Here is a 57,671-nt window from a genome sequence, read left to right as displayed (position 1 = left end):
TATGTTCAGCCATTGCTCAAGCTGCACATTGGCCCAATTCAGGTCCACATTCCAAATAGCGATATCTTCTCGCCCATCCAATTGCACCGAGCCAGCAAGTTCGCCCTTTGCTGTTTTTGCCTGAATGTCTGAAATGGTCAAAACACCCTCAGTGACAGCCAAATGTGCCCGCAAGGGTCGAAGTGGCTTCAATATCTCGCTGCCCAAATCCAGATTGTCGATGTCAATTTTTACATCAGCATCCATCGCTCTCAGGGAGGGCAGGTCAAAGGGTTTGTCCGGCAACACTCTGCCTTGGTTTGTGGCTGCTGCAACTTGTTTTTCAGCCGGTGCGCCTACGGTAGGGCCCAGGTCAGCCAGTACCAGCGACGCTCCTTTGAGTTCTCCGGTCAGAAGGGGTTGTGTTTTTCCACCTTCATAAACAAAGCGCCCGTTCAAACGACTGCTGCCGATTGTTGCGTTGTCAATATTGACTTGCCAGTTGCTTGCATCACGCACCAAATTGCCTTCCGTACGAAAGGCTGGCGTGTTTGGCAGCGTGACTCCTAGCGCCTGGCCTGCCGCGGCCAGGGATGAGCCACTTACTGCAAATTGTCCAGACAGTTGTTGCATGCCCAGCGCATCGGCGGCGTTCCCCTTAAAGTCCAATCGGGCTCGCCCCAAAGACACGTTCAACTCCACCGGAATTGGCTTGCCTTGCTTGGCCACCCAAGGCAGTACACCGGTTGATTTCAGTTGTATATCAAGCTTTTTACCTTGATACGAACCCAGTGCCATCACAGTTAGCGCATCGGCTCCAATCTCTCCTTCCTGTAGGCTCAGTGTTGCATCCAGATCAAGATCAAGGGGCTCATCCCGATAGGTGATTTGGCCTTTCTGAATGGCCAACAAACCAAACTCCGGGGCAGGGGCAGGCCCTGTGTCTGGTTCGTTTTTGGCAAATTGCCACGATGCTCGCCCGTCTTTCAGGCGTTCGAAATTGCCGTTCAGCAATGTGGCTGTTAACGACTTGATTCTCAAGGCAGATCCTGGCGTGTTGGCCCACTTGATCAGATCAACATAACGCAATCCAACAGATACGTTTTCCGCTCTAACCATAAAAGGCGACTGGCTCCAGGCAGGTGCGTCCACCTCAAAATGATTCAAGCTCAATCGAATGCCACCAATCAAGCGCAGTTTAAACCGGGGGTCACTTTCATCCGGTTTCGTCAGTTGAATATCTCTTTCAAGTGTTTTACTCAGCCATTGCTCGGCTGGTTTGGCCAAAAAGGGCCATCCCATTAGTTCAAATATACCCACAGCCAAAACAAGCAAGGCCAGTGTCGCCCAAGCCATTATTCGAAAAGGCTTTTGCTGGTAAAGCTTTAAGGTAATCGGTATTCTTTTCAAGTGTTGTCCTGATTCTCTGGTGCAAGAATTCGGTTGTTGTCTCGCACTTCTTGCTGTGCTTAACGCATACTGGCAAGAAGCAGTCAACCTAAGTGTGTTGTACCCGTTATACGGAATATCTCAATTCGATTGATTTCTTTTATTCAGGAAGTATGAAACATGAAAACATTGTTTTCCATGATTGCATTGATGTTCGCTTTGAGCAGTTGTGCAGTGTACACCCCTGCGGGTTCTGTCGTGGTTGATCCGGGTGGCCATGGCGGCGGTCATTGCCCACCCGGGCAAGCCAAAAAAGGCAACTGCTAAAACGGTTTGCCTGTTATGAGTGCTTACGTGGTTGGTCAAATCAACATCATCGATCCACTCAAGTGGCAAGAGTATCGGGACCAAGTGCCCGGCACTCTTGCTGCCTGGAATGCAGAATTGGTTTTCAGGGGTGTTAAGACCGCAGATTTGGCACTCCAAAATGCCTTCAGCGACATCGTGGTGATACGTTTCCCAACGCTGGATGCAGCCCATGGCTGGTTTCAATCGAATGCTTACCAGGCACTTATACCGCTTCGCGAGACTGCGGCCCAGGTGTTGTTAACCACATACGAGGCTTGAATCACTTGCTTGATCCTGCAGCTCGAGAAATTCTCCAGTTTTGGTTTGAGGACACAGATCCGAAATCCTGGTGGTCGGCCGACCCAAAGTTTGACGAACAAATTCGTCTGCGTTACGGAGAAACCCTTTTGAAGGCTGCCAAGAGTGAGTTTTTCTCATGGCGTGCCTCAGCCAGAGGACGTCTCGCAGAAATCATTGTTCTAGATCAGTTTTCTCGCAACGTGTACCGCAATACACCCTCAGCATTCGCTCAGGATTCGATGGCCTTGGCCCTCGCCCAAGAAGCCGTTGCGACGGGTGTGTTAAACGACTTGACTCCCGATGAAAGGGCATTTTTGCTTTTACCTTACATGCACAGCGAGTCACGGCTTATTCATGTTCACGCCGAGCGCTTGTACCGAGAATGGGCTCCCGAGAATAACCACAACTTTGAGCTTCGACACAAGGAAATCATTGACAGGTTTGGGCGATATCCACATCGAAACAGAATCCTGAATCGAGAGTCCACCCCTGAAGAGCTCGAGTTTTTAAAACAACCGGGGTCAAGTTTTTAGCCACCGCGGTTTGATCGCGCATTGAGCACTTCAAAAAAGTATCTGTAGCTGGCACGGTCATGCAGTTCACCCTTGATCTGAATCGGCCCCCATTCAGCTTTCTGTGCCTCGGTCAATACCAGCACCGCTTCATCCACCTCGGAATCGGTGGGCAGCATGGCCGATACAATGTGAACAATCTGATCCGGATGAATGCTCCACATTCGTGTGAAGCCGAAATCGCGTTTAGCACGAGTCGCGTCCTCGGCCGCCATTTCTGGCTGACGAATATTGCGGGTCACGTTGTGCGAGGGCACTTTGCCAAATCGATGGCAGGCTGCTGAAATTTCAAGTTTTGCCCTGCGCACCAGCGGGTTTTCGAATTGACCCGGCGAATTCAAAGCGGTTTTGGGAATTGCACTCCGGTGGCTCGAAATGAAATCCATTATTCCGAACGAAAGCGATTCAACTTCTTCAAGACCTGCAATTTGATGCACAGCCGCCAGGGCTCCGTGGGTTTCAATCAACACGTGCATGGGTGGCGCTTCAACGCCCGCCTTGGCGCATTGTTCACGAATACGGCCAATCGCCAGTTTGACGTCGTCAAAGTTTTCAGGCTTCGGTAGCATCAAGTAAGCGGGCAAGGGCACACCTTCGCGCAACACAATTGGCAACTCCTGTTCAAACGCAGGGTCTTGCACCGGGTGCAGTCGAACGCCCGGTCTGCGCGTTTCGCCACCGTATCGTGCTGAAAAATCGACCAGGCTTTGTGCAGCCCATGTTGCAATTTCGGTCACATGGCCCACCACAGCTCCATCTTCCAAGTCCAGCGTAATGTCGAAGCAGGCTCCAATTTCGGCGCGAATCTGCAAAGCCTTCTCAAAATACTTGGGGCGGCCTGTGTAGTGGTCACACACCGGCAGGTTCACCTGTGCGTGGTCTTCGCTGTACAAAATTGTGGAAATGTTTGCCAAATCCAGGTTGTGCTTCTTCACGCGCTAGTCCTTCCCAGTGTTCTTTCAAATGCAAATAAAAAAAGCCAGCATCTCTGCTGGCCCTTTTTATCACGAAATGCTCGTAAATTACTTGCCCAGCAAGTGCTTCACGCCTTCGCGTTCTTCCATCAGTTCGTTCAGGGTAATGTTGATGCGCTCTTGGCTGAATGCATCGATTTCCAGGCCCTTCACGATTTCAAACTTACCGTTGGCACAGGTCACAGGGAAGCCGAACTGGGTTTTTTCAGGAATGCCGTAAGAACCGTCAGAAGGAATACCCATGGTCACCCACTTGCCGTTGGTGCCCAGAACCCAGTCACGAACGTGGTCGATCGCAGCATTGGCAGCAGAGGCCGCAGAGGACAGGCCGCGTGCTTCGATAATGGCCGCACCACGCTTGCCTACGGTTGGCAAGAAAGTGTTGGCGTTCCATTCCTGATCGTTGATCATGTCCTTCACAGATGCGCCATCGATGGTCGCAAAGCGGTAGTCAGCGTACATGGTGGGTGAGTGGTTGCCCCAAACTGCCAGCTTCTCGATTGAAGCAACCGGCTTGCCGGTTTTGGCGGCTACTTGGCTCAACGCACGGTTGTGGTCCAGGCGCAGCATGGAGGTGAAGCAGTTCGGGTCCAGATCGGGGGCAGACTGTTGTGCAATGTAGGCGTTGGTGTTCGCTGGGTTGCCCACAACCAGTACTTTCACGCTACGCTTGGCGTTGTCGTTCAGTGCTTTGCCCTGAACTGTGAAAATTGCGCCGTTGGCTTCGAGCAGGTCTTTGCGTTCCATGCCTTTGCTGCGTGGGCGTGCGCCAACCAGCAGTGCTACGTCTACGTCTTTGAAAGCGGTTGCGGGGTCATCTGTAATCACCACGCCTTGCAGCAACGGGAATGCACAGTCTTCCAGTTCCATGACCACACCCTTCACTGCGGGCAGGGCGGGGGTAATGTCCAGCAACTGCAAAATTACGGGCTGGTCTTTGCCCAGCATGTCGCCATTGGCGATACGGAACAACAAGCTGTAGCCAATTTGGCCAGCAGCGCCTGTAACGGCAACTCGCATTGCGGGTTTGGTCATGTCAAACACTCCAAAGGATTAAAAATCGAAGGCCATAGTTTAGCGCCAAACGCTGACACCTTGTTGACTAACTTGGTGGTTTAGAGGGGATTAACTTCTAAAAGTCATCTATAAGATATAAGATACACAATAATCCGAAAAAACAAGACCGAGACACAATTTGCAACCCGTTAACCCAACGTTCAGCCCGCTTTATCAGCAAATCAAAGGTTTGCTGCTCAAAAGCCTTCAAGACGGCGAATGGAAGCCGGGTGAGCTTATTCCGTCTGAAACCGAGCTTGCTGCCCGTTATGGTGTCAGTCAGGGCACGGTGCGCAAAGCAATTGACGAGCTTGCCGCTGAAAACCTGGTCGATCGCAAGCAGGGGCGGGGTACTTTTGTTGCCACGCACAACGAGGCCAAGTCAGAATATCGGTTCCTGCGTCTTGCCGCCGACGAAGAGCCTGGCGTAAAGCCCAAATCCACCTATTTGTCTGTAGAGCGGGTTCGTGCAAGTTCGCAAATTGCCAAATTGCTCGACATCAAACCCAGTGATTCCGTATTCGTAGTCAAGCGAGTAATGCGCTTCGATGGTGTACCCCGTATTTTTGATGAAATCTGGCTGCCGGCTTCCCAATACAAAGGCCTTACTCTTGAGCGTCTTCAGCAGTGGAATTCCACCCTGTATGGTTTCCTTGAAAGCAGCTTTAATGTGCGCATGTTGAGGGCCAACGAGCACATTAAGGCAGTCAGTGCACAGCAAGAGCATGCTGACATTTTGCAGGTTGGGGTAGGTACTCCCTTGCTGCTGGTCGAGCGCCTTTCAATGACGTATGCTGATAAGCCGGTAGAGCTTCGTCGTGGCTGGTACTTGACCGACAAATTTTCATACAGGAATGAATTGTATTGAATTGATACAAGTCTTTAGCGGGCAAAAGAATGCATTTGCGTCATTTGGTGCTCAAAATCAAAAACTTCCCGCTTTAAGGCTTTGCTGATTTGGTTCAAAATATATCGTTGTCCGATATTGGTTTTTTTAAAGGATTCAGGCCGGAAGGCCTAGGGTAAAAGCCCGTTTTCCAATCACTTTTATAAGAACACGAGCATGTCAAACACTGTTGCGAAGAAACGTCCGGAATACCGGAACATACATGTCACACAAATCCTGAAGTACAGGCTACCCTTGGCGGGCAAGCTGTCCATTTTGCACCGCGTCAGTGGCGCTGTGCTGTTCCTGGCGCTTCCAGTCATTCTCCTGCCGCTTTTCGACAAAAGCATCACTTCCGAACTCACCTTCCTTGAAATGCAATCCCTGGTCAGCAGCCCGCTGGTCAAAATTGTATTGCTCGGCCTGATCTGGTCGTATCTGCATCACTTTGCAGCGGGCATTCGTTACCTGGTGCTCGACATGCATGTGGGCACTGAAAAGTACGCAGCCAGCAAAAGTGCGGGTATTGTGTTTGCTGTCAGTTTGAGCCTGACCGCCTTGTTCGGCCTGAAACTGTTCGGAGTGTTTTAATCATGGGCAATAACATTGGTTCCAAGCGCCTGGTGGTTGGCGCACATTACGGCCTGAAAGAATGGGTGGCACAACGCATTACAGCGGTCATCATGGCGGTGTACACAATCGGTCTGTTCCTGGCCGTGCTGTTTACCCCCGATCTTGACTACGCGAAGTGGGTCGGTTTCTTCAACTTCACGGTTTTGTCTTTCCCCTTGGGCAAAATTCTTGCACTGCTGGCCATTCTGTCGCTGTGCTATCACGCTTACATCGGTATTCGCGACATCTGGATGGATTACGTCAAGCCCACCGGCATTCGCCTTACGTTGCAAGTTTTTACGGCGTTGTGGTTGCTCGGTGCAGCCGGTTACGCTGCTGACATTCTCTGGAGGGTCTAAAAGTGACTGCAGTTAAAACTTCCCTTCCTCGTCGCAAATTCGACGCGGTGATCGTAGGTGCGGGTGGCGCGGGCATGCGCTGTTCGCTCCAGTTGGCAGAGGCTGGTCTGAATGTAGCCGTGCTGTCCAAAGTATTCCCCACGCGTTCACACACCGTGGCTGCGCAGGGTGGTATCGGCGCGTCGCTGGGCAATATGTCCGACGACAGCTGGTACTGGCACATGTTCGACACCGTGAAAGGTTCTGACTACCTGGGCGACCAGGATGCAATCGAATTCATGTGTCGTGAAGCGCCCAAAGTGGTTTACGAGCTTGAACACTTTGGCATGCCCTTTGACCGCAACCCAGATGGCACCATTTATCAGCGCCCATTTGGTGGCCACACAGCCAACTTCGGTGAAAAGCCGGTTCAGCGCGCTTGCGCGGCTGCCGACCGCACAGGTCACGCCCTGTTGCACACTTTGTACCAGCGCAACGTACGCGCGCGCACCCAGTTCTTTGTAGAGTGGATGGCGCTTGACATTATTCGTGATGCCGACGGTGACGTGGTGGGTGTAACCGCCCTGGAAATGGAAACCGGCGAGATGATGGTGCTGGAAGCCAAAACCACCGTGTTTGCCACCGGTGGTGCAGGCCGCATCTGGGATGCATCCACCAACGCGTTTATCAACACTGGTGACGGCATGGGCATGGCAGCCCGCGCTGGCATTCCTCTGGAAGACATGGAGTTCTGGCAGTTCCACCCAACTGGTGTGGCTGGTGCAGGTGTTCTGGTGACTGAGGGTGTTCGCGGCGAAGGCGGTATTTTGCTCAACAGCGAAGGCGAGCGTTTCATGGAACGTTACGCTCCAACCTTGAAAGACTTGGCTCCACGCGACTTTGTGTCACGTTCCATGGACCAGGAAATCAAGGAAGGCCGCGGTTGTGGTCCCAACAAAGATTACGTGTTGTTGAAGCTCGATCACCTGGGTGCCGACACCATCATGAAGCGTTTGCCCTCGATTCGTGAAATCGCGATCAAGTTCGCCAACGTAGACCCGATCAAAGAACCAATTCCTGTGGTGCCAACCATTCACTACCAAATGGGCGGCATTCCAACCAATGTGTACGGCCAGGTTGTGGCTCCCAAAGTACCGGGCGGCCCCAGCGAAATCATCAATGGCATGTATGCCATCGGCGAATGTGCCTGCGTATCCGTTCACGGTGCAAACCGTTTGGGTACCAACTCCTTGCTCGATTTGATCGTATTTGGTCGTGCAGCAGGTAACCACATTGTGAACAGCAACCTGAAAGCCCGCAGCCACAAAGAATTGCCGGCCGATGGCACTGACCTGACCATGGCACGCGTTGACAAGCTGATGACATCGACCAGCGGTGAAAATGTTCGTGTGGTAGCCGATGCGATTCGCAAAGGCATGCAGTACCACTGTGGCGTGTTCCGCACCACCGAGTTGATGGAAGCTGGCGTGACCAAGATCAACGATCTGGCCGCACAAGCCGAGCACATTCACTTGAAAGATAAGTCCAAAGTGTTTAACACTGCTTTGGTAGAAGCATTGGAACTGGCCAACTTGCAGGAAACTGCGAAGGCCACCATGGTGTCCGCCGCAGCCCGTGAAGAAAGCCGTGGTGCGCACGCCCACCGCGATTTCCCTGAACGCGATGATGACAAGTGGATGCGTCACAGCCTGTGGTACTCCGAAGGCAATCGCCTGGACTACAAGCCAGTGAACCTGAAGCCAATGACAGTTGAAACCTTCCAGCCCAAAAAGCGGACGTTCTAATCAAGGTTAAGAGGTACAGAAAATGAGCGAAAAGAGAATCGTACGTTTTGAAATTTATCGCTACGACCCGGATACCGGCGAAGCGCCAAAAATGCAAAAGCTGGAAGTTGAGCTGGAGCCAACCGATAAAATGTTGCTCGACGCGCTGATGCGAATCAAGAGCGACGTGGATGAATCACTGGCCTATCGCCGTTCATGCCGTGAAGGCGTGTGCGGTTCTGATGCCATGAACATCAACGGCAAAAACGGTTTGGCTTGTATTACCAACCTGCGCGACCTCAAGCAGCCCATCGTGCTCAAACCGCTTCCAGGTTTGCCGGTAGTGCGCGACCTGATCGTCGATATGACCCAGTTTTTCAAGCAGTACCACTCCATCAAGCCTTACCTGGTGAACGACACCCCCCCTCCTGAAAAGGAGCGTTTGCAGTCACCCGAAGAGCGCGAAGAACTGGATGGTCTGTACGAATGTATTTTGTGCGCATGCTGTTCAACCAGCTGCCCATCGTTCTGGTGGAACCCTGACAAGTTCGTAGGCCCGGCCGGTTTGCTGCAAGCTTACCGTTTCATTGCCGACAGCCGTGATCAAACCACGGGTGAGCGTCTGGACAACCTGGAAGACCCATACCGTTTGTTCCGCTGCCACACCATCATGAACTGTGTAGACGTGTGTCCGAAGGGCTTGAACCCGACCAAGGCAATTGGCAAGATCAAGGAATTGATGGTGCGTCGCGCCGTCTAGAACCCTTGTTCGGATTTTTTTATTCAAATCGGGGTTGTGCACTGCAAAACCCCGTTTTTTTTGTTGTAGTTTATGTCTAATCAGAGTCATCAGGCGGATCCAACTCAACGTGCCCGTTTACGCTGGCGCGCAAGGCGAGGCCTATTGGAAAACGACCTGATTATCGAACGATTTTTCGACAAGCATGAAATGGAACTGACCAACGATGACGTGCAGGCCTTGACTGTACTGTTTGAGGAGGTTGACAACGTCCTGCTTGACCTATTCCTGGGCCGAAAAGAGCCGGAAGGGAATCTGGATACACCGGATGTGCGCAAGGTGATCCAGATGATGCGAGAACTTTAATTTCAATCCCATTAGAAGGAAATCCGATGAGCACAGAACACAAGGCCACGCTGTCGTTTACTGACGGCACCCCCTCGGTAGAATTTCCCATTCACAAAGGTACCATTGGTCCCGATGTGATCGACATCCGAAAGCTGTACGGATCCACTGGCAAATTCACTTACGACCCAGGCTTCCTGTCCACAGCCTCTTGCAATTCATCCATTACCTACATTGACGGTGACAAGGGCGAGCTGCTGTATCGCGGCTACCCCATTGAGCAACTGGCTCAGCACTGCGACTTCATGGATGTGTGCTATTTGCTGCTGAACGGTGAATTGCCCAATGTTGCTGAAAAGCATACGTTTGACGACCTGGTGACCAAGCACACCATGGTCAACGAGCAGATGAACTTCTTCCTGCGTGGTTTCCGCCGCGATGCACACCCCATGGCGGTGATGACTGGTCTGGTGGGCGGTATGTCTGCTTTCTACCCAGATTCCATGAACCTGCTGGACAAAAACCAGCGTGACATTTCTGCAATCCGCTTGATTGCCAAAATGCCAACCCTGGTGGCCATGGCCTACAAATATGGCATTGGCGCACCCAATATTTACCCCAAGAATGAACTTAGCTACACCGCCAACTTCATGCGCATGATGTTTGGCAATCCGTGCGAAGAGTACCAGGTCAACGACGTGCTGGTGCGCGCCATGGATCGTATTTTCATTTTGCATGCCGATCACGAGCAAAATGCTTCCACTTCTACAGTTCGCCTGTGTGCATCATCTGGTACGAATCCTTTTGCTGCGATTGCGGCCGGCGTAGCATGTCTGTGGGGCCCGTCACATGGTGGCGCTAACGAAGCCTGCTTGAACATGCTGACTGAAATTCAGGCCAATGGCGGCGTTGAGAAAATTGGCGATTTCATTGCCAAGGTGAAAGACAAGGATTCAGGCGTTCGCTTGATGGGCTTTGGCCACCGCGTTTACAAGAATTACGACCCACGCGCCAAGCTGATGCGTGAAACCTGTCACGAAGTGTTGAACGAGCTGGGCTTGCATGACGACCCATTGTTCAAGATTGCCATGGCCCTGGAAAAAATTGCGCTGGAAGACGAATACTTTGTAAAGCGCAAGCTGTACCCGAACGTGGATTTCTATTCCGGTATCGTTCAAAAGGCGATCGGTATTCCTGTGCCACTGTTTACAGCGATTTTCGCGCTGGCCCGCACCGTGGGCTGGATCGCCCAGTTGAACGAAATGATTGCAGACCCCGAATACAAAATCGGTCGTCCACGTCAGTTGTTCAACGGTGCAGCGCACCGCAACGTGAAGCCAATCGATCAGCGTTAATTCACCGCGCAAGTGCTTCCGGAAAAAGCCCCTTGGTTCGCTGAGGGGCTTTTTTTATGCCTTGCTCCAACTGTTTCAGTAATTGCTCCGTATTCAAAACCACCAGCAGGTTGTTGCTTGTTTTGACCAAGGCCTGAATGATGTTTCCCTGAGTTGTCAGGTTTTCTGACTCATTTAGGGCGATCACCGGCAGGCTTGGTATTTCTCCCAACTCATCAACGACCAGTGCAATTTTCGCTTGCGAGCCGCCTGTTTTCAGAAGAATCATTTGCTGGCGTTGGCTTGCAGCATGGTGTTCCGCTGAATCGACAGCCAAAACTTTTGAGATGTCCACGATTGTGATCGCCTCTTTTTTGTAAAGTGTGGTTCCTGCAATCCACGCGGGAGAGTTGGGCATGGTGACCACCTCCCGGCATAAAAACGCCTCTACAGCGTCCTCGCTGTCAATACCGTACCAATGCCCTCCCACGCGGAACGAGGCAATGTCTACCCGAAGTTCTTTTTGATCCGCTTGTCTAAACTCGTCAAAACTGATTTCTCCAGCCTTCTCATTGGTCTCTGGCTTCAGGGCCCCAATGTCCAGGCCGTAAACACATTGCAAGTCGTTTTGGTAGCAATCGGCGGCATTTTTGTACTCCCGGTAGGCACCGGAGTTACACACACCGTAAGCAATCAGCCGCCCGTTCAGTTCAAAGTAGCCCAGGTCGGCTTTCTGCTTTTGGAATTTGCTGTCGATGGGCAGTGGGAGTGTGAGTTTGCCTTGATCAATGTACAGATGGGTGGTGGAGGAAATCACGTTTCGTTTGTCATCCACAATGTATGCGAAAGCCTTGTGCCGACTGTCACCCATGGATTCATTCAAAATCGCTTCAAACTGAGGCTCACTGTCAAACACAAGGGCAATCGCACCAATCGCTTGGCTTGGGCCGTCCGGGTTCTCAAAAATGGCAGCACTGTAAATGTAAGTCGGGCGATTTTGATACAGGGCGGTAGGCTCAAATGCCGACACGCAGTAATGGGCCTGGTTTTTCAGTTGCAGGGTTTGTTTCAGCCAGTGTGTGTCCAACGGCATTGAGTCTGCTTGCACTTGTTCTGCGCTGTCGCACACAATTTGTCCGTCCCGATTCAGAAGCACAATATTGGTGTAAACCGTATACAGGCTTTGAATGTGCTTGAGGCATTCCAACGCCTCGCCAATCGCTTGCGGATCTGTAAGGGCCTGCGCAAGAACAGGCGTTAATGCCCACCAGCGACAATCATTGGCGCGTTCATACAGGTTTCTGTCCATCAGGTCCATGGCCAGCATGGCGCGGGCCTGTTGCTCTGTTTGAAATCCATTGATTTCGGAGCGCACCAGTTTCTCAAGAGACTGCGTAAAAAGTGTTTTGGTACTTTCACCGGCGCGGCCAATTTCCCAAAGCAGGGTTTTGCTAAACGAGTTGCCCAGCGCCGAAGTTGAATTGCGTTGGGTCATGTTGCCGTTCCAAATGCTTCGGTTCAATTGTTTCTGGATTTCTGCAGCCTGGTTTTCAAAGCCCTGAATGCGTGTATCAATCAGACCGCTGCTTTGAAGCAATTCGGGAACCTGACAATCTTCCGTCAAGTTGCTGTGGTCAAATGCGTGATTCAAGGGCACCATACAAAATCCTCTCCAGCCGGGGCCGGTGTAGCCCTGATAGCCACGCGTTGATCGTATGCAGACCAGATAGGCCATAGGGCCAACTTGAGTTACCCCCCAAGTTGACTGTTGCGGCAAGCGAATTGTCTGGTTTGTACCGATGTATTGCGGATTACTGGAAATCAGCACATCCCCATTCTGATTGGTCACGCCGCATACACGCCACTCTGCTGCGTCTTCCCGGGCACTTTTGCCCATCACTTTTGAAAATAGCGCATCGCTTTCCTCATTCAGACTGAAATCCAGCGCAATGTAGCCTTTGATTTGTCCGCCAAGTTCAATTTTCCAGGCATAAATCAGACTTTTATTCCCGTCGGGGGAATCGTCCCGAAGAGGGCGAAATGCCTCTGTGTACTGCGGGCTGGCTGCGACTTCCCGGCGAATCCATTGGATGGCAGTGCCTGGCGGCAATGTCTCCCGCATATCTGTAATCACGAGGGCGTTGGCATCTAGCAGAATAACGTTGCCATACACGGAGTATTTGGCCACGTAATTGCGCATTCGTTGGCGGGTTTGTTCAAGGGCGTCTTCTGTCAACGGGTTGTACGCTGCTTCTACGCACCGTTGGGTAAACACCGGGTCGGTGGCCAGAAAGCCGATGTCGGCCGTTCTTTCGTAAAGGTTTCGGACCAGGATATCGATTGAGTTTTGTGCTCTCGTGGCCAGTTGCTCTACCGCTTGGCGTGTTGATTGCTCAATCAAAAAATTGGTCAGGTCGCTCGCCAGTCGCTGAAAATGCTGTCGGGTGCTGGAAATTTCCGCACCCACATTGGTCAGTTCGCCCAGAAGGCTCAAATTATTCCAATTGGCCTGAAGGTCTCGCAGTTCGTCGATCAATTCATCAACACTGTCCAGATTTTTTGCCATGTCGATGTGTGCGGAGTCAATTTCAATACCCCGATACTTGCGGCTAGTCATTCGCCCTATCCCTCCGTTGGAATTCAACTTATGGTCAGATCAATTCGTGGCGGGGTGATCCCCACATGGGGTGGTAATCACCTGCGTGGGTGGATCTTGTTCGAGTTCTTTAAAACCGTTTCCAGAAAACCACATATTTTTAGACAGTCATGCGGCTTCGTTTTAGGGTCGCGTCTCTAATCTGATATCCTTTGGGCTTAACTCTTAAAGCAGTCTTTTTTTGGCTGCTTTTTGCTATCTGGTTAGGGGCAGGGGCTCCACAAACCAGACGGGGAGTGCGGTTTAACCCACGTGTGTAGGGATTCGGTCCGATGGCAATAGCCAAGGTCGAGTCCGAACCCCACATCTTTGAAACGAGAAACTCGGAAAAAGGTGAAGCGCAAATGATGCGATCATTTCAACAAAACTCGTATTTGTTCGGGGGCAATGCGCCCTATGTCGAAGAAATGTACGAGGCCTACCTGGACAACCCAGGCTCCGTGCCAGACAAATGGCGCGCCTACTTTGACCAAATGCAAATGGTGCCTTCTGCTCACGGCGACGTGAACGAGAAAGACGTAGCCCATGCGCCAGTGGTTCAATCCTTTGCTCAACGCGCGAAAAAAGGCTTCTTGCAGCCGCAGATTCAGTCTGCCGACCTGGAAGTGGCCAAAAAGCAGGTGCATGTTCAGTCAATTGTGGCTGCGTATCGCTTCCTGGGCTCTCGTTTTGCAGACCTTGACCCGCTCAAGCGTCAGGAACGCCCGAATATTCCGGAGCTTGATCCAGCCTTTTATGGCCTGACCGAAGCGGACATGGACATCACGTTCTCGGCCACCAACACCTATTTTGGTCAAGATCAAATGACCCTTCGCGACATCGTGAAGGCGCTGCGCGACACTTACTGCCGTTCAATTGGTATTGAGTACATGCACATCAGCGACCCCGCTCAAAAGCGCTGGTTGCAAGAACGCATGGAAACCAGCCTGGGCACTGCCCAGCTGTCGACTGAAGAAAAATTGCACATTCTGGAGCGCCTAACCGCAGCCGAAGGCCTTGAGCGCTATTTGCATACCCGGTATGTGGGTCAGAAGCGTTTCTCGCTGGAAGGTGGTGAATCCTTTATCGCCTCGCTTGATCATGTGATTCAGCGTGGTGGTGCCAATGGCGTGCAAGAAACCATCATTGGCATGGCTCACCGCGGTCGTCTGAACGTGTTGGTCAACATTCTGGGCAAAAGCCCAAGCCAATTGTTCGAAGAATTCGAAGGCAAGCATGCCGATGATCTGCCTGCCGGTGACGTGAAGTATCACCAGGGCTTTTCATCGGATGTAACCACCCCTGGTGGTCCCATGCACTTGTCCCTGGCGTTTAACCCCTCGCACCTTGAAATTGTGAACCCTGTGGTTGAAGGGTCAGTGAAGGCCCGCCAGGAACGTCGTGGTGACAAGGAAGGCAAGCAGGTTTTGCCCGTGTTGGTGCACGGTGATGCCGCTTTTGCAGGCCAGGGCGTTGTCATGGAAACATTGAACCTGGTGCACACCCGCGGCTACGGCACGGGTGGTACGGTTCACATCGTGATCAATAACCAAATTGGTTTTACCACCTCCGATCCCCGTGACAGCCGTTCTACTCTGTACTGTTCAGACGTGGTCAAAATGATCGAAGCGCCCGTGTTTCACGTGAATGGCGACGATCCAGAGGCGGTCATTTTCGTGACCCAGTTGGCCTTGGACTTCCGCATGGAATTCCAGCAAGACGTGGTGATCGACATTGTGTGTTTCCGCAAACTGGGTCACAACGAGCAAGACACGCCTGCCGTAACCCAACCTTTGATGTACAAGAAAATTGGTCAGCACCCAGGCACGCGCGCTTTGTATGCCGAGCGTTTGGTTATGCAGGGCATTTTGAAAGAAGACGGTGCCGAGAAACTGGTTGCTGATTTCCGTGCAGCCATGGACGAAGGCAAGCACAACCGTGCTGACCCCGTGTTGACCAATTACAAGAGCAAGTTTGCCGTCGATTGGTCACCGTATCTGAACAAGAAATGGACTGATGCAGCCGATACATCGGTGCCGATCTCCGAAATCAAGCGTTTGTCAGAGCGTATTACTACCGTACCCGAGAACTTCAAGGTTCACCCATTGGTACAAAAAGTGATTGCCGACCGTGCGGCCATGGGCCAGGGCGAAACCTTGCTCGACTGGGGCATGGGCGAACACTTGGCATTTGCATCGCTAGTTTCCTCTGGTTACGCGGTTCGCATCACCGGTCAGGATTGCGGGCGTGGCACGTTTACGCACCGTCATGCAGTGTTGCACCACCAGGGTCGCGAAAAGTGGAACGAAGGCACCTACATTCCGCTGGAAAATATCTCTGAAACTCAGGCGCCATTTACCGTCATCGATTCTGTGTTGTCTGAAGAGGCAGTGCTCGGTTTTGAATATGGTTATTCCACCGCGGAGCCCAACACCTTGGTGATTTGGGAAGCACAATTTGGCGACTTCGCCAACGGTGCCCAAGTGGTAATTGACCAATTCATTTCTTCCGGTGAAGTAAAGTGGGGTCGTGCATCCGGCCTGGTCATGATGTTGCCGCATGGTTACGAAGGGCAGGGGCCAGAGCACTCATCCGCGCGTATTGAGCGTTACTTGCAACTGTGCGCCGAGAACAATATGCAGGTGTGCCAGCCCACCACGCCAGCTCAAATTTTCCACCTTTTGCGTCGCCAAATGATCCGATTGTTCCGCAAGCCGCTGATCATCATGACGCCGAAATCTTTGTTGCGTCACAAAGAAGCCACGTCTTCTTTGCAAGACCTGTCCAAAGGCCATTTCCAGACTGTGATTGGAGATCAGGGCGACCTGGACGCCAGCAAAGTCAAGCGAGTGGTTCTTTGTTCCGGTCGCGTGTACTACGACCTGGTCGCAGCTCGTCGCGAACGCAATATCAAAGATGTTGCCATCGCGCGAGTCGAGCAGCTGTATCCATTCCCGCACAAGTCATTGAGCGCCGAACTGCGCAAATACCCCAATTTGGCAGATGTGGTGTGGTGTCAGGATGAGCCGCAAAACCAGGGTCCCTGGTTCCAGATCCAGCACAACGTGCTGGAAAACCTGTCTGAAGGGCAGCGTCTGGGTTATGCGGGGCGTCCGGCTTCAGCTTCTCCGGCCGTGGGCTATTACGCCAAGCACAACGAACAGCAAAAAGCGCTGATCGATGCAGCATTTGGCAAGCTCAAGGGTTTCGTAGTTACGAAATAAATACAGGACGCGGGCTGGCCATGGTGGCCGCCCGCACTTGAACTAAGAATTCAAAAGGAAAATATTCCATGGCAATCGTAGAAGTGGTCGTACCACAACTGTCCGAATCTGTCGCCGAAGCAACGCTGTTGAATTGGTACAAAAAACCTGGTGACGCGGTAAAGCGTGACGAAAACCTGATCGACGTAGAGACCGACAAGGTGGTGCTGGAAGTGCCCGCTCCCTCGGCTGGTGTGATCGTTGAAGTTCTCTGTGAAGACGGTGCAACTGTTGTAGCGGGACAGGTCTTGGCAAAAATTGACACGGAAGCAAGTGCCTCCGCAAGTGCACCCGCAGCAGCACCTGCCCCGGCAGCAGCGCCTGCTCAGGCCGCTGCACCAGCAGCAGCCCCAGCTCCCTCAGCCAGCGTAGATGGCTCTGTGGCCATGCCGGCTGCGGCCAAAATGATGGCGGAGAACAAGCTCAGTGCTGATCAAATTGCAGGTTCAGGCAAAGACGGCCGCATCACCAAAGGCGATGTGATCGGTACCTTGAATGCACCCGCCGCAGCCCCTGCTCCCGCAGCGAAGCCCGCCGCTGCTCCAGCCGCAGCTAAGCCAGTTAGCTTGCTGCCTGAAGTGAAGGCCCCGCTGGATCCCTCAACCTTGATTGAAGGTCGCCCTGAGCAGCGCGTGCCCATGAGCCGCTTGCGTGCCCGTGTTGCGGAACGCTTGGTACAGTCGCAGCAAACCAACGCCATTTTGACCACCTTCAACGAAGTGAACATGAAGCCGGTGATGGACTTGCGCAACAAGTACAAGGACAAGTTCGAAAAAGAACACGGTGCCAAACTTGGCTTCATGGGCTTCTTCGTGAAAGCCGCTGTGGCAGCCCTGAAAAAGTACCCCGTGCTGAATGCCTCCGTGGATGGTAACGACATTGTGTATCACGGCTATTTCGACATCGGTATTGCTGTGGGTTCTCCACGCGGTTTGGTGGTGCCTATTATTCGCAACGCGGATCAAATGAGCATCGCCGACATTGAAATGAAGATTTCTGAGTTTGGCCAGAAAGCCAAAGACGGCAAGTTGACGCTTGACGACCTAACCGGCGGTACATTCTCGATTTCCAACGGTGGCGTATTCGGTTCCATGTTGTCCACCCCAATTATCAACCCGCCCCAGTCTGCAATTTTGGGTATTCACGCCACGAAAGAGCGTGCAGTGGTTGAAAACGGTGAAATCGTGATTCGCCCCATGAATTACCTCGCGATGAGTTACGACCACCGAATTATTGATGGGCGCGAAGCGGTGCTTGGCCTGGTCGCAATGAAGGAAGCCCTGGAAGACCCAGCACGCTTGCTGCTGGAACTATAAAGGGGATATTCATGAGCACACAATATGATGTAGTGGTGATCGGTGCGGGCCCTGGTGGCTACATTGCCGCCATTCGCGCAGGTCAGTTGGGTATGAAAGTGGCCTGTATCGAGGGCAATGCTTACGACGATCCCAAGGGTGAGCCTCGCTTGGGTGGCACTTGTTTGAACGTGGGTTGCATTCCATCAAAGGCTTTGTTGGCCTCTTCGGAAGAGTTCGAAAAGATTGCCCACCATGCAGAAGACCACGGCATCGCCGTGACAGGTGCAAAAATGGATGTGGCCAAGATGATCAAACGCAAGGATGACATCGTTGCCAAAATGACTGGCGGTATCCAATATCTGTTCAAGAAAAACAAGGTCACACCCATCAAGGGTTGGGCCAGTTTTTCTGGCAAAGTCGACGGTGGGTTCGAGCTGACCGTGAAAAGCGCAGCTGGTGAAGAGAAAGTGACAGCCAGGCAAGTAATTGTTGCGACAGGTTCCAAGGCACGCCATTTACCCGGAATCGCTGTTGACAATGAAATGATTTGCGACAACGAAGGTGCCTTGAAATTTGGTGCCGTGCCCAAGAAATTGGGCGTGATTGGCGCAGGCGTGATTGGTCTTGAGTTGGGCTCGGTTTGGCGCCGTTTGGGTGCCGATGTCACTGTGCTCGAAGCCATGCCCAATTTTCTGGCTGCAGCCGATGAAGGCGTGGCCAAAGAAATGCAGAAGATCTTCACCAAGCAAGGGTTGAAGATGAACATGGGTGTAAAAATCGGTGAAGTGAAGGCCAGCAAAAAAGGCGTTTCAGTGGCTTACACCGATGCCGATGGTGCTGCCCAGATGCTAGATTGCGACAAGCTGATTGTGTCGGTGGGCCGTGTACCCAATACCGATGGTTTGAACCTGGAAGCGGTCGGCCTTAAAACCAATGATCGCGGCCAGATCGATGTGGATGCACACTGCCAAACGTTGGTCGCAGGCATTTATGCGATTGGTGATGTAATTCGCGGTGCCATGCTGGCGCACAAAGCCGAGGAAGAAGGTGTGATGGTTGCAGAAATCATGGCTGGGCAAGCCGGCCATTGCAATTACGACACCATTCCATGGGTTATTTACACCTCGCCTGAAGTGGCTTGGGTTGGCAAAACCGAGCAGCAGTTAAAGCAGGAAGGCCGCAAGTACAAGGCAGGTCAGTTCCCGTTTATGGCCAATGGCCGTGCGCTGGGGCAGGGCGATTCACAAGGTTTTGTGAAAGTGTTGGCCGATGCCACCACCGATGAAGTCCTGGGTGTACACATCATCAACAGCCATGCATCTGATTTGATTGCTGAAGCTGTGATGGCCATGGAGTTCAAGGCTTCTTCCGAGGACATCGGTCGCATTTGCCATGCGCACCCCAGTTTGTCTGAAGTGATGAAAGAAGCGGCTTTGGCCTGCGACAAGCGTCAACTGAACGGTTAAAATTCCGTTCGGTATCGACCCCCAACGGCTGGTGAATCGCTTCATCGGCCGTTTTTAATTCTATTGATTCAAATTCATCATCGTGAACGTTCAGGAATACTACAAACAAACTTTGGCCGAACGTGGATACCAGTCGGATGCTGCTCAGCAAAAGGCGGTAGACCGCATGCAGCTTTTCTACGATGAGTTTGTTGAATACAAAAAAGCACGCAGCAGTGTAATCAAAAAATTCCTGAATCGACCTGCTGTACCCAAGGGCTTGTACCTGTGGGGTGGGGTAGGTCGCGGTAAAAGTTTTTTGATGGATTGCTTTTACAACTCTGTCACCGTGCAGCGAAAGGTGCGTTTGCATTTTCATGAGTTCATGCGGGGTGTGCATGCCGAACTCGATGACCTCAAGGGAGTTCAGGATCCGCTTGACGAAGTGGCGGCGCGAATCGCCAAACGTTATCGTTTGATTTGTTTTGACGAGTTTCATGTGTCTGACATTGCAGACGCCATGATTCTCTATCGCCTGCTCGATGGCTTGTTCGCCAACGGCGTTACTTTCCTGATGACGTCCAACTACAAGCCTGATGATCTGTACCCAGATGGTCTGCACCGTGACCGCCTGTTGCCTGCCATTGCCCTGCTCAACAAGCAACTGGATGTGATTAACGTGGATGTGGGAGTAGATTACCGCCGCCGCACATTGGAGCAACTGAACACCTACCTCATGCCGCTGGATGAAAGCGCGGACAAACAGTTGACCGAAGATTTCAAGCGCTTGGCTGAGGTGGCTGATGAGCCTGCAGAGTTACAAATTGAATCGCGTGTCATCAAGGCTGTTCGACGTGCTGGCTCCGTAGTGTGGTTTGATTTTCCAACCCTGTGCGGTGGCCCGCGTTCACAAAACGATTACCTTGAAATTGCCAGCCAGTTTCAAACTGTGATTCTCAGCGGCGTGCCAAAAATGGGTGCTGGTATGGCCTCAGAAGCACGCAGGTTCACCTGGCTGATTGATGTGCTTTACGATCACAAAGTCAAGCTGATTATGTCGGCGGCGGTTGAACCGGAAGAGCTGTACACCGAAGGTGCAATGGCGCATGAGTTCTTCCGCACGGTGAGCCGCATTGTTGAAATGCAGTCCAAGGAGTACCTGGATTCGCCGAAGCGAAACGCCGTGCGGCTTTGACTCTTCCTTATTTGCTTCCCTTTGCTTTAGCGAACGCGGCAGCAAATGCATTGTTGGCAAAACCTGCGCCTTGTTGTGAATTCGAACCAGTGCTTCCACCACTTCGTTCACCGCGTGAATTTCCCCGTGCATCGCCTGCACGGTTGGCTTGAACTTGTCGGCCAGCATTCTGCCCGGGTGCGGCTTTCGGTACATCGTCGCCCATTTTCATGGTCAGTGAAATTCGTTTGCGTGGAATATCGACTTCCAGCACTTTCACTTTCACAATTTGCCCGGTTTTCACCACGCTGTGCGGGTCTTTCACGAAGGTGTTGGACAAGGCAGAAACATGCACCAACCCGTCCTGATGCACACCAATGTCCACAAAAGCACCAAAGTTTGCCACGTTGGTGACCACACCTTCCAGCGTCATACCGGGTTTCAAGTCGGTCATGGTATGTACTTTGTCATCAAACTTTGCGGTCTTGAAGCTAGGGCGTGGGTCACGGCCAGGTTTTTCAAGTTCTACCAAAATATCCTGAACCGTGGGCAAGCCAAAACGATCGTCCACAAACTCGGTGGGTTTCAATTCTTTCAGAATTTCACGATTACCCACCAGGCTGCCCACCGGCTTCTTAACCTTGGCTGCCATTTTCTCGACCACAATGTAGGCCTCAGGGTGTACGGAAGAGGCATCGAGCGGGTTTTCAGCACCATGAATGCGCAAAAAACCAGCCGCTTGCTCAAATGTTTTGTCGCCAAGCCGGGGCACTTTGCGCAAGTCTTCACGGCTTTTGAATTTGCCATTGCTGTTTCTGAATGACACCAACGCTTTGGCCACAGAGGCATTCAACCCTGACACGCGCGATAGCAGTTGCTCCGATGCCGTATTCACTTCAACACCCACTGCGTTCACGCAGTCTTCAACCACCGCGTCCAGCCGGCCGCTCAGTTGGCGTTGATCGACATCATGCTGGTATTGGCCCACACCGATTGATTTCGGATCGATTTTTACCAGTTCAGCCAGGGGATCTTGCAGGCGACGTGCGATAGACACTGCACCGCGAATGCTGACGTCAAGGTCTGGCAATTCTGCTGAAGCCAAAGCGCTGGCGGAGTAAACCGAGGCACCTGCCTCGCTCACCATAACCCGTGTGGCTTTCAGGTCTTTGTGTTGTGCAAGCAAGTCGGCTGCCAGTTGATCGGTTTCCCGGCTGGCGGTGCCGTTGCCAATGGCGATCAACTCCACATTGTGTTTCATGCAAAGCGCAGCCAGCAGGGCGATGGATTCATTCCATTGTCGGCGAGGCTCGTGTGGGTAAATGGTGGCGTGTTCAACCACTTGGCCTATGCTGTCAATTACCGCCACTTTTACACCAGTGCGAATACCTGGGTCCAGACCCATGGTGGCTTTGCCCCCCGCCGGGGCTGATAACAACAAGTCTTTCAGGTTTTTACCAAACACGGTGATAGCCTCAGCCTGTGCCGCATCGCGCAGCGTGCCAATCACCTCACTTTCCAGGGTGCTGGCCAGTTTGATTTTCCACGTCCAACGGCATGTTTCATTCAAGAATTTGCCCCGTGGGCTTTCATCGCGTTCAATGCCATGCAGGCGAGCAATTTCCGATTCAAAAGGATGGGGTGCACGGGGGTTCTCAGCCTCCCACACTTCGGGCAGGTCTACCTTCAGTGTCAGAAACCCTTGTTCGCGGCCACGAAGCATGGCCAACATGCGGTGCGAGGCTGTGCTGCTCAGGGGTTCTTGATGTTCAAAGTAATCTTGAAACTTGATTGCTTCACTGGCTTTTTCAGGCACCACAGCTGCTCGAATGGCCCCCTCGGCTTTCAAACGGTTTCTTAGAAGTGCCAGCAAGGCAGCGTTTTCTGAAAACTGTTCGGCCAAAATGTCGCGGGCACCATCCAGTGCTGCTTTGGTGTCGTTGATTTGATGTTCTGTGTTCAGGTAAGCCGCAGCCAATATTTCAGGCACGGCTTGTTTGTTCTGGAAAATTTCATCCGCCAGTGGCTGCAGGCCTGCCTCACGCGCTATTTGTGCGCGTGTGCGGCGTTTGGGTTTGTAGGGCAGGTAAAGGTCTTCCAGCGTTTGTTTGTTCTCCGCCTTTTCAATTGCTGCTTTCAGTTCAGGGGTCAATTTGCCCTGGCTTTCAATCGATTCAAGAATACTGCTGCGCCTGTCTTCCAGTTCGCGCAAATACACCAGGCGCTCTTGAAGGTCACGAAGCACCGCATCGTCCAACCCACCTGTGGCCTCTTTTCGGTAACGGGCGATGAAGGGCACTGTGGCGCCTTCGTCCAACAAATCGACTGCTGCCTTGATTTGTGATTGTGCGGCACCCAATTCTTGAGCCAACTGGGCGATAATTCGATTTTGAACAAGCGACATGGATTCTGATCTATGAGTTTTCAAAGTAAGCAGGGCATTGTGCCACAGCTTCGGAAGTCGATCGGGGTAAGGGTGCAGCGCCTGTTCACCCTCATCTTGCCTGTTTCAGCCTTGGTACTGGCTGCCTGTAGTACTGTTCAACTGCAGGCCGCTAAACCCCAGGCGCCAAACACGCTTGAGCAGGCGCGTGCCTATGTGGCTGAGCGAGAAAAACAACTTGAGTTTCTCGAGTATGAATTGAACGAGCAGTCGCGGGCTTGTTACAAGAAGTTTTTCGTGTCCAGTTGTCTGGATGATGTACGTTTGCAAGGTGCACAAATTCGCCGTGCACACCTGGAGGTTCAAGGCAAGGCAGACGACATGATTCGCCTGGACGAGTATGCGAATCGGCGAGCCCGAACGCCTAACTAAAGCGGGCTGCAGAACGGGTGATCCACTTTGGGTAGATTGTTTCCAGCCTTGGTTCACTTGCGGCTACAATGTTGTCAACGCCGAGCTGGTTCAACCTGAATGCCCATGGTCCATACTGAAGACATCGAATCGATCAAGCGACGAATTGTAGAATTGCAGGTTGAACACCGCGATCTGGATCAGATCATTGCCATGTTGACAGCACAAACTGGTTTTGATCAGTTGCAGGTTCGCAGATTGAAAAAGCGCAAGTTGCAGATCAAAGACTCGATTACGCTGTTGCAAATTCAGCTTGAACCCGACATTCCTGCCTAACTTTCACGCTCAAATTTACCTGTACCCCGCATGTTTGATTTCTCTGAACCCTTGAATGAGGCTTTCGCCCCTGGTGGTGCTTTGGCCCGACGACTACCCGGGTTCAGTGCACGCGAATCGCAAATTGAAATGGCACAGGCGGTTGGCAATGCAATTGAAACTCAAAGTGCTTTGGTGGTAGAAGCAGGCACTGGCACGGGGAAAACCTTTGCTTACGTGGTGCCCGCCTTGCTTTCAGGGCGAAGGGTTTTGTTGTCTACAGCCACCAAAACTTTGCAGGATCAACTTTTTAACAAGGATCTACCGCTGGTTCGCGAGGCCTTGGGTGTGCCTGTCAATGTGGCGTTGTTGAAAGGTCGCCAAAATTATGTGTGCCATTTTCACTTGGAGCGTGCGCTCAAAGAGGCGCGTTTGCCGTCTCCCCGCGAAGTGGACCATCTTCAAAAAGTAAAAATATTTGCCGGCCGCACCTACACTGGCGACCGGGCTGATTGCGCCGGGGTGCCCGAGGACTCAGCCGTGTGGAGCTGGGTCACTTCCAACAAAGACAACTGCCTGGGCGGCGAATGCCCCAACGCTTCTGAATGCTTCGTGAACAAAGCCCGCCGCGATGCGCTGGACGCCGAGGTTGTGGTTGTGAATCACCATTTGTTTTTGGCGGACCTTGCGCTTAAGGAAGAAGGAATTGCAGAGTTGCTTCCGGCTTGCGATGTGATCGTATTTGACGAAGCGCACCAGTTGCCCGACATTGCAACCAGCTTGCTAGGGCAGGCCATATCGACGGCCCAGTGCCAGGAATTTTTGCGTGACGTCCTGATTGAGGGTCGAACTTCCAGTGCAGATGCTGGCGATTGGGATGCGGTGCTTCGCCCCATGGAGTTGGCCCTCAAGGAAATTCGGCGAATAGTGGGTACTGAAATTGATTCTGCACGTTTTACGCATGCCCAGTTTTTGGCCTTGAATGGCGTTGCCGCGGTTTGCGCAGACTTCGAAAACCGCCTGGAAGGCTTGATAGAAATGATCAGCCCCCTGTCGGTTCGCAATGAATCGTGGGTAAAGCTAATGGGGCGAGCCAGTGAGTTGTGCCTGCGTTGGCAAGACTGGTTTTCCCCAGCAACAGCACAGACTGACGAGCAGTCGGTGCGTTGGGTGAGTGTCTCGACCAACGTAGTGCAATTCTGTGATTCGCCGCTGGATGTGTCCAATGCATTTGCCAAGCTTTACGCTGAGCAGCCCAAGGCGTGGGTTTTTACCAGTGCAACCTTGAGTATTAAAGAAAGCTTGCAGCACTTTACCTTGCAGGTGGGGCTCGATGATTGCCAGCAGTTGTTGTTGCCAAGCCCGTTCGATTATGAATCGCAAGCGTTGCTGTGTGTACCCGACAATTTGCCTTTTCCCAATGAACCACAATTCAGCAAAAAACTGTGTGATGCGGTGTGGCCGCTGTTACAAGCCAGTCAGGGGGGGGTATTTTTCCTGTGTACCAGCCACCGTGCCGTGAAGCAGGTTGGCGAGTACCTGCGAGAGCGTATCGAGAAAGACGAACTGGATTGGAGTTTGTTGGTGCAGGGCGAGGCCTCCAGGGCTGAATTGCTGGATCAGTTCAGAGTATTGAACAATCCGGTTTTGGTGGGTGCAGCCAGTTTTTGGGAAGGTGTGGATATTCGGGGTGATGGGCTGCGCTTGGTTATTATTGACAAGCTGCCGTTTGCGCCACCCGATGACCCGGTTTTTCAAGCCAAAAGCGAGTTGATTAAAAACCGTGGTGGCAATGCGTTCCAGGATTTGTCCCTGCCCGACGCGGCGATTGCCCTGAAGCAGGGTGCAGGCCGTTTGATCCGGGATGAAACCGATTGGGGCGTTTTGTTGATTGGCGATCGCCGCTTGGTTGAAAAAGGGTATGGGAAGCTGCTTTGGCGAAGTTTGCCCCCGTTTAAGCGCACTCGAGAATTGAGGGTGGCGATTGAGTTTATGCGGGAGAAGCGCTTGAAATAGCGATTCAAGACAATCATCAGAAACAAAAAAGGATCCTTGAAGGATCCTTTTTTATTCGACTGACAAACACTTTAGTCTTTCCAGACCTGCCACCATTTGGCTTCCGCTTTTTCCTTCTCGGGAAGATCCATATTCCAATAGGGGCTGTCTTTGAAGTTCAGGTTGATCACACGTTTGGTGTCTGCCGCCAGGGCGGTCATGTTCAGTTTCTCATAGCTGCGCAGGCTGATAAACAGTGCTTCTTCAATCGACGGGGTTTGTTCGAACCGACGCACTACTTCTTGAGCGCGGTTAACTGCCGCCAGGTACGCGCCACGCTTGTAATAGTAACGGGCCACATGCAATTCGTTTTGTGCAAGTGCATTCACCAGGTACTGCAAGCGTGATTTGCTGTCTTCGTAGTATTTGCTGTCAGGAAAGCGGCTTACCACTTCTTTGAATGCATCAAATGCAGCGCGGGTGCCTTTGGGGTCACGGGCGCTTTGATCTTCACCCGACAACAATGCAAAAATGCCTTTGTCTTCGTTGAAACTGATCAAGCCGCGCAAGTAATAGACATAATCAAGATTCTGGTGGTTTGGGTACAGCTTGATGAAGCGATCAGTTGCAGCCAATGCCTGGGCATTGTCACCCGCCTTGTAGTAAGCAAACGCCGTATCAATTTGCGCCTGCTGTGCAAAACGCCCGTATGGGTAGCGTGCTTCCAGCTTTTCAAGCAATTCAATACCGCGCTCGTAATTGCCAACGTCGATTTCAGCCTTGGCTTCTTCGTACAGACGGGCAGGGCTCCAGCCCTCGGTTTCATCGAATTGTTTTGCCGAGCCGCATGCGGCCAGCGCGAAAATCAACGCGGGGATCAGGAATAACTGCGATAATGTGCGCAGCCAAGTGGTGCGCGGGGCCAATGTGGTTTTGTTCATGTGATTTCGAAACCCGAAGTGTCCCTGTTTGATCATCAATGGTTTTCCATTATATCGGGCAAAGCCCGTGCCGCCCACCGGCGGCATACTCAATTGAAAGATTCGATTTTAATTTATGACGTCCCAAATTCAAGCCGACGCGGAAAACGCACAACCCGATCAACCGTTACAAGCCAGAGTGCCCATGGAATTGGGAGGTTCTCGCTTGGACAAAGTGATTGCCGAGTTGTTCCCGCAGTACTCGCGTTCCCGCCTGCAGGGCTGGTTGAAAGAGGAAAGGGTGCTGGTCAATGGCGTGGCCGCAGCCAAGGGCAATCAGAAAGTACAGGGCATGGATCGGATTGAGTTAAGCCCTGGGGTTTTGGCCCACATGCAGGCTTTGATCCCCGAGGACATGAACCTGGATATTGTGGCCCGCACCAATGAATACACGGTGGTCAACAAACAGGCCGGCCTGGTGGTTCATCCGGCACCCGGGCACTGGACCGGTACCTTGATGAATGGCCTGTATCACTTGGACCCGGGTTTGATACATGTGCCAAGGGCGGGGATTGTGCACCGCCTGGACGCAGACACCACCGGTTTGATGGTCGTGGCCCGCACCGCTGAAACCCAGGTAAAACTGGTTCAAATGTTGCAAGCCCGCATTGTAAAGCGGGTTTACCTGGCCATGGTGTGGGGCCGAATTGCGAACCCTTTGACTGTGAATAATCCCCTGGGCCGCGACCCGCGCAATCGCCTGCGTATGGCGGTGGTTGATCACGGTAAGCCCGCTGTAACCCACTTTACCCCAGTTGCTTTTGGTGAGCTTCTTGAAGTGCCTGTCACCTTGATGGTGTGCCGTCTTGAAACCGGGCGTACCCATCAAATTCGTGTGCATGCCCAGCATGCCGGTTTTGCTTTGGTGGCCGACCCGGTTTACAAAATCAAAGGCGCTGGCAGTCACTCTGCCTTGCGACTTTCCTCGATTGAACTGCCCAATGGCGAGAAGTTCGAGCGCCAAGCCCTGCATGCAACACACCTGAGCTTTCCAGATCCGGCTTATTTTCATGTGCAAGGAGCTGATGAAGCGGCTGAGGATTGGGACGAAAGCCTTGGAAATCATGAATGGCCCGAGTATGTAGCCAAGGCCCCCGAGGATTTGCGCTTGTTGGGTGAAATGGCTGGCATTGATTTCCACAGCGACGATGTAGAAGAGGCGGTATTGGAGGAAGCTCACCAACACAAGGCCTCGGTGCTGGTGCGTTTTGATGATGACGACGACCTTGAAGAAATTGAATAAAGAAATTCCTGTCTCCCAGCTTTGCCCAGATTGGGAGGGTGTCAAGGTACTGGTGACAGAAACCGGATTTGACCATTCACAGGGTAACGCCAATCCTTATGGTTTCAATTTGGGTATACATGTCGGGGATAGCCTGACCCATGTTCAAGCTCGGCGCAGTTTAGTTGAAAAGGAAATGGGTGCTCCGGTTGTGTGGTTAAACCAGGTACATGGTTGCGAGGTGTTCGAGGCGAGGCTTGCAAGCGATGCGATGTCATCTGGCACAACACCACCGGTGGCAGATGCTTCAGTCAGTGTTAGTTGCAACCTGGCCTTGGCGATCATGACCGCAGACTGTTTGCCCGTCGTTTTTGTGGCCTTCAGCAACTCTGGCAAAGCACTGGGGGTTGCAGCAGCCCATGCTGGCTGGCGAGGCTTGCATGCAGGTGTTTTACTGGCAAGCGCGAGGGCATTAAGCCAGGCCTGCGGGGTTCCTCTAATGCAAATCAAGGCCTGGATGGGACCTGCCATTGGCCCACACTCTTTTGAAGTTGGGGCGGAGGTGTTCCATGCCTTTGTTCAGCAAAGTCCCAATGCAATTGAGTGCTTCAAGCCAGGCGACAAATCCGGGAAATACTTGGCCGACCTGTATGCACTGGCCCGGCTTGCACTGCGCGAATTGGGTAATTCCAACATTGAAGGCGGCGGCTGGGACACGGTCACCGATCCGCGCTGGTTTTCTCATCGGCGGGGGCAACAGCAGGGGGTTCAGTCTGGGCGTTTTGCAACGCTAATTCGGCTTCTTCCTGAGCACGCCGCTTGAGTCTTCTTGACTTCGTTCCCATCAAATAGGCCAGCACGGCACAGGGCAGTGCCCCGTAAAAAAGGAATGTGACAATTCCAGCCACGAAGTTTGTCTCTGTAGCCGCCATCAGGGTGACTACATACATCCAGCCAATAATAACGATGTACATCTTTGTGAACTCAAGGGTGAAGCGAATACACTGGAGATGGTGCATTAAATTGGGCTGATCAGCAAACAGTAAGGGTCAGAGGCATACAATTATTTGACAAGTCAAAATGTTGCGGTGCACAATATCGCAAAGGCCGACGAGCCAAGGGAGCATATTGCCCCCACAAAGGAGAGGAAGGTGAACAAACAAATACCAGACTTCAACGAAGTCTTTGGTCAGCTATTGCCTGTTGCTGAACAAATGCAGCAGCAAATGCAGGCCCAGTTTCAACAAGCCATGGGCGCCTTTGGTCAATTGGGGCCGTTGCCCGGTCTGCAGGCCGCTGCACCTTTACAAAACGCCACCATGGGTGCAATTCAGCCTTTCATGAATTCCATCATGGGGGCTTGTCAGGCAGCGCTCACCCAAATTCCGGTTCATTCGCTGGGGCAAATTCAAGCCGAGTATGCAGCCGAGTTGTCGGCATTGATGGCCTCTGCTTTTTCCAGTTTGCCCAATTCCGATTCCAAAACAAAGCAGCCAGTTCCGCTGGACAGCTGGATTCAAGGCGACAAGCGTTTTGCTTCAGCCGATTGGCACGACCATGGCGTCTATGAGTTTACCGCTGCCATGTATTCGCTAAATGCCCGCTTTACGAAACGAATTGTTGAGTTGGTGCCCGACAGCAGCCCTGAAAAACGAAAGGTAGAGTATGCGGTAGAGCAATTTGTAGATGCGCTTAGCCCATCCAATTTTTTTGTGACCAATCCCGAAGCACAAAAGAAACTGCTTGAAACCAAAGGTGAAAGCCTGACGCAGGCCATTCAAAACCTGATGGCAGACATGCAGAAAGGCCGCATTTCCCAAACCGACGAAAGTGCTTTTGAAGTGGGTGTGAATGTGGCCACCACGCCGGGCGATGTGGTGTTTGAATGCGAATACTTTCAGCTTTTGCAATACAAGCCCGCCACCGAAAAAGTGGGCAAACAACCCATGTTGTTTGTACCCCCGTGCATCAACAAGTACTACATTCTCGATCTTCAGCCTAGCAATTCACTGGTGAATTTTGTGGTGGAGCAAGGCCACACCTTGTTCCTGGTGTCTTGGAAAAACCCCACGGAAGCGGACGGACATTTTACGTGGGATGGCTATGTTGAAGATGGCGTGATCAAAGCTATTGAAGTGGTCAAGGCCATTTCCAAACAGCTCAAGCTGAATGTGTTGGGGTTTTGTGTGGGTGGCACACTTCTGGCAACAGCACTGTCAACCTTGGCCAATCGTGGTGATGACAGTGTGAACAGTGTCACTTTTTTGACCACTTTGCTGGATTTCACTGACACAGGTGCCTTGGGTGTGTTTGTTGATGAAGAGCAGGTAAAAGCGCGAGAGGAAAGTATCGGTAAGGGTGGCGTAATGCCTGGAAAAGATTTATCCAGTGCATTTTCTTCCTTGCGCCCGAACGATTTGATTTGGAACTATGTGGTGAACAATTACCTGAAAGGTGAAAAGCCACCTGTGTTCGATTTGTTGTACTGGAACAGTGACAGCACCAATTTACCCGGCCCCATGTTTGCCTGGTATCTGCGCAACACTTACCTGGAAAACAAGGTGTGCCAACCCGGAAAGGCACTGGTGTGTGGCATGCCGGTTGATTTGGGTTTGATCGATGTGCCTGTTTACATTTTGGCAACTCGGGAAGACCACATTGTGCCGTGGACCAGTGCATTTCAAACTAGTCATTTGGTGGGTGGTGAATCCCGTTTTGTGTTGGGTGCAAGTGGGCACATTGCCGGTGTGATCAATCCGGCGAATAAAAACAAGCGCAATTACTGGGTGTGTGAAGGCGAAATCCCTGAAACACCTGAACAGTGGTTCAAGAAAGCGAAAGAAGTACCTGGCAGCTGGTGGAATGATTGGGCGCAGTGGCTTGAGCCCATGAAAGGAGGCGAAGTAAAAGCGCCCGCCAAGCCTGGCAATGCGAAATACAAACCGATTGAGCCCGCACCTGGACGATACGTCAAACAGCGAGCCGTATAAAAACCTGTAAGGAGAGTTGACATGACTGAAGTGGTAATTGTGGCTGCGGGCCGAACCGCACTGGGCAAGTTTGGTGGATCACTTGCAAAAATTTCTGCGCCAGAATTGGGTGCACACGTGATTAAAGGTTTGCTTGATAAAACAGGCGTGAAAGGCGAGCAAATTTCCGAAGTGATTTTGGGTCAGGTGCTTACAGCGGGCTCGGGCCAAAACCCGGCGCGCCAGGCGGTGATCAAGGCTGGTTTGCCAGTGGGCGTGCCCGCCCTGACGATCAACAAGGTGTGTGGTTCTGGCCTGAAGGCCGTGATGCTGGGTGCTCAGGCGATTGCCTGCGGCGACGCTGAAATTGTGATTGCCGGTGGACAGGAAAACATGAGCGCTGCACCCCATGTGATGATGGGCAGCCGCGATGGCTTCCGCATGGGCGATGCCAAGCTGGTCGACAGCATGATTGTGGATGGCCTGTGGGACGTGTACAACCAATACCACATGGGCATTACTGCCGAGAATGTGGCCGAGAAGTACGGCATCAACCGTGCCGAGCAAGATGAATTTGCAGTGAAAAGCCAGAATAAAGCCGAAGCGGCGATTAAGGCTGGCAAGTTCAAGGACGAAATTTTCCCGCTGAGCATTCCACAGCGCAAAGGCGACCCCTTGGTGTTTGATACCGATGAGTTTCCCCGCTTGGGCGCGACCTTGGACAATATGACCGCGCTGAAACCCGCGTTCAAGAAGGAGGGTAGTGTGACCGCAGCCAATGCCTCGGGTTTGAATGACGGTGCGGCCGCGGTGATGTTGATGAGTGCTGTGAAAGCGAAAGAACTCGGTTTGCCGGTGTTGGCAAAAATTCAGGCCTATGCCAGTGCGGGCCTTGACCCAACCATCATGGGTATGGGGCCTGTGCCAGCTTCCAAAAAATGTTTGGAAAAAGCGGGTTGGACGGCAGCCGACCTGGACTTGATGGAAATCAACGAAGCCTTTGCTGCACAGGCCTGTGCAGTGAACAAGGAAATGGGCTGGGACACGGCCAAGATCAACGTGAACGGCGGTGCGATTGCCCTGGGCCACCCCATTGGTGCGTCAGGTTGCCGTGTGCTGGTCAGTTTGATCCATGAAATGAACAAGCGTGATGCCAAGAAAGGTCTGGCCTCTTTGTGCATCGGCGGTGGCATGGGTGTGGCTTTGGCCGTGTCGCGATAAAGTGCGGAATTTAAATCAATACAAATAAAGAAGGGATGTGAATCATGAGTGAACCAAAAGTAGCGTATGTAACAGGCGGTATGGGCGGCATTGGAACGGCCATTTGCAAGAAACTGTGTGAGCAGGGCTATCGCGTAATTGCAGGTTGTGGCCCCAATTCACCACGCAAGGAAAAATGGTTGGGCGAAATGCGCAGTGCGGGTTATGAAGTGTATGCCAGTGAAGGCAACGTGGCCGATTGGGACAGCACTGTAACTGCGTTTGAAAAAGTGCGTGCTGAGCACGGCACCGTGTCTATTTTGGTGAACAACGCTGGTATTACCCGCGATGGTACTTTCGTAAAAATGAGCCGCGATGATTGGTCTGCCGTGATCGACACCAATTTGAATTCGCTGTTTAACGTGACCAAGCAGGTGATTGGTGGCATGGTTGAGCAGGGGTTTGGCCGCATCATCAATATTTCATCGGTGAACGGCCAGAAGGGGCAGTTTGGTCAAACCAACTATTCCACAGCCAAGGCTGGTTTGCGTGGCTTTACCATGGCGCTGGCACAAGAAGTGGCCTCCAAGGGCGTCACCGTGAACACCGTTTCTCCCGGCTACATTGGTACAGACATGGTTCGCGCCATTCGCCCCGATGTGCTCGAAAAAATCGTCAACACCATTCCGGTGAAGCGTTTGGGTACGCCTGAAGAAATAGCATCCATTTGTGCGTGGTTGGCCTCCGAGGACTCTGGTTTCTCAACCGGTGCCGACTTTTCACTGAATGGTGGCTTGCACATGGGTTAATGCTTGGTGCATTTTCGGCAACCAAGTGCCAAAAAGGCGGTATGATGTTGCACTGCACGTTTAAAAAGCGTGCAGTGCTTTGTTTTTTGTAAGTGCTTGTTTGTGCTGGGTTGTTTGGCAACCTGTAACACTGGGGCACTGGCATCCAGACCACCCACCCACGCAGGTGCGGCGGCGTATAACACCACAAGAAAGAGATGAGAGGCATGGCTGAAGCAACACGACTGATCAAGAAATATCCGAACCGACGCTTGTACGACACACAAACCAGCAGTTACATCACCTTGGGCGATGTGAAGCTATTGGTGCTGGAAAACGAAGGCTTTCAAGTCGTGGATGCGAAAAGTGGCGAAGATTTAACCCGAAGTATTCTGCTCCAGATCATTCTGGAAGAAGAAACCGCGGGCGTGCCTATTTTCACTTCACCCATGCTTTCGCAGATCATTCGGTTTTACGGCAATGCGATGCAGGGCATTATGGGCACATTCCTTGAGAAGAACCTGCAAGCGTTCATGGACATTCAGAACAGTTTTCAGGATCAAGGCAAGAACGTTGCGGATGGTAGCCAGTTTGCCAACCCGGAATTGTGGTCACAGTTCATGAGCGTTCAAACGCCCGTCATTCAAAGCATGATGAGCAACTACATTGAACAAAGCAAAAACATGTTTGTGCAAATGCAGGACCAGTTTCAAAACCAGACCCGCAGCATGTTCACAAACTTTGGATTTCCCAACCCGGGCGAGTTTCCTGGCATGAGCGGGATGCCAGGCATGCCTGGTATGCCTGGTGCCACCAAAGCAAAGCCGGACCCTACAAAAAAGTAATACCTGACCATGCAAGACGACACCTTCTCTGCCAAGCGCCCACCGAGTGTGGGCTTTGTTTCTTTGGGTTGCCCAAAGGCCCTTGTGGATTCCGAGCGAATTCTGACCCAACTGAAAGTAGAGGGGTACAACGTGTCCGCGTCCTATGAAGGTGCAGACCTGATCGTTGTGAATACCTGCGGTTTTATTGACAGCGCTGTGCAGGAAAGCCTCGATGCAATTGGCGAAGCCATGCACGCCAATGGCAAGGTAATTGTAACCGGCTGCCTGGGTGCCAAGAACGGAAACGAAGGCAAGGAACTGATCACCAGCCTGCACCCCAAGGTGCTTGCGGTTACGGGCCCGCATGCCACTGAAGAGGTGATGCAGGCAGTGCACATACACCTGCCCAAGCCACATGATCCGTTCATCGACCTGGTGCCCGACCACGGCGTGAAGCTAACCCCCAAGCACTACGCTTACCTGAAAATTTCAGAGGGCTGTAATCACCGTTGTACCTTCTGCATTATCCCAAGCATGCGAGGCGATTTGGTGTCCCGCCCAATCGGTGAGGTAATTCGTGAAGCGGAAAGCCTGAAAAAAGCGGGTGTGAAAGAACTGCTGGTGGTGAGCCAGGACACCTCCGCTTATGGCGTGGATTTGAAGTACCGGACCGACTTTGTGAATGGTCGCCCCGTAAAAACACAGTTTCAGCAACTGGCTGAAGAGTTGGGTGAACTGGGTATCTGGGTGCGCATGCATTACGTGTATCCGTACCCCCATGTGGACCGCGTGGTGCCGCTCATGGCTGAAGGCAAAATTTTGCCGTATCTGGACATTCCATTCCAGCATTCACACCCCGATGTCTTGAAGCGCATGAAGCGGCCCGCCAGCGGGGAGCGCAACATCGAGCGCATTCGTGCCTGGCGTGAAACTTGCCCCGACATCACCTTGCGCAGCACCTTTATTACTGGCTTTCCAGGTGAAACTGAAGATGAGTTCAAGCACCTGCTCGACTTCATCGAAGAGGCTCAACTTGACCGTGTGGGTGTGTTTGCTTATTCACCTGTGGATGGTGCGGTTGCGAATGCCTTGGATAACCCAGTGCCTGAAGAAGTGAAAGAAGAGCGCCGTGCGCGTTTGATGGCCTTGCAGGAAAAGATTTCACTCAACCGGAACGAAGCCAAGTTGGGCAAAGTGATGCAAGTGTTGGTCGATGAAACCGACGAAGAGGGCATTGTGGCGCGCAGCAAAGCCGATGCCCCTGAAATTGATGGCAATGTGTTTATACCCATGCCAGAAGACAAGGCGCGGCAACCCAAGCCGGGCGACTTTATTAATGTGCTGATCGATGACTGTGATGAACACGACCTTTGGGGCAGAATCGCATAACTGAATCATTTAGCTGAATCGTTTAATAAAAAAATGGAGATAGAGCAATGACGCGTGAAGTGGTAGTGGTAGCCGGTGTACGCACCGCAGTGGGCGACTTTGGTGGAAGTTTGAAAGACTTTTCCCCAACGCAGTTGGGCGCCATGGTGGTGAAGGAAGTGGTTGCGCGCGCAGGTGTAAGCGCTGACCAGGTTGGCCATGTGGTGTTTGGCCATGTGGTGAATTCTGAGCCACGTGACATGTATTTGTCGCGTGTTGCTGCCATTGAAGGTGGTCTGGACAAATCCACGCCAGCGCTCACGCTGAATCGGCTGTGTGGTTCTGGCCTGCAAGCCATTGTGACTGCGGCTCAAAGCATTATGCTGGGTGACGCCGATGTGGCCATTGGTGGCGGCGCTGAAAGCATGAGCAAAGCCCCTTACATTTTGCCCGCCGCCCGCTGGGGTGCACGCATGGGCGACATGAAAGGCATCGACATGATGGTGGGCGCTTTGCACGACCCTTTCCATGTAATTCACATGGGCGTGACTGCGGAAAACGTGGCCAAGGAATTCAATGTAAGCCGTGAAGACCAGGACGCTTTGGCAGTTGAAAGCCACAAGCGTGCAGCCAATGCGATTGCCAATGGTTATTTCAAAGAGCAGATTTTGCCGATTGAAGTGAAAACCCGCAAAGGCCCGGTGATGTTTGACACCGACGAACACGTGCGTGGTGACGCCACTGTAGAAGGTATGGCCAAACTGAAAACCGTGTTTCAGAAAGACGGCACTGTAACCGCAGGCAATGCTTCGGGTTTGAACGACGGCGCTGGTGCTGTGCTGTTGATGGAACGCAGTGCCGCCGAGAAAGCGGGCAAGAAGCCCATGGCCCGTTTGGTGGCTTATGCCAACACTGGCGTTGAACCAACCATTATGGGCATTGGCCCGGTGTCTGCAACCAAAAAAGCCTTGGTAAAAGCGGGCTTGAAAATTGAAGACATGGATGTGGTTGAAGCCAATGAAGCGTTTGCAGCACAGGCTTGTGCCGTTACCAAGGAGCTGGGCATGGACCCAGCCAAGGTGAACCCCAATGGCTCAGGTATTTCAATTGGTCACCCCATTGGCGCAACAGGCGCAATTATTACTGTGAAGGCCCTGTATGAATTGCAGCGTATTCAAGGTCGTTATGCGCTGGTGACCATGTGTATTGGTGGTGGTCAGGGTATTGCTGCGATATTTGAGCGGATGTAATTTGCTGATGTAGTTCACAAAAAAGGCATTTGAAATTCAAATGCCTTTTTTAATTTTTCATATCAATCCGAATTCGTATTAGACAGTTTCCGGATCCTGCACTACCTGGACGCTGTTGGCGTTGATTGTTGCCGAATCCCAGCTCAGCCCGTCTGCAAAAATAAGCTTGTCAAGTTCACCAGCACCACCACTGAAATGATTAACCACTTTCACATGGTCGGTGGTCGATCCTTTTTGTTGCACATACAAAGAATTGTTGTACTTCAGGAGGTTAACGTCTGCGCGGTTCAAGTTACCCAGAATCAGTGTCTCCGTCGCATTACTTCCCGTGGTTTCGCCCACGTAAACCGTGTCCTTGCCATCGCTTTTGTTGAAGGTGAATGTGTCACTTCCGTTGCTACCGTACAGAATATCATTGCCTGTGCCACCCAAAATACGGTCGTTACCATCACCTCCATAAAGCAAGTCGATTCCCGCACCGCCATTGAGTGTGTCGTTGCCGGCGCCACCGGTGAGCCGGTTGTTGGCACTGTTGCCAGTCAGACTATTGTTTAACGAGTTACCGGTGCCGTTGATCGTTGCTATGCCAGTCAGGGTCAGGTTTTCGACATTGGCTGAGAGCGTGTATGTAATGCTGGAGCGGACGGTATCCGTGCCCTCGTTAATATTCTCGTAGACCATATCTCCCGTGTTGTCGACGATGTAGGTGTCGTTGCCACTTCCACCATAAAGCGAATCGAGGCCTGAGCCGCCATTGAGTGTATCGTGGCCGGCACCGCCGCCGAGATAATCGTTGCCAGTGCCGCCATCGATGTAGTCGTTACCACCCAGGCCATACACGGTGTCATTGCCACCGAGCGCGTTGATGGTGTCGTCACCGTTGTAACCCGTCAGGTTTTGGGCGGTGTTGTTGCCAGTAATCGCCATCGTCTTGATTGTGGCGAAGTCCCAGCGGGTGCCATCAGCAAATGAAACTTGCTGAATCGGGTTGTATTCGTTGACAGGGTTGTCGTTGTAGAAGAAGTGTTGGATTGTGATTTTGTCGGTGGTACCCGCAATCGACAGCACGAGATCATCATAGATCGAGCGTGTAACAATGACTTCTGCGGGGGTAACGCCAACCTTGAACTGCAGCACATTCAGCTTGTTTGCAGAGGTGTCGTAGTCCGATTGAATTGTATCTTGCCCATCGCCCCTACCAAAGAGGTAGGTGTCGTTGCCCGCACCGCCGTCGACATAATCGCTGCCTGCACCGCCATCGAGTGTGTCGTTGCCTTCATCGCCATAAAGTGAATCACTGCCTGCGCCGCCAAGCAGTGAATCGTTACCAGCCCCGCCGTTGAGATAATCGTTTCCATTACCACCGTCCAAGATGTCGTTGCCAGAACCACCTTCAATGGAGTCGTTTCCATCCCAGCCAAACAATTTGCTTGATCGTGTCGTATTGCCTATGATTTGATCATTGTTTCTAGTGCCCCATTGATCCCATTGAGCGAGGGCCAGTAGTTGATCAATTTCATCACCTTGCAGGTTTCCGACAACAGCCAAGGCATTGAGCACCTCTGTTGTACCCAATTCTTTCAAATTCAAAATGAAATAACCAAGGCCATCCAAGGTTTGCTGTGGTTGCTCTGCATATAGCTCACGTACATATGCCTCGACACCCGATGCGTCGATGGAGAAGCTGTTGGTGCTTTCGTTCCAGTTCAAGCTGATTGCATTGTAGAAGGGGGCATCATGACCGTGAATGTCCAGTTGAGCTGCCAGCTTGGTTGCTACGTCAGCAAAAAGACTGATTAGTTTATCGGCTGCTGCTGGGCCGGGGTCGTTGATGGTGGGGCCAAAGTCGCCGCCACCTAACTGTTCGTATTTTTCGCCAAAGAAGGCTTCCAGCACAGCCAACTTTCGGCCATCCTCTATGTAGGGCCCACGCAGGGTGGGGTCTTGATCTTGTACGCCTGCCCAGCGGTACAACACGTCCTGAAGCAGGCTGTCGCGCTGCGCAAGGTTGCTTGTTGTCAGGTACTTATTAACCGCTGTAATCAGCTGGCCAGTGGTATCGCGCATCATGGCCTGGCGCAGGCTGCCCAGTGTGCCGCTGCCAATTACTTCGGGCATGGCTGCTACGGTGCTGCTCAGTTCAATGGGCGTGCGTTGGTCGACTGTGTTCCAGTTGTCGGTACTGAACCAAACATCGTGAACCGCGCGTACGGTGCCGCTGGTTGTTGTGTAGGTGCTGGTTTGTCTGTGTTCGTTACCGAGTTGATCCGGGTTGGTGCCTGCATTGGTGTAAGCCAGTTTGATTTCCCTTACGCCTGCATTAGCCAGGCTGAGCAATTCGCCTGCGTCGGTTTGTGCGTCGGCATCGGTGTCTTTCCACACGCGCAGTGAATTCCATGCAGCATCAGCGCTATTTAGTTTTCCGTCTTTGTTGCTGTCGAGGTCTTTCAGGGCTTCAAAACCGTTGGCGGCGTATTGGCCGTTTTTCAGACGCGTGTTGTTGCCAAATAGCTCAGTCCCATTGTTAATCGCACCATCGCCGTTGAGGTCGCGAACCAGCAAGCCGTCATCTGCGCCAGCCCAGCCGGTTGCTTCAGCAAATCCATCGCCTGTGTGGTCGAAGTAAATGCCTTCGGTTTTACTTTGGGTTTCAACAACACCGTCACCATCGAGGTCGAGGATGAGGGGGGAGACGGTTTGCTTGGCGGTGTTCCAGTCGTTGGCTAGATCAGCCGCTTGGGCCGAGGGGATGAGCTCGTCAAGGATATCGATCAGTAATTGCTGCAAATCACTAGAGTCTTGGCGTAACGATGTGATTGCAAGCAGGATTGGACCTATAGTTGGATGCAAATATAACCAAGGGTTTTCTCCAACTAAAACCGTGTAAAGATCATCTGCGGCGCGAATCAGTGCATCAAAGTTTGCGGTGCCAGGAACCAGCGAAATCCATTCATTGGCTTGCGCTGCAATGGCTGGGTCGTTGCTGTTGGCTAGTTTTCCGATTTTGGTGTATAGCCACATGCTTTCTAGTATTGCATCCGGACCGTCACCACCCGTGTCTCGAAGGCGAATCCAATACGCTTCAACTGCTGCATCACCCTCAGTTTGCCTGATCAACTCCATGGGAATCTGCAAGGTCCAGTTGTTGTTGGTCAGGCCGTTTTGTTCGAATACGTCTCGATGAAAAGCTTGTGTGTCTCTGAAGTTCACATCAGAGCTGACAAATCCGTTATTGTTAGCTTGATTTGCTTTTGTGAGAAGAGCACGAACATATCCATCAGCCATACCCACCCGTATTGCATCGACTTGGACTTGCCCCAAGTTTCTGCACTCCTGACCACCCAATCCAATCAAGGCAGTACCTGTCAGGTAATCTACAGCCGCAATGCCAGTCACTGTTTCTGCCGTGGCCACCCCTTTGGCCCAGCCCGCATAGCCATAGCCTTTGTCCTGCAGTTCTTGGTAAACCTTGATCACTTCTGGTACTCCGCCAGTGTTGATCCGCGTTAAATAGGAATTGAGTTGTGCAGAGCTTAGTTTTTCTGGTTGAGACATGGTTCTACTTTCCTGAAATAAATGATGTTGTTGTTAGTTGACAGACTGTGGTGTGCTGGGTGAGTTTGTCTGCGGCGTATCGGCGCTGGTTGGTATGTGTTTAAAGCCCAGCAGCATTTCGCTTACTTTGGCTTGAATGTCTTGCCAGTTTTGTAGCAAGGGGCGTCGGTATTGCACATACACTTTGATAGGTAAGCCCTGAAATTCGAGGCTGAAGTTATGACGACATGGTGCCGCAAAGTGTTGAACGGTGCTGCATTCGATATATGTTGTTATAGCCCCTTGATCATCAGCTTTGACTAACAGCAAGCCGTCGATATTGTTCATTTTCTCATCTGCCTCACCCGTATCTTTATTGATTTTCAAATATTTAGTGAGACCATATAACTTGTCTGTTTGCTGTTTGTAGATGTAGCGATCCATCTCAACTCGTTGGATATTTCCACCGACCCACCTATTTAACCAAGCATCTCCGGGGTAGTTGGTCCCCGCACTTACGCCAATACTCATCCAGTCGGTGTTGTAAATGGACTTTGAGTTTTTGTCTTGCCACATGGCAGGGCTGGAAAGCGTGGCCATATCGGGGTAGCGAAACTGCACACCAAAACTTGTCAGTTTGGATTCATGAGTACGTTCAGGTATTGGCCCTTTGCGTTTTTGGCCCCAACCCGGGTCGCCTTCATATTCAACAAACTCGGCCATGTGGCGGGGAATAGTCACGGGCATGCCGCCTAAATCGCCCACCACGTCTTTTGGGGTGTATTGCGCTGTGGCCATCTGCATACCGCCAAAGCCACCAATACTGCCTTGAATTCCAAGGCCTGTACCCAGTACGATCAACACCAGAAATAGCAGAGGACCCAAACAAAAAAGAGCAATAACCGGGATCACCCAGCCTGACTTGTGCTTTGGTTGCTGTTTGCTTGACAGTCTGGGCGAGTCGGTCTTGGGCATTGGATTTTCGTCCTGTAAAAAAGCGCAAAGTTGCACGCTTGAGTAGAGTATCTGTTTGTTCAGAAAATACAAAAGTGGTCAAGTTAACCCCATTCTTCCGGGTTACACATCACCTCTATTCCCGCTTTGATAAGCGCTCCAAAGCACTTTCAATATCCAATTTCCCGGTCAACTCATAAACTAGTAGGTAAGCTTTATTGGCTGCCAGCAGGTATTCCATGTTCTTTGTTTGCAGTTCAGCCTGTTTCTCTTTGGCTTTTGCCAAATCAAGCGGTGTGGCCAGTTGGTGCTTAATTGCTTTTTCAATGGCCAGTTGTTGTTGTGTGGCCGCATGGTCTGCCTGTGTATAGGCTTTCCACAAATGGGTGGCGCTATTCTGTTGCCGGTGTGCAGCCTGGGTATCACGCAACACCTGGGCGCTGGTTTTGTTGTAGTCGGCATGCTGCTGGTTCAGGCTGGCTGCTGCTTTTTCAGTTTGTGCCTGGGTAGCAAAACCGTTGAACAATGGAATGTCCATTTGAATGGCCAGCACGTTTTGTTCAACCCTGTTGCCTAGGGTACTGACTGTTTCTGATTGGCTTTGCGAATATTGGGCCACCAGTTTCAGGGTGGGGTGGTGTTGCCCATTTGCTTTGTTAATTTCCAGAGTAGCGGCTTGCTTGTACAGCTGCTGAATTTTCAAGCCCAGGTTGTTCTGAAGCACTTCCTGTTCAACTTCCTTTTCGTTGTACAGGGTAGGGGGCATGTTGAATTCAATATCATCAACCCATACCGGAACCACTTCTTGCCCGGTTAGCTGCGAGAGTTCCCACAAGCGCTGCTTCACCGCCTGCTCGGCCTGGCCATGCTCGGCCTGGCGCAGAGCAGCCTCTGATTCTGCGTTGGCAAGTTCCAGTGCGCTGTTTTCACCGTTCATTAAACCTTGTTCTACATGTTCTTTTTGAAGCAGGGCTGTTTGTTGTTTGTGTTCGGTCAGGTTCAGCAAAGCCTTGCTTTGTTTGTAGTCCATTAGCTTGGCTAGCCAGTTTTGAATGGTGGTTTGAACAGCCAAAGCATGGCGTAACTCGGCTTCTTGAACGATGAGTTGAGTTTGCTCAATTTGAATGGAAGCGGGTTTGTTGTAAATACTCTGTTGCAGGGAGATGCTGTTGTTTTGAATGTTTTCGTTCGCATTGCGCTGGTTGGCAAACGGGTTGGATTGCTTGGTATCGCCTACGCCGTTGTATAGCCGCGCGCTGGCTTGGGGAAGCCAGGCTGCTTCGCTTATTTTCAGGTCAGCTTGTGCAACCTGCATTTGCGCCTTGGCCGTGGCTACCTCGGGAGATATTTCAATGGCGTATTGCAGCAATTGTTCAACACTTTTTGCATGTGCTGAAGGCGAAAGTGCCCACCAGCAGCACACAGCTGCAAATAGTTTCAACATGTTTTTCAGCTTGAGTGCCATGAAATTAATGCTCCCGCATGGCACTAAATAGCCTGTCTGTAATCGGCTTGAACAGGTACTGCATCAGTGTTTGCTCGCCAGTTACAATCAATAACTCAACCGGCACACCTGCCTGTATGCGGTGTTGTGCAATTTCTTCTAACGCCTTTTGTGTCAGGCGAACATTCACGGGAATGTAGGGCATGCCTGTGGTGGGGTTGCTTAACTGGTCTGCGCCTACGCGATTTAAAACACCTTCAACTTCCAGCGTTTGTGCTGTTTTAAGGGCACTGAAACGAACTGTTACCGGCTGTTCGGCTTTTACCTGATCAACCATTGCAGGTTCAAGTTCTGCGCTAATTTCAAGTTCACTGCCATTCGGTGCAATGTCCATGATCGGTGTGTTCGCTGGCATGGCGCTGCCCTGCGTAAATAGCTTTAATCCCAATACCTGGCCAGCCACCGGGCTTTGAATGTTGGTGTGTTGAACAACAAATGCGATGCGCTGAATTTGCTCATCCAGCGCGGCCAGTTCGGCTTGTACATCGGCCAGTACGGTTTGGCTTTCTGTGTGCATCTGGTTGTGAAGTTGCTGCTTTTTCAGTTTTGCGTTGCGTATGGTGGCATTCAGTTGGCTGATTTGAATTTCATCTTGAGCCAGTGCCACTTCCAGCGCGCTGATTTGGCCTTGCAGTTCTACAAGCCGGTTGGCAGGCATGTAGCCTTTGGCCACCATGTCTGCCATGCCAAGGTGTTGTTGTTTCAACCTTTCCAACTGTTGTTGTTTGCTGCGTTGTGCATTGTTTTGCGCAGTCATGTTGTTTTGGGCGGTGCTGCTTTCCAGTTCAAGCATGCGAATGTCGTTTTGCAAGGCCCGTTGGCGGCTCGCGTACAGCGTTGCCTCTGCTTCGTGTTGCCGGGTTTGAAACGGGTCAGCCGCTTTGCCCGTGCTTTCAGGCTTTGTGGTGGTTTCGAGGTTGTTGCCTGTTTCTTTTTGAAGCCGTTCCATCTTTGCCAACAACGCTTTGCGTTGAACCTGCAGCGCATTAAGCTGCGTCTGGCTGTCGGTTGTGTTCAGGCTGATCAGTGTTTGGCCTTGTTGTACCAGTTGCCCTTCGGTAATCCATATTTTTTCAACCACGCCGCCGTGGGGGTGCACAATGGTTTTACGTTCCCCATGAAAGGTGAGTGTGCCGTTTACCACCACGCCTCTGTCCATGGCCACCAGGCTGCCCCACACCACGAAGCCGATGAAACCGACAATCAGAGTAACAAGGCCTCTGCGGGACACTTTTTTGATGTCGAGTTCGTTATGCATTTTTTACTCTTGTCAGCTGTGTAGGGGGTTGTTGTTGAAGATGTGTGAGTACTTCGTGGGTGTTTCCGTACACGGATACTTCACCGTCGCGAAGAACCAGCAATTTGTTGCACACCCGCAGAATCGATTTTTTGTGGGTTACTACAATGGCTGTGTTGCCGTGTTGTTGATGCTGCACCAGTGCGTTGGCCAAAGCGGCTTCACCTGCTTCATCAAGATGAGCGTTGGGTTCGTCGAGCAGCAACAGTTGTGGCTTTTTGTACAGGGCCCGGGCAAGCCCTATTCGTTGACGCATGCCACCCGATAAGCCTTCGCCCTGTGCACCCAGTGGTGTGTTGTAGCCTTTGGGTAGTTTCAATACAAGTTCGTGTACGCCTGCTGCCATAGCGGCTTGTACGATGTGTTCGTCGTTGTTGTGTTCAAAGCGACCAATATTTTGTGCAACTGTGCCTTCAAACAGTTCAACATGCTGGGCCAGGTAACCTGTCCATGCACCCAGTTGGCTGCGGGGGTATTGCGCAATGTCGGCACCATCAATTTCCAGGCGGCCCTGGGCAATTGGCAGAATGCCTGCCAGTGCATGAAGCAGGCTGGTTTTACCCGACCCACTGGGGCCGATTACACCCACGGTACTTCCCGCAGGTATTTGTAAGAGGATGTTTTTTAAAAGCCATAGGCCTGACAAAGGCGCTGCCAGGTACATGTTGCGGCATTCGATAACAGGTTTGGGTGTGGGCAATTCGGTTAATTCGAGGGTCTGCGGGCTGTTGTTGAGCAATTTATTCAGGCGTTCATACGCCTGGCGTGTACCGGTTAATGCTTTGGCGGCACTGCTTAACATGTCGACCGGGGCAAGCGCCTTGCCCATTAAAATCGAAGCGGCAATCATCATCCCGCCGCTGAGTGATTGATTCAATACCAAATAAGCACCAAGCCCAAGGGCTGCGCTTTGCACAAACATGCGGAAGTATTTGCTGCTGTTCGTCCACACCGAGGAAGCATCGGCAGACCCGGTGTGGTGGTTGGTTTGCTCTTTTTGAATACTCAGCCATTCGGTTTGAACGGTGGGTAGCATCCCCATGGCCTGAATGGAGTTGGCGTTTTGAAGGGTCGAGTTCATGGTGTTCGCACTGAGAATGCCCAGTGCGTTGGTTTGTTCCTCGAAAGGGCGTGTGCTTCGAAGGTGAAGCCAGCTTAATGTGATCGAGATTGCCACGCAGCAAAGTGCCATCAATCCAAACAAGGGGTGAAATGCGAACAGCAATGCGATGTAGAACAACACCCACGGAGTATCGAACAGGGCAATGGCACCCTGGCTGGTCATGAATTGACGAATTGCAGAGAAATCGCGAATGGCTTGCCCGGTGTTGTCTTTTCCCTGCGTTTTTAAGGCACGTTGAAACGCCGCAGTGTGCAGCCTGGCGCTGAATTCCTGTTCAAGGGCATTTCCGATTCGGGTCAGGGTGGCGACGCGGTGGTGTTCCAGCATGCCTGCAAGGATGTAAAGCCCAACAACCAAGGCAGTGAGTGCCAGTAGTGTGGATTGGCTTTGGCTGCTTAACACCCGGTCGTACACCTGCATCATGTAAATGCTGGGTGTAAGTGCCAAAAGGTTAATTGCTGCGCTGAACGCGATTAAAACTTTTAGCCAGCGCCTATGGCCTTGCAGCGCGGTTTTTAGAAGGGACGATGATTCCGGTGTAGGGAGCATGCAACATTTGCTTCGGTGATCTGTGACCGACTGTGTTGCATGCCATTTCCAGAAAGTTCATTTGTTGGAGGGTAATCTGAATGAGTTATGCGTTTGCCTCAAACCACTTGCATATTGTGTCCAACCCGCCGTGGTTGATGCAAAAATCTGTTTTCTCCTGCACCACTGGCTTGGCATGAAAAGCCACGCTGGCACCTGAAATTTCCATCATTTTCAAATCGTTCGATCCATCGCCCACCACAATGGCGCGTGAGGGCTCGCAGCCCAACAGTGTGCAGGTTTCCAATACGGTTTCGCGTTTCACTTCTGCATCCACAATGGTGCCCAGCACACGGCCTGTCAAATGCCCATCTACAATTTCAAGTGTGTTGGAGCGGGTGTAATCCAGCCCCAATACTTCTTTCATTTTGTCTGTGAAAAATGTGAAGCCACCACTAACCAACAATGTTTTCCACTTGTTGGCTTTGGCGTAGGCTATCAGTTCTTCTGCGCCCGGTGACAAGCGCAGGCGTTCTTCAAATACGGATTGCAGGCAGCTTTCCGGCACGCCCTTGAGCAAGGCCACGCGGCGGTTCAGGCTTTCAGAAAAATCTTTGATCTCGCCGCGCATGGCAGCTTCGGTAATTTCTGAAACCTCTTTTTTCTTGCCCGCAAAGTCGGCAATTTCATCGATGCATTCAATGGTAATCAAGGTGCTGTCCATGTCCATGGCCAAGAGCTTGAATTCATTGGCCTGAAACTCGGCCTCCAGAATTGCAAAATCGAATTGATGTGTACATGCCAACGGTCGCAAGGTGTCGGTGATTGCAGCTTTGGGCAGGGTATAGGCTTCTGGAATTTCGATGCATGCCTGGTGATTCAGCACCTCAACACCCAAGGTTGGAAGGCTCAGTGCATCCAGGGCTGTGTGTACTTGTGCTGTGCTTAATGTTTGCGAGGAAAAGAATAGTCGGCTCATGGTGTGCTCTCCGTGGGTTGCGCGGATTCTACCTTGTCAGTTGCAAGAATGTTGCCGGCGGGCTCTTGAAGTTGTGCCAAGAGTTCAATCGAGGGTTTGTGGCCCCGTTGCGCCGCAAGGTTTAACCATTGTAACCCCAAGGCCTTGTTGACAGGAAATCGGGTTCCTTCGTGTAGCAAGCTGCCCAGCAGGTGCATGGATTCAAGCACACCCTGTTGCGAGGCTGTGTTGAGCAGGGCCAGCACGGCAGGGTCTTCGGGTTGCAGGGGCACTTCATTTTTCAACACCAACTCGGCCAGTTCATGGCTGGCTTTGGGGTGATTCAAGCGCGCGGCACGCCGCACCCAAAACATGCGGTCTTCACCTTCAAATTTGCTCAACCGGTAGCGCGCGTTGGCGTCGCCTGCATTGGCCAATGTGTAAAGCAGGCGTTTTTTCTGTTCGCAGAATTCGTTGTTGGGGCAGTAAACCTCTTCTTTGCCCTGGTCGAGTCGCTTTAATGCGTATTGAGTGCAGGGCAGGTGTACTTCTGCGCAGGAATCAAGATGCTGCTGGGCTTCAATTTTGCTGTGTCCGAACGGGCTCTCCAATTGGCTTTCAAGCACAGTTTGTGAATACAGCAATTGCGATGGGTTGTGTTGGTCTCGCGATGCGCGGCGCAACCAACCCATACCCTCGGTCAACTGTTTGTTCAAATCGCTTTGCTTGGCGTTGAACACATCAAGTAGCAGTAACTGGCCCAAATAATATTGAGCGGGGGTGTGGTTCTGAAGGGCTGCTTTACCCAGCCACACGCGTGCAACTTTCAGGTCGCGCTCTACTACATCGCCGCGTAAGCGCATCAAGCCCAGTGTGGTTTGTACTTCTGCGTCGCCTGCCTCGGCCTTCGGTAAAAGCGCTTTGTACACGGCCATTCCAGCATCGCCGGCCGTTGGGCTTTCCGCTGCTTTGGCGGTGGTTGCATTGAGAAATGCGCAACCAATAAGGGCTGCGCCCAACAAGTGCAACCAAATGTTGTATTTGCCAGCGTTGTGGGTCATGAATTCAAGCCAGTTGTTTGATCAAACCTTTGAGAAACTGTACACGGTCGCTGACTTTCGGGAAACTGCGCGTGATGCGCAAGCGTTCAGCACCAGCCAGTTTCATGTCTTTTTCTTTTTGAATCATCAAGATAATTTTGCCAGCATCCACATTGGGTTGGGCATCAAACTGCACCACTGTTGCGTCGGTTGAACTGTCTATTTTTGCAATGCCCAGTGGTTTGGCCAGAATGCGCAAACGGTGCGTTTCCAATAGTGCTGTTGCTGCATCAGGCAATTTGCCGAAGCGGTCAATCAATTCCTCTTGCACCTCTGAAACAAAGTCCATTTCTTCGGTGCTGGCAAGGCGCTTGTACAACGTGAGGCGTTCATGCACATCGGGGCAGTAATCTTCGGGTAGCAAGGCAGGGGTATGCAGGTTAATTTCTACCGTAGCGTTCAGTGGTGCGGTTAAATCGGGTTCTTTGCCTGCGCGCAAACTGCGCACGGCGTGGTTCAGCATGTCGGTGTACATTTGAAAACCCACCTCGTGCACATTGCCGCTCTGGTTGGCGCCCAGCACTTCACCGGCGCCACGAATTTCAAGGTCGTGCATGGCCAGGTAAAAACCGCTGCCCAGGTCTTCCATCATGGTAATAGCCTCGAGGCGACGCTCTGCGTTTTTACTCAAGCCTTCTTCGTTGTTCACCATCATGTAGGCATAGGCCTGGTGGTGGCTTCGCCCAACCCGGCCGCGCAGCTGGTGCAATTGGGCCAAGCCGAATTTATCTGCACGGTGAATGACAATGGTGTTGGCGGTGGGTACATCAATACCGGTTTCAATGATGGTGGTGCACAACAACACGTTGAAGCGCTGTTGATAAAAATCGCGCATCACACGTTCAAGGTCGCGTTCGTTCATTTGCCCGTGGGCAATCCCGATTCGTGCTTCGGGCAGTATTTTCTCAAGCGCTTCTCGGCGATTTTCAATGGTGTCCACTTCATTGTGTAGGTAGTACACCTGCCCGCCACGTTTCAATTCACGCAGCACGGCTTCACGAATGACGCTGTCGGTTTCGCGACGCACAAAGGTTTTAATCGACAGGCGACGTTGCGGTGCGGTGGCAATCACCGAAAAATCTCGAATGCCTTCCATGCTCATGGCCAGGGTGCGTGGAATGGGTGTCGCTGTCAGCGTAAGCACATCTACTTCAGCACGCAGGTTTTTCAGCGCTTCTTTTTGGCGCACACCAAAACGATGTTCTTCATCAATAATCACCAAGCCAAGGCGTGAAAACTCCACCTCGGAACTCAGCACTTTGTGGGTACCAATAATGATGTCGGCACGCCCACTGTTGATTAATTCAACTGCATCTCGAATTTCCTTGGGCGATTTGAAACGCGACAATTCAACTACTTTCACAGGCCAGTCCGAAAACCGGTCTGAGAAGGTTTGAAAATGTTGTTCAGCAAGCAGCGTGGTGGGTGCCAACAGCACCACTTGTTTGCCATCCATTACGCTGACGAAGGCAGCACGCAAGGCCACTTCGGTTTTTCCAAAACCCACATCGCCGCACACCAGGCGGTCCATGGGGCGGGGGGAAGTCATGTCGGCAATGACGGCTCGAATCGCTGCGGCCTGGTCAGCGGTTTCTTCAAATCCAAATTTTTCAACAAAGGCTTCGTAGTCGCCAATGCTTAACTTGAATTCATGGCCTTTACGCAGCGCGCGGCGGGCATACAGGTTGAGCAATTCGGCTGCGGTGTCGCGCACCATTTTTGCCGCTTTCTTTTTTGCCTTTTCCCATTGGCCTGAACCCAGGGCATGTACTGGCGCGTTTTCCGGGTCAGCGCCGCTGTAGCGGGCAATCACATGCAGTTGGGCAACCGGCACAAACAGGTTCGAACCATTGGCATATTCAAGGTGCAGGAATTCAGATGCGCCTTCACCAAGGTCCATGCTGATCAGGCCTTTGTAGCGGCCTATGCCATGCTGTTGGTGCACCACCGGGTCGCCAATTTTCAGTTCCGACAAATCGCGAATCATGGATTCAACGTTGCTTTGCCTTTCCTGTTGCCTGCGTGCGCCGCGGCGGCGGGGTGAAAGCGAGAATAATTCTGCTTCCGTGACGAACGCAACTTGCGCTTCCAGCCCGCGGTGTACGCCAAATCCTTGGTCGAGCACTGCGGTGCACAGTACAAAACGTTCGCCACTTTCCAGTGCACCTTGCAGTGTTTCTGTTTGGTGGGGCTTTAGTTTGTGTTCCAGAAAATACTGATTCAGGGTTTCGCGGCGACCATCGCTTGGGGCCACCATAATGACTTGTTTGTAGCTTCCCGCACCAGTTCGTTCTACCAGGTTGCGGAACTTGAAAATTGGGTCGTCGGCTTTGCGATCCGCAGCCAGGTCGGGCAGCAGCGCGCCGCTGTATTCCGGCACCAAGGCGTTCTTGGATGCCGACAAATTCACGCGTGCAGCATTCTCGAAACTGCTGAAGAATTCAGTGGCATTCAGGTAAATTTCGGAAGGTCGAAGAATAGGGCGTTGAATGTCTTTCGATAGAAAATCGAAACGGCTTTGTGTGTCAGCCCAAAATGTTTGCAAGGCTTGGTCTACGTCGCCATGCTGAATAAACACCAGATCTTTTTTGGGCAGGTAATCAACGAGGCTGGCGGTGTTCTCAAAAAACAGGGGCAGATAATACTCAATGCCTGCGCTGGCCACGCCTGTGCCCATGTCACGGTAAATGGAAACTTTGGAAGGGTCACCTTCGAAACGTTCCCGCCATTTGCTGCGAAACTGCGCACGGCTTTGTTCATCCATGGGGTATTCGCGGCCAGGCAGCAGGCGCATTTCGCGCACCGGGTACAGGCTGCGCTGGGTGTCTACGTCGAATGTTTTGATGGATTCAATTTCGTCATCAAACAAATCAATTCGAAACGGCAATGCAGTGCCAGTCGCAAACAAGTCGATAATGCCGCCGCGAATGCAGTATTCACCGGGTGTCATTACCTGTGAAACATGGTTATAGCCTGCAATCGTCAGTTGTTCACGCAACTTCTTTTCATTCAGTTTGTCGCCGGTTTTGAAGTAGAAGGTGCTGCCGGCCAAAAATGAAGGTGGTGCCAGTTTCTGGATGGCTGTGCTGGCCGCTGTGATCAGCACGTCCAGATCACCCCGCTGGGTTTGGTAAAGCGTGGCAAGTCGTTCGGATACCAAGTCCTGGTGGGCTGACAAACTGTCGTAGGGCAGGGTTTCCCAGTCTGGCAGGTAATGTACCTTCAGGGTGGGGGCAAACAGGGTGATTTCTTCTTGCAGGCGAGTGGCATCGTGCGGGTTGGCGCAGGTGATCAGGCAAAGCTTGTTTTGCTGCTGGGCCTGTGTGCACAATTGCGCCAGCAAAAAAGCGTCGGCACTGCCGGGCGGGTGCGCCAAGCTGAGCCTGTGGCCGCCGGTTAGCTGAAAAGAAGAAGTAAAATATGAAAGCATAAAGTTCGCCCGCTTGGATACTGCAACCATGCTGGTTTTCCAGTGGGCGTCAAGTTCGGGTTTTGGGTCGGTGAATCAAGGCCCGTATTATACGGCGGCAAGTGCCCGCATAGGAACAGGCTTTCATGGCAAGAATTGCCAAGTACTTTGGTTTGGTGCCCGCAGGTGGTGCGGGGCGTCGCTTTGGCGGAAGTATCCCAAAGCAATACGCCATGCTGGGCGCAAAAACTGTACTGGAACACAGTGTAGAAGCACTGTTGGCCGACCCGCGCGTAGAAAAGGTGTTCGTGGTGGTGGCCAGCGACGACTCAACAGCCCTGGCCCTGTTTCGAGGCAACAGCCAGGTCACTTGCTTGCCATTGGGTGGGCAGGAGCGCGTGAATAGCGTGCTCAATGGCCTGAACCATTTGCTTGAAAATTTACTTGTGGGTGAAACCGATTGGGTTTTGGTGCACGATGCTGCCCGCCCTGGTTTAAGTGCCGCAGCTTTGAAAAGTCTGATTGACCAAGGCAGTGAACACATTGCGGGCGCGTTGTTGGCTGTGCCTGTGGCGGATACCTTGAAGAGAACCAGCTTGGCCCAAGAAGGCGAAGTGATTGCTCAACACACGGTGCCCAGAGACCACTTGTGGGCGGCGCAGACGCCGCAAATGTTTCGGGCGCAGGCGCTTAGCATGGCTATTTCCGAGTGCTTGTACAAAGGTGCCCAGTTAACCGACGATGCCAGTGCGATTGAAACCCTGGGCATTGGTCCCCTGATCGTTCCGGGGCATGTGGAAAACATGAAAATTACCCAAGCCGAAGATTTGCGGACAGTGGCCAGATTGCTTGGTTTGCATCAGGAGAATTTTGAATGAGTGAAATTGGCCGCTTGAGAGTGGGGCAGGGGTATGACGTACATCGCCTGGTCGAAGGGCGTCGGCTGATTTTGGGCGGAGTACACATTCCTTCCGAGCTCGGTTTGCTGGGTCATTCCGATGCAGACGCGCTGTTGCATGCAATTACTGATGCAATTTTGGGGGCCTGCGCCATGGGCGATATTGGCACCCACTTTTCTGATACTGACCCCCAGTTTGAAGGGGCTGACAGTGGCGTGCTGTTAAAAAACGTGATCGAGAAAGCCAGGCGTAAGGGGTTTACCTTGATCAATATCGATTCCACTTTGATTTGCCAAAGCCCAAAACTTGCCCCCCACATGGCAGCAATGCACTCAAGTTTGAGCAGCCTTTGTGGCTTGCCACTGGATGCAGTCAACATCAAAGCCAAAACCAACGAAAAACTGGGTTACCTTGGGCGCAAGGAAGCCATTGAGGCGCAAGCTGTGGTGTTGATGGTGAAGGGCGAGTGATGGTTTCCCGTTTTATTTTGGCGATTAGTACCAGTTCAGGCGTAGCCAAGGTGGCTGCAGCCACTGAGCCTCTTGAATTAAATGCGCATGCGGCGGACTTGTTCAACTTTGAAATTACTGATTACAAAAGCCAGTCTGCCCAACTATTGCCATTGATTCAGCAACACCTTGAACTCGGCAATTTAAAGCCTGCCCAGTGTGCAGCAATTGCTGTAGATATTGGCCCTGGTGGTTTTACCAGCTTGCGCACAGCTTGCGGTATTGCCCAAGGCCTGGCTGTGGCCTGGCAAGTGCCCACGGTGCCATTGAGCAGCTTTGAATGCATGTTGCCTGCTCGGCAGCAAGAGCTGCCAGTCACGGTTTTGATGGATGCACGTTTGCATGAAATTTACGCAGCCTGCATTCAGCGAACTGCACAGGGCACAGCATGGGTCAAGCCACCCCATTTGTTGGCAATGCACGAATTGCAGAAAATTCAGGGGCCGGCTGTGTGCGATGCACCTTTGTATGCACAGCTACACAACCCAGGCCCAGACGTGTTGCTGGGGGCAGTGTGCGCAATTCGCCTGGCACAATTGGCATGGCAGGAATTCCTGGCAGGTCGAGTGGCCGCACCGTTTGACTGTCAGCCTTTGTATGTTCGCGACAAAGTTGCCCAAACCACCACTGAACGATTGGCGTTGAAGCATGGCGCTGTTTAGTATTCGACCCATGACAGAGGCTGATGTGCCTGCTGTAATTCTGGTTGAGAACCAGATTTACGAGTTTCCCTGGACAGACCGGAATTTTCTGGACTCCTTGCGGGCGGGTTATCACATGCATTGCATGTGGTTGGATGAGCAGCTTGCAGGTTACATTGTCATGATGCATGTGGTGGATGAATACCACTTGCTGAACATATCTATTCGTGCCGACTTGCAAGGTTTGGGGCACGGTAAGCACTTGTTGCAATGGGGCATTGGCCAGGCCAAACTGGCCAATGCAACCGGCATGTTGCTGGAGGTCAGGCCCAGTAACGTGACTGCAAAAAACCTGTATGAGAAAGAGGGGTTCAAATTGATTGGGGCCCGCAAGAATTACTACCCGTCTCAACTGGGCCGTGAAGATGCCTTGGTGATGTTCAAACGATTTACAGGTTGACCGGAATGACAAGCACTCGAAGCAAAGCCGATCTGTTCAATGCCATGGGTATCGGCCCTGTTTGGGAATTGCGCAAGCAGGAAAGCGAGTCAAAGCCATCCACGATGCCTAGTGGCGTGGCGTTTGACGGAATGTCGACCGCAGCACTCACGCTTGAATCGTTGCGAGAAAGTGTAGCCACCTGCAAACAATGCGGTTTGTGCAAAACACGCAAGCAAACCGTGTTTGCAGATGGCATGCCACACGCACCCCTGATGGTGGTGGGAGAAGGGCCAGGCGTGGAAGAGGATGCGACCGGCCTGCCGTTTGTGGGCAAGTCAGGGCAGTTGCTGGACCGCATGCTGAAAGCAATTGGCGCAAGCCGTACAACCAACACCTACATTGCCAATGTGGTGAAGTGCCACCCACCGGGTAACCGCAATCCTGAGCAGGCAGAAATTGAACAATGTTCTCCCTACCTGGTTCAGCAAATCAAGGCCAGTGGACCCAAAGTGTTGTTGCTGGTTGGGCGCTTTGCAATTCAAACCCTTCTGAACACCAAAAAGCCAGTGGGCGAATTGCGGGGTGTGGTTCACCAAGTGAGCCTGGATGGTCTTGATATTCCCGCAGTGGTGACCTACCACCCAGCGTACCTGTTGCGCAGGCCAGAGGAAAAATCAAAAGCGTGGGACGATTTGTTGTTGTTGAAACAGCAAGGTCTAATTTAAGCTGTTTGTCACAGAGGCACGCCCACAGGGCGGTCCTCTCCTATTCGGGCTTCCACGTTGTACAGGCGCTGGTTGCGGCGGTGCCACAGAATCACCATCAACATGGTGGCCATCACAAAGCCGCCGAACATCAGAATCACATTGTTCACATGCACATCAAAACTGATCAAGATGGCGTAAATGGCAAGCATGGTCAGCACTGAAATATTTTCATTGAAATTTTGAATGGCAATCGATCGGCCAGCGCTCATCAGCACATGGCCCCGGTGCTGTAGCAAAGCATTCATGGGTACTACGAAAAATCCGCTCAGTGCGCCGATCACGGTAATCAGCAGGTAGGCCATGCCTTGATTGTTCACCAGTACCATGGCCATGCAAACAATACCCATTAATATACCCATGGGCAGCACCAACATTGATTTTTTCAGCGGAATCATTTTGGCCGCTGCTACAGCACCAGCGGCCACGCCAAATGCGCAAACACCTTGAAGAATTGCACCCTTGTCCAAAGGCAGGCCCAAGGCACTTTCAGCCCATTTCAGCACGATAAATTGAAGTGTGGCTCCAGCACCCCAGAACAGTGTGGTGACCGCCAGTGAAATTTGCCCCAGTTTGTCGTTCCACAGTTGCTTTACACAGCCGTAAAACTTGCGGGTCATGATGATTGGGTGATTCAACTGTGGCTCGTAGCGAGCGCCTGTGTCTGGAATCTTGAAGTTGAAAATGGCCGCGATCAAATAGCCTGAAGTAATTACAAAGATGGCAGCTTCAGCAGGCGTGTCCATATTGTCGGTCACGCCTGGAATGTGCAGCTGCATCAGGTATTGGCTGGTGCCTGGCGCAATCAATATGCCACCAAGTACGGTGCCCAGAATAATCGATAGCACTGTAAGTCCTTCGATCCAGCCATTGGCCTCTACAAGCCTGTCATGTGGCAACAGCTCGGTCAGGATGCCATATTTCGCGGGTGAGTAGGCTGCTGCGCCCAACCCAACCACCGCGTAAGAAAGCAGGGGGTGTACGCCAAAGAACATCATCAGGCAACCCACAATTTTAATGGAGTTGGTGATTAGCATGACCCTGCCTTTGGGCAATGTGTCTGCAAACCCGCCAACGAAGGGGGCCAGCACCACGTAGGACACCACGAAGAACAGCTTCAGCAATGGGGTCATCCAGTCAGGCGACTGGATCTGAAACAGCAATGCGATTGCCGCAATCAAAAGTGCGTTGTCTGCAAGCGACGAGAAAAACTGCGCCGCCATGATGGTGTAAAAGCCGGGTTTCATTCAACTGTGAATTGAGCGAAATCCATTTAGTGCGATTTCGCCGTTTCGCTGCTCGTTCAACGGTGTTGAGGCGTTATATCATATCCAGACGCTTCGCGTATTAAGCAATGCCTTTTTTACAAAGTTCGAGCCAACCCCTAAACCACCAATTGCCAGCCCATGCCGCGACCCATACGTGCAGTGGTCAGACCCGCCGCCATCTCTGCCAATATCAATAGAATCAAGGAATTGCTGGGCAATGTCGCGGTGATGCCAGTGGTGAAAGCCAATGGCTATGGGCATGGTTTGGAAAGAATTATTGATGGCCTGCGCGAGGCTGACGCCTTGGCCGTTTTGGAAATTGAGGGCGCGACCCGCTTGCGCCACTTGGGTTGGAACAAGCCAATTGTGTTACTCGAAGGCTGTTTTGACCAGGCCGATCTGCTCAAGGCCTTGGAGTTACGTTGTGATTGGGTGGTCCACAATCACCAGCAGTTGAATGATCTGGAGGTTCTTGCGAAGCAGGCACCGGCACACAAGCCCAGAATTTTCTTGAAGTTGAACACCGGCATGAATCGCTTGGGGTTTCAGTCTGCTCAAGCGCAAGCTGCCATTCAGCGGCTGGATGAGTTCACCCTGAAACATCAATGGCCCACACCAGTTTTGATGACGCACTTTGCCAATGCAGATGAAGCGGAGCCGCGGGTCCGCTTGCCTTTTGCGCAACATCAGCATCAAGCCTTGATGGGACTGAAGCCTGCCCATTGGCAAAGCAGCCTGGCCAATTCAGCCGGTAGTTTGAATTTTCCGATGTTGGCCGGTGACATTGCCCGCCCTGGCATTGCTATTTATGGCGCCACCCCTGGTCCCGACGCAGCGGCCAACTATGGCCTGAAGCCAGCAATGATTTTCAGCAGCGAAATTATTGCAATTCAAGAGGTAAAACAAGGTGACAGAGTGGGTTATGGATCGCGTTGGGAAGCGAGCAACAGCGGGCGTATCGCGGTGGTGGCTTGCGGTTACGCCGATGGTTACCCACGCCACGCGCCCGATGGAACGCCCACGTATGTTGAAGGGCATGTTGCGCCAGTCGCAGGCCGCGTGTCGATGGACATGATGACCATCGACGTCAGCCAAATCCCGAATGCCAATGTTGGCAGCACAGTTGAATTGTGGGGTGGGCACATTCCTGTCGATGTCGTGGCCGACCGTTGCGGCACCATTGGCTATGAACTGTTGTGCGCAATTGCGCCCCGCGTGCCATTTTTTAAAGCCTAGACCTAAAAGGGACACGCCGTTTTGGCCAAAATTAAAAGTCAATATCAGTGCACTGAATGCGGTGCCGTGTTCGCCAAATGGCAGGGTCAGTGCACGGATTGCAGCAGTTGGAATACTTTGGTGGAGTCGGTTGTTAGCAACGCTGCGCCTCCCAAACACAGCCGCTTCGCAGCGCTGGCTGCGCAAAGCAGCAGTGTGATCAAGCTTTCCGAGATTCAGGCGCAAGACCATCCACGTTTTAGCAGTGGTGTACCCGAATTTGACCGTGTGCTGGGAGGTGGAATGGTGCCCGGCATGGTGGTGTTGCTGGGTGGCGACCCTGGCATTGGTAAATCCACCTTGTTATTGCAGTCTATGGTCACCTTGGCCAAAACCACATCGGCCCTGTATGTCAGCGGCGAGGAATCTGCCGGGCAAATCGCCTTGCGCGCCCAACGGCTTGGGCTGGAACACACCAACCTGAATGTACTGACAGAAATTCAGCTGGAGCAAATTGTTGCCCAGCTTGAAACGCACAAACCTCAAGTGTTGGTGATTGACTCCATTCAAACCCTGTACACCAGCGAGTTGAGCGCTGCGCCGGGATCGGTCAGCCAGGTGCGCGAATGTGCAAGCCAGCTGACACGGCTTGCCAAAGCCATGGGGATCACCACCATTTTGGTGGGCCACGTCACCAAAGAGGGTACCCTTGCAGGGCCGCGTGTGCTTGAACACATTGTGGACACCGTGCTGTATTTCGAAGGCGATTCACAATCTTCATTCCGTTTGGTGCGTGCATTTAAAAACCGGTTTGGTGCGGTGAACGAACTGGGCGTGTTTGCCATGACTGACCGCGGTTTGAAAGGTGTCAACAACCCCTCGGCCCTGTTTTTGTCGCAGACGGCTGAATGGGTGGCTGGTTCCTGTGTAATGTGCACGCAAGAAGGAGCAAGGCCATTGCTGGTTGAAATCCAGGCTTTGGTGGATTCCTCGCATTCACCTTCACCGCGCAGGTTGTCAGTGGGCCTGGAGCAAAACCGCCTGGCCATGTTGCTGGCGGTGATGCATCGCCATGCGGGCCTTCAGTTTTTTGATCAAGATATTTTTATCAATGCGGTGGGCGGCGTACGAATTTCGGAACCTGCGGCCGACCTCGCGATTGTTTTGGCCATGGTGTCCTCGTTGCGCAACAAACGCTTGCCCAAAGAGTTGGTAGTGTTTGGCGAAATCGGCTTGTCTGGTGAGTTGCGCCCGGCACCGCGTGGGCAGGAAAGGCTGCGCGAAGCTGCCAAACTTGGCTTTACCCATGCGATTGTGCCGGCCAGCAACGCACCCAAGCAGCCCATT

Annotated in this window: 47 protein-coding genes (2 of these 47 cut by a window edge); 32 read left to right on the top strand and 15 right to left on the bottom strand. The window is 52.2% G+C overall.

All coding sequences use genetic code 11. The annotated features are described in order from the left end of the window. Nucleotides 1-1,389, bottom strand: the 5' portion of a protein-coding gene (locus B4C79_RS01105; RefSeq protein ID WP_291739119.1) for an AsmA family protein. The gene continues 624 nt to the left of window position 1, outside the view; 1,389 of the gene's 2,013 nt are visible here — the first part of the coding sequence; its start codon is at nt 1,387-1,389; its stop codon lies beyond the left edge, outside the window. A 159-nt stretch (nt 1,390-1,548) separates the two neighbouring features. On the opposite strand from B4C79_RS01105, the gene B4C79_RS01100 reads away from it, so the two are divergent. The 3 genes from B4C79_RS01100 to B4C79_RS01090 are packed head-to-tail and all read left to right on the top strand — an operon-like array spanning nt 1,549 to nt 2,549. Beyond that, nucleotides 1,549-1,695: a hypothetical protein gene (locus tag B4C79_RS01100; protein WP_171099542.1), complete on the top strand. Its 147-nt coding sequence runs from the start codon at nt 1,549-1,551 to the stop codon at nt 1,693-1,695. Nucleotides 1,696-1,710: 15 nt separating this feature from the next. Next, entirely contained in the window at nt 1,711-1,995 is a 285-nt protein-coding gene (locus B4C79_RS01095) for a DUF1330 domain-containing protein (protein ID WP_291739120.1), read from the top strand. Continuing rightward, complete coding sequence (locus tag B4C79_RS01090; protein ID WP_291739121.1) at nt 1,992-2,549, top strand: DUF924 family protein; 558 nt, start codon at nt 1,992-1,994, stop codon at nt 2,547-2,549. Before B4C79_RS01095 ends, B4C79_RS01090 begins: the two co-directional genes overlap by 4 nt. Here B4C79_RS01090 and B4C79_RS01085 read toward each other — a convergent pair. Further along, on the bottom strand, nt 2,546-3,523 hold the full coding sequence (locus B4C79_RS01085) for an HpcH/HpaI aldolase/citrate lyase family protein (RefSeq protein ID WP_105029337.1): 978 nt from the start codon (nt 3,521-3,523) through the stop codon (nt 2,546-2,548). The genes B4C79_RS01090 and B4C79_RS01085 overlap by 4 nt on opposite strands. An 87-nt stretch (nt 3,524-3,610) precedes the next feature. Then, complete coding sequence (locus tag B4C79_RS01080; protein WP_171099536.1) at nt 3,611-4,597, bottom strand: malate dehydrogenase; 987 nt, start codon at nt 4,595-4,597, stop codon at nt 3,611-3,613. A gap of 160 nt (nt 4,598-4,757) precedes the next feature. Here B4C79_RS01080 and B4C79_RS01075 point away from each other — a divergent pair, with 160 nt between their 5' ends. From B4C79_RS01075 to B4C79_RS01045, 7 genes are all read left to right on the top strand, one after another. Then, nucleotides 4,758-5,486 (top strand): GntR family transcriptional regulator, encoded by a 729-nt coding sequence (locus B4C79_RS01075; protein ID WP_171099534.1) that lies wholly within the window; start codon nt 4,758-4,760, stop codon nt 5,484-5,486. 195 nt (nt 5,487-5,681) lie between these two features. After that, nucleotides 5,682-6,095 carry a succinate dehydrogenase, cytochrome b556 subunit gene (sdhC, locus tag B4C79_RS01070; RefSeq protein ID WP_105029335.1) on the top strand — a complete coding sequence of 138 codons (414 nt, stop codon included), beginning with the start codon at nt 5,682-5,684 and terminating at the stop codon, nt 6,093-6,095. Further along, complete coding sequence (sdhD, locus tag B4C79_RS01065) at nt 6,095-6,475, top strand: succinate dehydrogenase, hydrophobic membrane anchor protein (protein ID WP_171101456.1); 381 nt, start codon at nt 6,095-6,097, stop codon at nt 6,473-6,475. The genes sdhC and sdhD overlap by 1 nt, the downstream gene beginning before the upstream one ends. Nucleotides 6,476-6,477: 2 nt before the next feature. Further along, the gene (sdhA, locus tag B4C79_RS01060) at nt 6,478-8,259 is read left to right on the top strand and encodes a succinate dehydrogenase flavoprotein subunit (RefSeq protein WP_291739122.1); all 1,782 of its coding nucleotides are present in this window, start codon (nt 6,478-6,480) and stop codon (nt 8,257-8,259) included. A 22-nt stretch (nt 8,260-8,281) separates the two neighbouring features. Beyond that, a complete protein-coding gene (locus B4C79_RS01055; RefSeq protein ID WP_105029332.1) occupies nt 8,282-8,998 on the top strand; it encodes a succinate dehydrogenase iron-sulfur subunit in 717 nt (238 codons plus the stop codon). Between the two features lie 72 nt (nt 8,999-9,070). After that, nucleotides 9,071-9,343 carry a succinate dehydrogenase assembly factor 2 gene (locus tag B4C79_RS01050; protein ID WP_171099530.1) on the top strand — a complete coding sequence of 91 codons (273 nt, stop codon included), beginning with the start codon at nt 9,071-9,073 and terminating at the stop codon, nt 9,341-9,343. A gap of 26 nt (nt 9,344-9,369) precedes the next feature. Continuing rightward, entirely contained in the window at nt 9,370-10,677 is a 1,308-nt protein-coding gene (locus B4C79_RS01045; protein ID WP_171099527.1) for a citrate synthase, read from the top strand. Nucleotide 10,678: 1 nt separating this feature from the next. On the opposite strand, the gene B4C79_RS01040 is transcribed toward B4C79_RS01045, so the two are convergent. Then, entirely contained in the window at nt 10,679-13,273 is a 2,595-nt protein-coding gene (locus tag B4C79_RS01040; RefSeq protein ID WP_291739123.1) for a chemotaxis protein CheW, read from the bottom strand. Between the two features lie 383 nt (nt 13,274-13,656). Here B4C79_RS01040 and B4C79_RS01035 point away from each other — a divergent pair, with 383 nt between their 5' ends. From B4C79_RS01035 to zapE, 4 genes are all read left to right on the top strand, one after another. Further along, nucleotides 13,657-16,515 carry a 2-oxoglutarate dehydrogenase E1 component gene (locus B4C79_RS01035; protein ID WP_291752448.1) on the top strand — a complete coding sequence of 953 codons (2,859 nt, stop codon included), beginning with the start codon at nt 13,657-13,659 and terminating at the stop codon, nt 16,513-16,515. A 68-nt stretch (nt 16,516-16,583) separates the two neighbouring features. Then, complete coding sequence (gene odhB, locus B4C79_RS01030) at nt 16,584-17,870, top strand: 2-oxoglutarate dehydrogenase complex dihydrolipoyllysine-residue succinyltransferase (protein ID WP_291740198.1); 1,287 nt, start codon at nt 16,584-16,586, stop codon at nt 17,868-17,870. 11 nt (nt 17,871-17,881) lie between these two features. Further along, nucleotides 17,882-19,318, top strand: coding sequence for a dihydrolipoyl dehydrogenase (lpdA, locus tag B4C79_RS01025; protein WP_171099511.1), 1,437 nt, complete (start codon nt 17,882-17,884; stop codon nt 19,316-19,318). An 82-nt stretch (nt 19,319-19,400) separates the two neighbouring features. Next, complete coding sequence (gene zapE / locus B4C79_RS01020; RefSeq protein ID WP_105029328.1) at nt 19,401-20,492, top strand: cell division protein ZapE; 1,092 nt, start codon at nt 19,401-19,403, stop codon at nt 20,490-20,492. A gap of 7 nt (nt 20,493-20,499) precedes the next feature. Here the strand turns inward: zapE and B4C79_RS01015 are convergent, their stop codons facing one another. Next, on the bottom strand, nt 20,500-22,875 hold the full coding sequence (locus B4C79_RS01015; RefSeq protein ID WP_291740195.1) for a Tex family protein: 2,376 nt from the start codon (nt 22,873-22,875) through the stop codon (nt 20,500-20,502). Nucleotides 22,876-22,887: 12 nt separating this feature from the next. On the opposite strand from B4C79_RS01015, the gene B4C79_RS01010 reads away from it, so the two are divergent. The 3 genes from B4C79_RS01010 (at nt 22,888) to B4C79_RS01000 (ending at nt 25,596) form a co-directional block, all read left to right on the top strand. Continuing rightward, nucleotides 22,888-23,286 carry a hypothetical protein gene (locus tag B4C79_RS01010; RefSeq protein ID WP_171099507.1) on the top strand — a complete coding sequence of 133 codons (399 nt, stop codon included), beginning with the start codon at nt 22,888-22,890 and terminating at the stop codon, nt 23,284-23,286. 99 nt (nt 23,287-23,385) lie between these two features. After that, nucleotides 23,386-23,601, top strand: a complete 216-nt coding sequence (locus B4C79_RS01005) for a YdcH family protein (protein WP_171099505.1) — start codon at nt 23,386-23,388, stop codon at nt 23,599-23,601. A gap of 30 nt (nt 23,602-23,631) precedes the next feature. Then, on the top strand, nt 23,632-25,596 hold the full coding sequence (locus B4C79_RS01000) for an ATP-dependent DNA helicase (RefSeq protein WP_291740193.1): 1,965 nt from the start codon (nt 23,632-23,634) through the stop codon (nt 25,594-25,596). A 71-nt stretch (nt 25,597-25,667) separates the two neighbouring features. Here the strand turns inward: B4C79_RS01000 and B4C79_RS00995 are convergent, their stop codons facing one another. Next, a complete protein-coding gene (locus B4C79_RS00995; protein WP_105029895.1) occupies nt 25,668-26,516 on the bottom strand; it encodes an outer membrane protein assembly factor BamD in 849 nt (282 codons plus the stop codon). Nucleotides 26,517-26,631: 115 nt separating this feature from the next. Between B4C79_RS00995 and B4C79_RS00990 the strand changes: the two genes are divergently transcribed. From B4C79_RS00990 to bktB, 8 genes are all read left to right on the top strand, one after another. Further along, nucleotides 26,632-27,798, top strand: coding sequence for an RluA family pseudouridine synthase (locus B4C79_RS00990; protein WP_291740190.1), 1,167 nt, complete (start codon nt 26,632-26,634; stop codon nt 27,796-27,798). Beyond that, entirely contained in the window at nt 27,767-28,600 is an 834-nt protein-coding gene (gene pgeF, locus B4C79_RS00985; RefSeq protein WP_291752452.1) for a peptidoglycan editing factor PgeF, read from the top strand. The genes B4C79_RS00990 and pgeF overlap by 32 nt, the downstream gene beginning before the upstream one ends. A 427-nt stretch (nt 28,601-29,027) precedes the next feature. After that, nucleotides 29,028-30,767, top strand: a complete 1,740-nt coding sequence (locus B4C79_RS00975; protein WP_414673971.1) for a PHA/PHB synthase family protein — start codon at nt 29,028-29,030, stop codon at nt 30,765-30,767. 21 nt (nt 30,768-30,788) lie between these two features. Further along, on the top strand, nt 30,789-31,967 hold the full coding sequence (locus tag B4C79_RS00970) for an acetyl-CoA C-acetyltransferase (RefSeq protein WP_291742800.1): 1,179 nt from the start codon (nt 30,789-30,791) through the stop codon (nt 31,965-31,967). Between the two features lie 44 nt (nt 31,968-32,011). Continuing rightward, nucleotides 32,012-32,755: an acetoacetyl-CoA reductase gene (phbB, locus tag B4C79_RS00965; protein WP_008248461.1), complete on the top strand. Its 744-nt coding sequence runs from the start codon at nt 32,012-32,014 to the stop codon at nt 32,753-32,755. Between the two features lie 206 nt (nt 32,756-32,961). Beyond that, nucleotides 32,962-33,579, top strand: a complete 618-nt coding sequence (phaR, locus tag B4C79_RS00960) for a polyhydroxyalkanoate synthesis repressor PhaR (protein ID WP_105029321.1) — start codon at nt 32,962-32,964, stop codon at nt 33,577-33,579. A gap of 9 nt (nt 33,580-33,588) precedes the next feature. After that, nucleotides 33,589-34,950: a 30S ribosomal protein S12 methylthiotransferase RimO gene (rimO, locus tag B4C79_RS00955; RefSeq protein ID WP_291742795.1), complete on the top strand. Its 1,362-nt coding sequence runs from the start codon at nt 33,589-33,591 to the stop codon at nt 34,948-34,950. A 47-nt stretch (nt 34,951-34,997) separates the two neighbouring features. Continuing rightward, nucleotides 34,998-36,179 carry a beta-ketothiolase BktB gene (bktB, locus tag B4C79_RS00950; RefSeq protein ID WP_291742792.1) on the top strand — a complete coding sequence of 394 codons (1,182 nt, stop codon included), beginning with the start codon at nt 34,998-35,000 and terminating at the stop codon, nt 36,177-36,179. A 78-nt stretch (nt 36,180-36,257) separates the two neighbouring features. Here the strand turns inward: bktB and B4C79_RS00945 are convergent, their stop codons facing one another. The 8 genes from B4C79_RS00945 to mfd all read right to left on the bottom strand — a co-directional run bounded on the left by B4C79_RS00945 (nt 36,258) and on the right by mfd (nt 50,607). Continuing rightward, a complete protein-coding gene (locus B4C79_RS00945) occupies nt 36,258-39,734 on the bottom strand; it encodes a calcium-binding protein (protein WP_291752457.1) in 3,477 nt (1,158 codons plus the stop codon). A 33-nt stretch (nt 39,735-39,767) separates the two neighbouring features. Then, nucleotides 39,768-40,688 (bottom strand): hypothetical protein, encoded by a 921-nt coding sequence (locus B4C79_RS00940; protein ID WP_291739100.1) that lies wholly within the window; start codon nt 40,686-40,688, stop codon nt 39,768-39,770. 115 nt (nt 40,689-40,803) lie between these two features. Next, a complete protein-coding gene (locus tag B4C79_RS00935) occupies nt 40,804-42,111 on the bottom strand; it encodes a TolC family protein (RefSeq protein WP_291739101.1) in 1,308 nt (435 codons plus the stop codon). A 25-nt stretch (nt 42,112-42,136) separates the two neighbouring features. After that, the gene (locus B4C79_RS00930) at nt 42,137-43,429 is read right to left on the bottom strand and encodes an HlyD family type I secretion periplasmic adaptor subunit (RefSeq protein ID WP_291739102.1); all 1,293 of its coding nucleotides are present in this window, start codon (nt 43,427-43,429) and stop codon (nt 42,137-42,139) included. Next, nucleotides 43,422-45,140 carry a type I secretion system permease/ATPase gene (locus B4C79_RS00925; protein WP_291739103.1) on the bottom strand — a complete coding sequence of 573 codons (1,719 nt, stop codon included), beginning with the start codon at nt 45,138-45,140 and terminating at the stop codon, nt 43,422-43,424. The genes B4C79_RS00930 and B4C79_RS00925 overlap by 8 nt, the downstream gene beginning before the upstream one ends. Nucleotides 45,141-45,225: 85 nt before the next feature. Further along, nucleotides 45,226-46,098, bottom strand: a complete 873-nt coding sequence (gene serB, locus B4C79_RS00920; RefSeq protein ID WP_291739104.1) for a phosphoserine phosphatase SerB — start codon at nt 46,096-46,098, stop codon at nt 45,226-45,228. Beyond that, nucleotides 46,095-47,138, bottom strand: a complete 1,044-nt coding sequence (locus tag B4C79_RS00915) for a tetratricopeptide repeat protein (protein WP_291752463.1) — start codon at nt 47,136-47,138, stop codon at nt 46,095-46,097. Before B4C79_RS00915 ends, serB begins: the two co-directional genes overlap by 4 nt. Nucleotides 47,139-47,142: 4 nt before the next feature. Then, complete coding sequence (gene mfd / locus B4C79_RS00910) at nt 47,143-50,607, bottom strand: transcription-repair coupling factor (RefSeq protein WP_291752466.1); 3,465 nt, start codon at nt 50,605-50,607, stop codon at nt 47,143-47,145. A 125-nt stretch (nt 50,608-50,732) separates the two neighbouring features. On the opposite strand from mfd, the gene ispD reads away from it, so the two are divergent. The 5 genes from ispD to B4C79_RS00885 are packed head-to-tail and all read left to right on the top strand — an operon-like array spanning nt 50,733 to nt 53,802. Next, nucleotides 50,733-51,464, top strand: a complete 732-nt coding sequence (gene ispD / locus B4C79_RS00905; RefSeq protein WP_105029317.1) for a 2-C-methyl-D-erythritol 4-phosphate cytidylyltransferase — start codon at nt 50,733-50,735, stop codon at nt 51,462-51,464. Then, nucleotides 51,461-51,955 (top strand): 2-C-methyl-D-erythritol 2,4-cyclodiphosphate synthase, encoded by a 495-nt coding sequence (gene ispF, locus B4C79_RS00900; protein WP_171099480.1) that lies wholly within the window; start codon nt 51,461-51,463, stop codon nt 51,953-51,955. The genes ispD and ispF overlap by 4 nt, the downstream gene beginning before the upstream one ends. Next, nucleotides 51,955-52,656, top strand: coding sequence for a tRNA (adenosine(37)-N6)-threonylcarbamoyltransferase complex dimerization subunit type 1 TsaB (gene tsaB / locus B4C79_RS00895; protein WP_291742338.1), 702 nt, complete (start codon nt 51,955-51,957; stop codon nt 52,654-52,656). Before ispF ends, tsaB begins: the two co-directional genes overlap by 1 nt. After that, nucleotides 52,643-53,095, top strand: coding sequence for a ribosomal protein S18-alanine N-acetyltransferase (gene rimI, locus B4C79_RS00890; RefSeq protein ID WP_105029314.1), 453 nt, complete (start codon nt 52,643-52,645; stop codon nt 53,093-53,095). Before tsaB ends, rimI begins: the two co-directional genes overlap by 14 nt. A gap of 5 nt (nt 53,096-53,100) precedes the next feature. Beyond that, nucleotides 53,101-53,802, top strand: coding sequence for a uracil-DNA glycosylase (locus tag B4C79_RS00885; protein ID WP_291742333.1), 702 nt, complete (start codon nt 53,101-53,103; stop codon nt 53,800-53,802). Between the two features lie 8 nt (nt 53,803-53,810). Here B4C79_RS00885 and lplT read toward each other — a convergent pair whose 3' ends face one another. Further along, nucleotides 53,811-55,088: a lysophospholipid transporter LplT gene (gene lplT, locus B4C79_RS00880; RefSeq protein ID WP_171099466.1), complete on the bottom strand. Its 1,278-nt coding sequence runs from the start codon at nt 55,086-55,088 to the stop codon at nt 53,811-53,813. Nucleotides 55,089-55,247: 159 nt separating this feature from the next. On the opposite strand from lplT, the gene alr reads away from it, so the two are divergent. Next, on the top strand, nt 55,248-56,345 hold the full coding sequence (gene alr, locus B4C79_RS00875; RefSeq protein WP_291739235.1) for an alanine racemase: 1,098 nt from the start codon (nt 55,248-55,250) through the stop codon (nt 56,343-56,345). 21 nt (nt 56,346-56,366) lie between these two features. Further along, nucleotides 56,367-57,671: the 5' portion of a DNA repair protein RadA gene (gene radA / locus B4C79_RS00870; protein WP_291739234.1), read on the top strand. 78 nt of this gene lie beyond the right edge of the window; only the first 1,305 of its 1,383 coding nucleotides appear in the window; the start codon lies at nt 56,367-56,369; its stop codon lies off the right edge, out of view.

The organism is Limnobacter sp. UBA7229 (genome assembly GCF_002473065.1).
In the GTDB taxonomy this organism is placed as follows: Bacteria; Pseudomonadota; Gammaproteobacteria; order Burkholderiales; family Burkholderiaceae_B; genus Limnobacter; species Limnobacter profundi.
This window is presented reverse-complemented; position numbering and strand designations above follow the sequence as displayed.

Bases quoted from the DNA above. Each gene is read 5' to 3' on its own strand.
- bktB (WP_291742792.1), top strand. From the start codon at position 34,998: ATGACGCGTGAAGTGGTAGTGGTAGCCGGTGTACGCACCGCAGTGGGC.
- serB (WP_291739104.1), bottom strand. From the start codon at position 46,098: ATGAGCCGACTATTCTTTTCCTCGCAAACATTAAGCACAGCACAAGTA.
- ispF (WP_171099480.1), top strand. From the start codon at position 51,461: ATGAGTGAAATTGGCCGCTTGAGAGTGGGGCAGGGGTATGACGTACAT.
- B4C79_RS00935 (WP_291739101.1), bottom strand. From the start codon at position 42,111: ATGTTGAAACTATTTGCAGCTGTGTGCTGCTGGTGGGCACTTTCGCCT.
- B4C79_RS00925 (WP_291739103.1), bottom strand. From the start codon at position 45,140: ATGCTCCCTACACCGGAATCATCGTCCCTTCTAAAAACCGCGCTGCAA.
- lpdA (WP_171099511.1), top strand. From the start codon at position 17,882: ATGAGCACACAATATGATGTAGTGGTGATCGGTGCGGGCCCTGGTGGC.
- rimI (WP_105029314.1), top strand. From the start codon at position 52,643: ATGGCGCTGTTTAGTATTCGACCCATGACAGAGGCTGATGTGCCTGCT.
- ispD (WP_105029317.1), top strand. From the start codon at position 50,733: ATGGCAAGAATTGCCAAGTACTTTGGTTTGGTGCCCGCAGGTGGTGCG.
- sdhC (WP_105029335.1), top strand. From the start codon at position 5,682: ATGTCAAACACTGTTGCGAAGAAACGTCCGGAATACCGGAACATACAT.
- mfd (WP_291752466.1), bottom strand. From the start codon at position 50,607: ATGCTTTCATATTTTACTTCTTCTTTTCAGCTAACCGGCGGCCACAGG.
- B4C79_RS01050 (WP_171099530.1), top strand. From the start codon at position 9,071: ATGTCTAATCAGAGTCATCAGGCGGATCCAACTCAACGTGCCCGTTTA.
- B4C79_RS01000 (WP_291740193.1), top strand. From the start codon at position 23,632: ATGTTTGATTTCTCTGAACCCTTGAATGAGGCTTTCGCCCCTGGTGGT.
- B4C79_RS00940 (WP_291739100.1), bottom strand. From the start codon at position 40,688: ATGCCCAAGACCGACTCGCCCAGACTGTCAAGCAAACAGCAACCAAAG.
- B4C79_RS00995 (WP_105029895.1), bottom strand. From the start codon at position 26,516: ATGAACAAAACCACATTGGCCCCGCGCACCACTTGGCTGCGCACATTA.
- B4C79_RS01015 (WP_291740195.1), bottom strand. From the start codon at position 22,875: ATGTCGCTTGTTCAAAATCGAATTATCGCCCAGTTGGCTCAAGAATTG.
- B4C79_RS01045 (WP_171099527.1), top strand. From the start codon at position 9,370: ATGAGCACAGAACACAAGGCCACGCTGTCGTTTACTGACGGCACCCCC.
- alr (WP_291739235.1), top strand. From the start codon at position 55,248: ATGCCGCGACCCATACGTGCAGTGGTCAGACCCGCCGCCATCTCTGCC.
- B4C79_RS01010 (WP_171099507.1), top strand. From the start codon at position 22,888: ATGAGTTTTCAAAGTAAGCAGGGCATTGTGCCACAGCTTCGGAAGTCG.
- B4C79_RS00990 (WP_291740190.1), top strand. From the start codon at position 26,632: ATGACGTCCCAAATTCAAGCCGACGCGGAAAACGCACAACCCGATCAA.
- B4C79_RS00970 (WP_291742800.1), top strand. From the start codon at position 30,789: ATGACTGAAGTGGTAATTGTGGCTGCGGGCCGAACCGCACTGGGCAAG.
- B4C79_RS01080 (WP_171099536.1), bottom strand. From the start codon at position 4,597: ATGACCAAACCCGCAATGCGAGTTGCCGTTACAGGCGCTGCTGGCCAA.
- tsaB (WP_291742338.1), top strand. From the start codon at position 51,955: ATGGTTTCCCGTTTTATTTTGGCGATTAGTACCAGTTCAGGCGTAGCC.
- B4C79_RS01040 (WP_291739123.1), bottom strand. From the start codon at position 13,273: ATGACTAGCCGCAAGTATCGGGGTATTGAAATTGACTCCGCACACATC.
- B4C79_RS00915 (WP_291752463.1), bottom strand. From the start codon at position 47,138: ATGACCCACAACGCTGGCAAATACAACATTTGGTTGCACTTGTTGGGC.
- B4C79_RS00975 (WP_414673971.1), top strand. From the start codon at position 29,028: ATGGGCGCCTTTGGTCAATTGGGGCCGTTGCCCGGTCTGCAGGCCGCT.
- B4C79_RS01005 (WP_171099505.1), top strand. From the start codon at position 23,386: ATGCCCATGGTCCATACTGAAGACATCGAATCGATCAAGCGACGAATT.
- pgeF (WP_291752452.1), top strand. From the start codon at position 27,767: ATGATGACGACGACCTTGAAGAAATTGAATAAAGAAATTCCTGTCTCC.
- phbB (WP_008248461.1), top strand. From the start codon at position 32,012: ATGAGTGAACCAAAAGTAGCGTATGTAACAGGCGGTATGGGCGGCATT.
- B4C79_RS01055 (WP_105029332.1), top strand. From the start codon at position 8,282: ATGAGCGAAAAGAGAATCGTACGTTTTGAAATTTATCGCTACGACCCG.
- rimO (WP_291742795.1), top strand. From the start codon at position 33,589: ATGCAAGACGACACCTTCTCTGCCAAGCGCCCACCGAGTGTGGGCTTT.
- odhB (WP_291740198.1), top strand. From the start codon at position 16,584: ATGGCAATCGTAGAAGTGGTCGTACCACAACTGTCCGAATCTGTCGCC.
- lplT (WP_171099466.1), bottom strand. From the start codon at position 55,088: ATGAAACCCGGCTTTTACACCATCATGGCGGCGCAGTTTTTCTCGTCG.
- phaR (WP_105029321.1), top strand. From the start codon at position 32,962: ATGGCTGAAGCAACACGACTGATCAAGAAATATCCGAACCGACGCTTG.
- B4C79_RS00945 (WP_291752457.1), bottom strand. From the start codon at position 39,734: ATGTCTCAACCAGAAAAACTAAGCTCTGCACAACTCAATTCCTATTTA.
- B4C79_RS00930 (WP_291739102.1), bottom strand. From the start codon at position 43,429: ATGCATAACGAACTCGACATCAAAAAAGTGTCCCGCAGAGGCCTTGTT.
- B4C79_RS00885 (WP_291742333.1), top strand. From the start codon at position 53,101: ATGACAAGCACTCGAAGCAAAGCCGATCTGTTCAATGCCATGGGTATC.
- B4C79_RS01035 (WP_291752448.1), top strand. From the start codon at position 13,657: ATGATGCGATCATTTCAACAAAACTCGTATTTGTTCGGGGGCAATGCG.
- B4C79_RS01100 (WP_171099542.1), top strand. From the start codon at position 1,549: ATGAAAACATTGTTTTCCATGATTGCATTGATGTTCGCTTTGAGCAGT.
- B4C79_RS01095 (WP_291739120.1), top strand. From the start codon at position 1,711: ATGAGTGCTTACGTGGTTGGTCAAATCAACATCATCGATCCACTCAAG.